The 56149-nt window shown below is 71.1% G+C and carries 55 protein-coding genes, 2 tRNA genes and 1 other RNA gene (2 of these 58 cut by a window edge); 29 read left to right on the forward strand and 29 right to left on the reverse strand.

Annotated elements, in window-relative coordinates:
- The 3 genes in view from HHX33_RS02965 to HHX33_RS02975 are tightly spaced (at most 30 nt apart) and all read left to right on the forward strand, a layout consistent with a single transcriptional unit that may run on beyond the window.
- Nucleotides 1–320: the final stretch of an ABC transporter ATP-binding protein gene (locus HHX33_RS02965; RefSeq protein WP_182873158.1), read on the forward strand. The gene continues 610 nt to the left of window position 1, outside the view; only the last 320 of its 930 coding nucleotides appear in the window; the start codon falls outside the window, past its left edge; the stop codon is at nt 318–320.
- Complete coding sequence (locus HHX33_RS02970; protein WP_182873159.1) at nt 317–1099, forward strand: ABC transporter permease subunit; 783 nt, start codon at nt 317–319, stop codon at nt 1097–1099. Before HHX33_RS02965 ends, HHX33_RS02970 begins: the two co-directional genes overlap by 4 nt.
- Before the next feature lie 30 nt (nt 1100–1129).
- Nucleotides 1130–1846, forward strand: coding sequence for a maleylpyruvate isomerase family mycothiol-dependent enzyme (locus HHX33_RS02975; protein WP_182873160.1), 717 nt, complete (start codon nt 1130–1132; stop codon nt 1844–1846).
- Nucleotides 1847–2404: 558 nt separating this feature from the next.
- On the opposite strand, the gene HHX33_RS02980 is transcribed toward HHX33_RS02975, so the two are convergent.
- The 9 genes from HHX33_RS02980 to HHX33_RS03020 form a co-directional block, all read right to left on the reverse strand.
- Nucleotides 2405–3244, reverse strand: a complete 840-nt coding sequence (locus HHX33_RS02980) for a CPBP family intramembrane glutamic endopeptidase (protein WP_111697639.1) — start codon at nt 3242–3244, stop codon at nt 2405–2407.
- A 60-nt stretch (nt 3245–3304) separates the two neighbouring features.
- The gene (locus tag HHX33_RS02985; protein WP_182873162.1) at nt 3305–4375 is read right to left on the reverse strand and encodes a polysaccharide deacetylase family protein; all 1071 of its coding nucleotides are present in this window, start codon (nt 4373–4375) and stop codon (nt 3305–3307) included.
- Nucleotides 4376–4463: 88 nt separating this feature from the next.
- Entirely contained in the window at nt 4464–5594 is a 1131-nt protein-coding gene (gene manA / locus HHX33_RS02990) for a mannose-6-phosphate isomerase, class I (RefSeq protein ID WP_182873164.1), read from the reverse strand.
- Between the two features lie 47 nt (nt 5595–5641).
- A complete protein-coding gene (locus tag HHX33_RS02995; RefSeq protein WP_182873165.1) occupies nt 5642–8050 on the reverse strand; it encodes a glycoside hydrolase family 2 protein in 2409 nt (802 codons plus the stop codon).
- Nucleotides 8047–9015, reverse strand: a complete 969-nt coding sequence (locus HHX33_RS03000; RefSeq protein WP_182873167.1) for an ABC transporter ATP-binding protein — start codon at nt 9013–9015, stop codon at nt 8047–8049. Before HHX33_RS03000 ends, HHX33_RS02995 begins: the two co-directional genes overlap by 4 nt.
- Nucleotides 9016–9960, reverse strand: a complete 945-nt coding sequence (locus tag HHX33_RS03005) for an ABC transporter ATP-binding protein (protein WP_182873169.1) — start codon at nt 9958–9960, stop codon at nt 9016–9018.
- Between the two features lies 1 nt (nt 9961).
- Nucleotides 9962–10804, reverse strand: a complete 843-nt coding sequence (locus HHX33_RS03010; protein WP_182873170.1) for an ABC transporter permease — start codon at nt 10802–10804, stop codon at nt 9962–9964.
- The gene (locus HHX33_RS03015; protein ID WP_182873171.1) at nt 10801–11793 is read right to left on the reverse strand and encodes an ABC transporter permease; all 993 of its coding nucleotides are present in this window, start codon (nt 11791–11793) and stop codon (nt 10801–10803) included. Before HHX33_RS03015 ends, HHX33_RS03010 begins: the two co-directional genes overlap by 4 nt.
- Before the next feature lie 61 nt (nt 11794–11854).
- Nucleotides 11855–13627: an ABC transporter substrate-binding protein gene (locus HHX33_RS03020; RefSeq protein ID WP_182873172.1), complete on the reverse strand. Its 1773-nt coding sequence runs from the start codon at nt 13625–13627 to the stop codon at nt 11855–11857.
- Nucleotides 13628–13824: 197 nt separating this feature from the next.
- Between HHX33_RS03020 and HHX33_RS03025 the strand changes: the two genes are divergently transcribed.
- Both HHX33_RS03025 and HHX33_RS03030 read left to right on the forward strand, forming a co-directional pair.
- On the forward strand, nt 13825–14838 hold the full coding sequence (locus tag HHX33_RS03025) for a LacI family DNA-binding transcriptional regulator (protein ID WP_182873173.1): 1014 nt from the start codon (nt 13825–13827) through the stop codon (nt 14836–14838).
- Nucleotides 14839–14953: 115 nt separating this feature from the next.
- Entirely contained in the window at nt 14954–16369 is a 1416-nt protein-coding gene (locus HHX33_RS03030; protein WP_182873175.1) for an LCP family protein, read from the forward strand.
- Between the two features lie 17 nt (nt 16370–16386).
- On the opposite strand, the gene HHX33_RS03035 is transcribed toward HHX33_RS03030, so the two are convergent.
- Complete coding sequence (locus tag HHX33_RS03035) at nt 16387–17334, reverse strand: hypothetical protein (RefSeq protein WP_182873177.1); 948 nt, start codon at nt 17332–17334, stop codon at nt 16387–16389.
- Nucleotides 17335–17544: 210 nt separating this feature from the next.
- Here HHX33_RS03035 and HHX33_RS03040 point away from each other — a divergent pair, with 210 nt between their 5' ends.
- The 8 genes from HHX33_RS03040 to HHX33_RS03075 all read left to right on the forward strand — a co-directional run bounded on the left by HHX33_RS03040 (nt 17545) and on the right by HHX33_RS03075 (nt 24647).
- Nucleotides 17545–18573 (forward strand): sulfate ABC transporter substrate-binding protein, encoded by a 1029-nt coding sequence (locus HHX33_RS03040; protein WP_182873179.1) that lies wholly within the window; start codon nt 17545–17547, stop codon nt 18571–18573.
- A 39-nt stretch (nt 18574–18612) separates the two neighbouring features.
- Nucleotides 18613–19434 carry a sulfate ABC transporter permease subunit CysT gene (cysT, locus tag HHX33_RS03045; protein ID WP_111697626.1) on the forward strand — a complete coding sequence of 274 codons (822 nt, stop codon included), beginning with the start codon at nt 18613–18615 and terminating at the stop codon, nt 19432–19434.
- Nucleotides 19427–20224, forward strand: coding sequence for a sulfate ABC transporter permease (locus tag HHX33_RS03050; protein WP_111697625.1), 798 nt, complete (start codon nt 19427–19429; stop codon nt 20222–20224). Before cysT ends, HHX33_RS03050 begins: the two co-directional genes overlap by 8 nt.
- Complete coding sequence (locus HHX33_RS03055) at nt 20214–21179, forward strand: sulfate/molybdate ABC transporter ATP-binding protein (RefSeq protein WP_182873180.1); 966 nt, start codon at nt 20214–20216, stop codon at nt 21177–21179. Before HHX33_RS03050 ends, HHX33_RS03055 begins: the two co-directional genes overlap by 11 nt.
- A gap of 3 nt (nt 21180–21182) precedes the next feature.
- Nucleotides 21183–21575, forward strand: a complete 393-nt coding sequence (locus tag HHX33_RS03060; protein WP_111697623.1) for an RrF2 family transcriptional regulator — start codon at nt 21183–21185, stop codon at nt 21573–21575.
- A gap of 77 nt (nt 21576–21652) precedes the next feature.
- Nucleotides 21653–23182: a serine/threonine-protein kinase gene (locus HHX33_RS03065; protein ID WP_182873182.1), complete on the forward strand. Its 1530-nt coding sequence runs from the start codon at nt 21653–21655 to the stop codon at nt 23180–23182.
- Nucleotides 23183–23283: 101 nt separating this feature from the next.
- Entirely contained in the window at nt 23284–24216 is a 933-nt protein-coding gene (locus HHX33_RS03070; protein ID WP_182873184.1) for an ATP-binding protein, read from the forward strand.
- A gap of 44 nt (nt 24217–24260) precedes the next feature.
- Nucleotides 24261–24647, forward strand: a complete 387-nt coding sequence (locus HHX33_RS03075) for an SCO5389 family protein (RefSeq protein WP_182873186.1) — start codon at nt 24261–24263, stop codon at nt 24645–24647.
- A gap of 7 nt (nt 24648–24654) precedes the next feature.
- Here HHX33_RS03075 and HHX33_RS03080 read toward each other — a convergent pair whose 3' ends face one another.
- Both HHX33_RS03080 and HHX33_RS03085 read right to left on the reverse strand, forming a co-directional pair.
- Nucleotides 24655–25413: a glucose 1-dehydrogenase gene (locus HHX33_RS03080; protein ID WP_182873188.1), complete on the reverse strand. Its 759-nt coding sequence runs from the start codon at nt 25411–25413 to the stop codon at nt 24655–24657.
- Between the two features lie 197 nt (nt 25414–25610).
- Nucleotides 25611–27548 (reverse strand): DUF222 domain-containing protein, encoded by a 1938-nt coding sequence (locus HHX33_RS03085; RefSeq protein ID WP_182873190.1) that lies wholly within the window; start codon nt 27546–27548, stop codon nt 25611–25613.
- Nucleotides 27549–28655: 1107 nt separating this feature from the next.
- Here HHX33_RS03085 and HHX33_RS03090 point away from each other — a divergent pair.
- Nucleotides 28656–29312 (forward strand): GNAT family N-acetyltransferase, encoded by a 657-nt coding sequence (locus HHX33_RS03090; RefSeq protein ID WP_182873192.1) that lies wholly within the window; start codon nt 28656–28658, stop codon nt 29310–29312.
- Between the two features lie 86 nt (nt 29313–29398).
- Here HHX33_RS03090 and HHX33_RS03095 read toward each other — a convergent pair whose 3' ends face one another.
- A complete protein-coding gene (locus HHX33_RS03095) occupies nt 29399–29935 on the reverse strand; it encodes a hypothetical protein (protein WP_182873194.1) in 537 nt (178 codons plus the stop codon).
- A 238-nt stretch (nt 29936–30173) separates the two neighbouring features.
- Here HHX33_RS03095 and HHX33_RS03100 point away from each other — a divergent pair, with 238 nt between their 5' ends.
- Nucleotides 30174–33197, forward strand: coding sequence for an AfsR/SARP family transcriptional regulator (locus HHX33_RS03100; RefSeq protein ID WP_182873195.1), 3024 nt, complete (start codon nt 30174–30176; stop codon nt 33195–33197).
- A gap of 258 nt (nt 33198–33455) precedes the next feature.
- Here HHX33_RS03100 and HHX33_RS03105 read toward each other — a convergent pair whose 3' ends face one another.
- A complete protein-coding gene (locus tag HHX33_RS03105) occupies nt 33456–34946 on the reverse strand; it encodes a methyltransferase (RefSeq protein WP_396784051.1) in 1491 nt (496 codons plus the stop codon).
- Nucleotides 34947–35056: 110 nt separating this feature from the next.
- On the opposite strand from HHX33_RS03105, the gene HHX33_RS03110 reads away from it, so the two are divergent.
- Nucleotides 35057–35380 carry a hypothetical protein gene (locus HHX33_RS03110; protein ID WP_111697614.1) on the forward strand — a complete coding sequence of 108 codons (324 nt, stop codon included), beginning with the start codon at nt 35057–35059 and terminating at the stop codon, nt 35378–35380.
- Here HHX33_RS03110 and HHX33_RS03115 read toward each other — a convergent pair.
- Nucleotides 35367–35957, reverse strand: coding sequence for a TetR/AcrR family transcriptional regulator (locus HHX33_RS03115; protein ID WP_111697613.1), 591 nt, complete (start codon nt 35955–35957; stop codon nt 35367–35369). The two genes, HHX33_RS03110 and HHX33_RS03115, sit on opposite strands and share 14 nt — an antisense overlap.
- A gap of 100 nt (nt 35958–36057) precedes the next feature.
- On the opposite strand from HHX33_RS03115, the gene HHX33_RS03120 reads away from it, so the two are divergent.
- The 3 genes from HHX33_RS03120 to HHX33_RS03130 all read left to right on the forward strand — a co-directional run bounded on the left by HHX33_RS03120 (nt 36058) and on the right by HHX33_RS03130 (nt 38675).
- Entirely contained in the window at nt 36058–36528 is a 471-nt protein-coding gene (locus tag HHX33_RS03120; protein ID WP_220501393.1) for a winged helix-turn-helix transcriptional regulator, read from the forward strand.
- A gap of 65 nt (nt 36529–36593) precedes the next feature.
- Nucleotides 36594–37409, forward strand: a complete 816-nt coding sequence (locus HHX33_RS03125; protein WP_182873197.1) for an SURF1 family protein — start codon at nt 36594–36596, stop codon at nt 37407–37409.
- A gap of 69 nt (nt 37410–37478) precedes the next feature.
- Nucleotides 37479–38675 (forward strand): amidohydrolase family protein, encoded by a 1197-nt coding sequence (locus HHX33_RS03130; protein ID WP_182873198.1) that lies wholly within the window; start codon nt 37479–37481, stop codon nt 38673–38675.
- Here HHX33_RS03130 and HHX33_RS03135 read toward each other — a convergent pair.
- The 9 genes from HHX33_RS03135 to ffs all read right to left on the reverse strand — a co-directional run bounded on the left by HHX33_RS03135 (nt 38672) and on the right by ffs (nt 46255).
- On the reverse strand, nt 38672–39040 hold the full coding sequence (locus HHX33_RS03135) for a YkvA family protein (protein WP_182873199.1): 369 nt from the start codon (nt 39038–39040) through the stop codon (nt 38672–38674). The two genes, HHX33_RS03130 and HHX33_RS03135, sit on opposite strands and share 4 nt — an antisense overlap.
- Before the next feature lie 100 nt (nt 39041–39140).
- Entirely contained in the window at nt 39141–39788 is a 648-nt protein-coding gene (locus tag HHX33_RS03140; protein WP_310741187.1) for a TetR family transcriptional regulator, read from the reverse strand.
- Between the two features lie 59 nt (nt 39789–39847).
- Nucleotides 39848–40915 (reverse strand): aspartate-semialdehyde dehydrogenase, encoded by a 1068-nt coding sequence (locus HHX33_RS03145; protein ID WP_111697607.1) that lies wholly within the window; start codon nt 40913–40915, stop codon nt 39848–39850.
- Nucleotides 40912–42186, reverse strand: coding sequence for an aspartate kinase (locus HHX33_RS03150; RefSeq protein WP_111697606.1), 1275 nt, complete (start codon nt 42184–42186; stop codon nt 40912–40914). The genes HHX33_RS03145 and HHX33_RS03150 overlap by 4 nt, the downstream gene beginning before the upstream one ends.
- Before the next feature lie 108 nt (nt 42187–42294).
- Nucleotides 42295–42825 carry a DUF5063 domain-containing protein gene (locus HHX33_RS03155; RefSeq protein WP_111697605.1) on the reverse strand — a complete coding sequence of 177 codons (531 nt, stop codon included), beginning with the start codon at nt 42823–42825 and terminating at the stop codon, nt 42295–42297.
- The gene (gene recR / locus HHX33_RS03160) at nt 42818–43417 is read right to left on the reverse strand and encodes a recombination mediator RecR (RefSeq protein WP_111697604.1); all 600 of its coding nucleotides are present in this window, start codon (nt 43415–43417) and stop codon (nt 42818–42820) included. Before recR ends, HHX33_RS03155 begins: the two co-directional genes overlap by 8 nt.
- 3 nt (nt 43418–43420) lie before the next feature.
- Nucleotides 43421–43774: a YbaB/EbfC family nucleoid-associated protein gene (locus tag HHX33_RS03165; RefSeq protein WP_111697668.1), complete on the reverse strand. Its 354-nt coding sequence runs from the start codon at nt 43772–43774 to the stop codon at nt 43421–43423.
- 177 nt (nt 43775–43951) lie between these two features.
- Nucleotides 43952–46117: a DNA polymerase III subunit gamma and tau gene (locus HHX33_RS03170; RefSeq protein WP_182873203.1), complete on the reverse strand. Its 2166-nt coding sequence runs from the start codon at nt 46115–46117 to the stop codon at nt 43952–43954.
- Nucleotides 46118–46159: 42 nt separating this feature from the next.
- Nucleotides 46160–46255: signal recognition particle sRNA small type (gene ffs, locus HHX33_RS03175), an RNA gene on the reverse strand.
- Between the two features lie 97 nt (nt 46256–46352).
- Between ffs and HHX33_RS03180 the strand changes: the two genes are divergently transcribed.
- Both HHX33_RS03180 and HHX33_RS03185 read left to right on the forward strand, forming a co-directional pair.
- Nucleotides 46353–46438: transfer RNA gene (locus HHX33_RS03180), tRNA-Ser, on the forward strand.
- Nucleotides 46439–46572: 134 nt separating this feature from the next.
- A complete protein-coding gene (locus HHX33_RS03185) occupies nt 46573–47424 on the forward strand; it encodes an alpha/beta fold hydrolase (protein WP_182873204.1) in 852 nt (283 codons plus the stop codon).
- Between the two features lie 7 nt (nt 47425–47431).
- On the opposite strand, the gene HHX33_RS03190 is transcribed toward HHX33_RS03185, so the two are convergent.
- Nucleotides 47432–48970, reverse strand: a complete 1539-nt coding sequence (locus tag HHX33_RS03190; RefSeq protein WP_310741188.1) for a dolichyl-phosphate-mannose--protein mannosyltransferase — start codon at nt 48968–48970, stop codon at nt 47432–47434.
- Nucleotides 48971–49080: 110 nt separating this feature from the next.
- Between HHX33_RS03190 and HHX33_RS03195 the strand changes: the two genes are divergently transcribed.
- Nucleotides 49081–49941, forward strand: coding sequence for a neutral zinc metallopeptidase (locus HHX33_RS03195; protein WP_182873206.1), 861 nt, complete (start codon nt 49081–49083; stop codon nt 49939–49941).
- Between the two features lie 78 nt (nt 49942–50019).
- Complete coding sequence (locus HHX33_RS03200) at nt 50020–50316, forward strand: type II toxin-antitoxin system VapB family antitoxin (RefSeq protein ID WP_182873208.1); 297 nt, start codon at nt 50020–50022, stop codon at nt 50314–50316.
- Nucleotides 50317–50390: 74 nt separating this feature from the next.
- Here the strand turns inward: HHX33_RS03200 and HHX33_RS03205 are convergent.
- The 4 genes from HHX33_RS03205 to HHX33_RS03220 form a co-directional block, all read right to left on the reverse strand.
- Nucleotides 50391–50478: transfer RNA gene (locus tag HHX33_RS03205), tRNA-Ser, on the reverse strand.
- Nucleotides 50479–50541: 63 nt separating this feature from the next.
- Complete coding sequence (locus HHX33_RS03210) at nt 50542–51012, reverse strand: nucleoside deaminase (RefSeq protein ID WP_182873338.1); 471 nt, start codon at nt 51010–51012, stop codon at nt 50542–50544.
- A gap of 32 nt (nt 51013–51044) precedes the next feature.
- Nucleotides 51045–51527 (reverse strand): tRNA adenosine deaminase-associated protein, encoded by a 483-nt coding sequence (locus tag HHX33_RS03215; protein WP_117408388.1) that lies wholly within the window; start codon nt 51525–51527, stop codon nt 51045–51047.
- A 14-nt stretch (nt 51528–51541) separates the two neighbouring features.
- The gene (locus HHX33_RS03220) at nt 51542–52030 is read right to left on the reverse strand and encodes a tRNA adenosine deaminase-associated protein (protein ID WP_117408420.1); all 489 of its coding nucleotides are present in this window, start codon (nt 52028–52030) and stop codon (nt 51542–51544) included.
- Nucleotides 52031–52168: 138 nt separating this feature from the next.
- Here HHX33_RS03220 and upp point away from each other — a divergent pair, with 138 nt between their 5' ends.
- The 6 genes from upp to HHX33_RS03250 all read left to right on the forward strand — a co-directional run.
- The gene (gene upp, locus HHX33_RS03225) at nt 52169–52807 is read left to right on the forward strand and encodes a uracil phosphoribosyltransferase (protein ID WP_182873210.1); all 639 of its coding nucleotides are present in this window, start codon (nt 52169–52171) and stop codon (nt 52805–52807) included.
- Nucleotides 52808–52934: 127 nt separating this feature from the next.
- Nucleotides 52935–53153, forward strand: a complete 219-nt coding sequence (locus HHX33_RS03230) for a hypothetical protein (protein ID WP_117408390.1) — start codon at nt 52935–52937, stop codon at nt 53151–53153.
- 73 nt (nt 53154–53226) lie between these two features.
- Nucleotides 53227–53403, forward strand: coding sequence for a hypothetical protein (locus HHX33_RS03235; RefSeq protein WP_165900791.1), 177 nt, complete (start codon nt 53227–53229; stop codon nt 53401–53403).
- The gene (locus HHX33_RS03240; RefSeq protein WP_117408391.1) at nt 53400–53930 is read left to right on the forward strand and encodes a PH domain-containing protein; all 531 of its coding nucleotides are present in this window, start codon (nt 53400–53402) and stop codon (nt 53928–53930) included. The genes HHX33_RS03235 and HHX33_RS03240 overlap by 4 nt, the downstream gene beginning before the upstream one ends.
- Before the next feature lie 181 nt (nt 53931–54111).
- Nucleotides 54112–55389 (forward strand): helix-turn-helix domain-containing protein, encoded by a 1278-nt coding sequence (locus HHX33_RS03245; RefSeq protein WP_259402029.1) that lies wholly within the window; start codon nt 54112–54114, stop codon nt 55387–55389.
- 99 nt (nt 55390–55488) lie between these two features.
- Nucleotides 55489–56149, forward strand: the 5' portion of a protein-coding gene (locus HHX33_RS03250) for a FadR/GntR family transcriptional regulator (protein ID WP_117408393.1). 29 nt of this gene lie beyond the right edge of the window; the window shows 661 of its 690 coding nt (coding positions 1–661); the start codon lies at nt 55489–55491; its stop codon lies beyond the right edge, outside the window.

A 56149-nucleotide genomic window follows, 5' to 3' on the forward strand; every position in this document is an offset into this window, starting at 1 on the left:
GGCTCCTCGCCGACACCGCCATGCGCGACCTGACGGGCGTACGGGACGTGTTCGTCCGCAGCACGCGCGCCGCGGATCTCGCCGCCGCGCTGTCGGCCGCGGTGCCGGCCGTGGGCGGGACGGTCGCCCCGGAAGGGGAGGGCCTGTCGGTGCGCGGGCTCGACCCGGTCGAGATCGGCGACCTCGCCGCCCGGCACGCGATCCCGGTGCACGAGATCACGCCGCGCGCCGCCTCACTGGAGGAGACCTACCTGCGGCTCACCGAAGCCGTGACGGACCACGTGAGCGCCGATCCCCTGTGTGAGAGGACGGACCGGTGATCGACGCGCTCGCCGCCGAGTGGCTCAAGCTCCGCACTCTCCGGTCCACCTCCGTCGTCCTCGGGGTGGTGGTGGTCGTCGTCGGCCTCACGGCCCTGCTGGCGTGGTACGCCGCGGGCCTCTGGGACGGCCTGCCACCCGACCAGCGGGACCACCTCGCCGTGTCGTCGCTGCCGGACATGACCGGCATGGTCGGCTCACTGTGCCTGGCCGTGCTGGGCGTGCTCGCCGTCTCCGGGGAGTACGCCACCGGCATGATCAGGAGCACGTTCACCGTCATGCCGTCGCGCGGGCGGGTGCTGGCCGCCAAGGCGGCCGTCCTCGCGGTCGTGGCGTTCTGCGCCGGGCTCGCGGCCATCCTCGCGACACACGCGCTGGGGCGGCTGATCATCGGGGACCGTGCCATCCGAGGGCAGTCGGCCGAGCCGCTCACCCGGCAGCTCCCGTTCTTCCTCGCGATGAGCCTGGCCATCGTGATGTTCGCGCTGCTCGGGCTGGGCCTGGCCACGATCACGCGGTCCGCCGTCGCCGCGATCGCCGTCCTGGTGGCCGTCTGGTACGTCGTTCCCCTCGTGGCCTTCAACCTCCCGGCCCCGTGGGGCGACCGCCTCGGTTCCGTGCTCCCCGGCGCCCTGGCGGGCGAGCTGGCCGGCACCGGCAACCCCGACTCGGTCGCCGGGTCGCTGCTCTCTCCCGCCGCCGCGCTCGCAGTCATGATCGCCTGGGTGGCCGTGCCGTGCGGGGTGGCCGCCGTCCTGCTGACCCGCAGGGACGCGTGATGCCGGGCGAGCGCCGGGTACGGCTTCCCCATGACGACCTCAGCACGGGACGAACTGACGGGGCTCGACCCCTTCGACATCTTCGACACCGAGGCCGCCCGGCTCGACGGCTACTTCTCCTCGCTCGACGACGACGGCTGGAACCGCCCGTCCAGATGCGAGGGCTGGACGACCCGCGACGTGCTGGCCCACCTCGCGGGTGAGGAGCTGTACAACCACGCGTGCCTCGACGGCGACATCGACGGGTTCTTCGAGATGCTCGAACACGAGGGCGTGCGCGGCGGCTTCGACGGTTTCAACGAATGGTGCGTGCGCAGGCGCCGCGGGCTGCCGGTCGAGCAGGTGCTCGACGAGTGGCGGACGAAGAACGCGGAGACGCGCCGGCGGATGCGGGCCCTGGGCCGCGACGGCACCCTGCACACGTCGGCCGGGCCGTACCCGGTGGGCCTGCAGACCTTCCACTACGACTCGGAGTACGCCACGCACGCCGACGACGTGGGGGCGCCGGTGACGCCGGACGAGGCCGGGGACCGCCTCGGCTGGCGGGTCCCCGTCGGCCTGTTCGCGCTGGCGGAGCGCGGGTCGAAGGCGCAGGTCGTACCCGTCTGCGGCCGGATCGAGGTGCAGGTGGACGGCCTCACCGCCGATCTCGCCCCCGAGGAGTTCGTGGAGGCGACGGTCGGCCGCCTGCCCGCCGACCACCTGCTCGACCCCCGGGTCCGCAGCTCACTGCGCTGCCTGGCGTAACAGTGCTGCCTCGCCTAACGGGTCCGACCGCGGCCTCGGCACCGGTGGTAATAAGACCCGCGTGGTCCGCCGGGCCGGTGTCCGCGCGGGCCGTGGTCCCGTACGCCTGAGTGCCCGGCACGGACGGCCGGCGGGGCGGACAGCGGGGCGGACAGCGGGACGCGCGGCGGGAGACCCGGCGCTGCCCGTCACAGGCCCGGACGCCCTGCCGGACACGCTGCCGGACGGACCGCCGCAGGGAGCGCCGTGCGCGCGGAGCCGGCGCCGCCGCGGTGGGTGGACGGGACGTACGCGGCCGGGCGGCCGGGTCAGGCCGCCCGGCCGACGCGTAGAGCGACATGAACTAGATGTCGGATATGTGATGTCAGCCGTTGAACGTCTCAATGCGAAGTCCCCGAAAGAAGATGCGGCCAGGACTGGCCGGTTTGCCCGGGGGGATCCAGACGTGCGGCGGCGCGTCAACGATGCACCGGGATCGGGCCCAAAGCAATCAGGCGCGCCATACAGAACGCATTCGGCCCGATTAGCGACCCGATCGGACAGCGGACGAAAGGCAGGTCAGGGCAGCCAGGAGACGCGGCCGCGCAGCAGGCCGTACCCGACGAAGGCGACCACGTCGATCACCGTGTGCGCGACGATCAGCGGCATCGTGCGCCCCCAGCGCTGGTACAGCCGGCCGAAGACCACGCCCATCGCGATGTTGCCGACGAAGCCGCCGAAGCCCTGGTAGAGGTGGTAGGAGCCGCGCAGGACGGCCGACGCGCCCACCGACCGCCACGGCGACCAGCCGCGCTGCCGCAGCCGGTGCAGCAGATACCCGCTGACCAGCACCTCCTCCAGGACACCGTTCTGGGCGGCCTCGGCGATCAGGACGGGAACCCGCCACCAGGCGTCCGGCAGGCTGTCCGGGACGACGTTGAGGTTGATCCCGGACCTGAAGGCGAACAGGTAGAACACCAGCCCCGTGCCGCCGATCACGGCCGCCAGCGCGGCGCCGCGCAGCGTGTCGCGGCCCGGCTCCCGCCAGTCGGCCCCGATCGTCCGCATGGACTCGCCCGACCGCGCCAGCAGGTACGCGACGAGCCCCACCGGGGCCACGTTCACCGCGATCCCCGCGAGGTGCAGCGTGAGATCCAGCCACGGACGGCCGGGGGCCAGCGAGCCGACGAGCACGGCGTGCTGGTCGCCCAGTTCCTTCGGCGCGGTCAGCGCGCCGACCAGGCGGATGAGCGACAGCAGCGCGCTGGCGCCGAGCGACACCGCGAAGACCGCGACGATCTCCGGGCCGATCAGCCGCGGGGTGAGACCACGCAGGCCGTCCTGCTCGGCGGGCACCTGCTCAGCGGGCCCCTGCTCATCGGGCACGGCGGCGACCGGCCGTCCGGGAACGTCCTCCATGCTGGCAGGGTAGCCGCCCCCGGGACACGGTCGCCCGCCCGCACAACCCGTTCATCCCGCTCAGTACGGCAGCACACTGGTCTTGAAAGCCGGTGCCACGAACGCCGCCTTGAACTTCGGGAAGGCCACGGTCTTCGCGTTGCCGTCCGAGGTGTACCGGTCGGTGGGGTTGGCCTTCAGCCAGTCGAGCCAGGCCATCGAGCAGAACTTCTTGCAGTCGCCGACCTTGTTCTCCTTCGACCTGATCCGCGGGATGCTGAGAGGGTCGAAGTCCTTGGTGAACGGCGACGGCGCGGGGGTGTACCCGGCCAGGAACACGCCCTTGTAGTCGTAGCGCACCCCGCCGGACGCCCCCTGCAGCGCCCACTTCTTCTCGTGCGGCTGGTTGCCGTACGGCAGGGCGAGCGTGACCGGCGGCGTCTTGATGAGCGACGTGATCAGCGTCTGCCCCGCCGCGATCTGCTTCTCCACCTCGTCCTTCGGCTTGCCGAGCAGGTTGAGGTGATCGCGGGTGTGGTTGCCGATGTCGAAGTTGTGGTCCTTGAGCCACTGCAGGACCTGGATCTGCTCCTCCGGACGGGCCTTGCCGAACAGGTCCTTGATCACATACATGGTCGCCACCGGCCGGAAGCCCGGGTGCTTCTTCGCGACGTCCATGAGGATGCCGATCGCGCAGTCCGGCGCCGGGTTGCCCATGCCGTCGAGCGTGAGCTGGGCGGGCGAGGAGTCGTCGAACGTCAGCACCACCGGGTGCTTGCCCGCCGGAATGTCGATCTTTCCGGTGACGTACTCGGCCGCGGTGATCGGCACGTAGTCCTCGGCCGCCAGCCGCTCCAGCTCGTCCCGGAAGTCCTTCGGGCTGCGGTCGTCGCCCGGAGGCGGGTTCTGCACGATCCGGTGATACATGATCACCGGGATCTGTCCCAGCTCGTTGGCCTTCACCTGGGCGGCGGCGGCCATCTCGGACTTGCGCAGCGCCGCCTCGTTGGCCACCTTGTTCCGCTGGTGACCGGCCTGGCCCGCCTGCGTGGCGTGTTTGCCGCCGCCGGTCGCGCAGCCGGAGAGCGTGGCGGAGGCCCCGGCCACACCCACCAGCGCCGCGACGACGCCGGCAATCCTGAAGCGCCCCATGGATCCCCCTCATCGGGCCGCGCTTGACGATGAGGGGCTCCTACCCGCCGGATGCGATCACTTCACGGCGCGTAGGACAAACATCACGCTAAGTGAGAGACATGTGCGGCTCGGCGCAGAAGGCCACGCCGTCCCCGCCGATGTGCACCCGTCCCTCGGAGGCGGGGACGAAGACGGACTCCCCGGGACGCAGCTTGACCTCGCCACCCCCGGTGGCTCCCCCGGTCGTGCCCACGTTCACGACGCCTTCGACGCACAGCACGATCCTGGGCGCCGCTTCGACGAGCACTCCGGCCGCGCCGGGCGCGATCCTGCGGAGCAGGAACTCCGGCACCGGCGGCACGTACGCGCCGTCGTCCGGCTCCACCACCACGGGCTGCGCCACGGGGTCGGTGATCCGCAGCAGTTCCTCCACGTCGATGTGCTTGCCGGTGAGGCCCGCCCGCAGCACGTTGTCGGAGCACGCCATGACCTCCACGGCGAAGCCGTCGAGATAGCAGTGCGGCACCCCGGCCCCGAGGAACAACGCCTCCCCGGGGGCGAGCGTGTGCCGCCGCATCAGCAGCGGCGCCAGCACGGCCGGGTCCTCCGGATACCGCCGGGCCAGCCGCGTCACGAGCGCGTAGTCGGGCGCGTGGACCGACGAGGCCGCCCACACCACCGACTCGACCAGCTTCCGGCGGGAGCCCGGCCACTCCAGCAGCGTCCGCAGCGCGCCGAGCACGTCGCCGTCACCCAGAGCCCGCACCACCGGCCGCAGCGGCTCGACGTGCAGCCGGTCGATGAGCATCGCCGACTGCTCGGCGGGCCGGAACCCGGCCAGCCCGGTGAACGGCGTGAGCGCGCAGACCAGCTCGGGCTTGTGCCACGGGTCGGTGTAGTTCGCGTCGCCCCGCGCGTGGCCGGCCGCGGCCTGCTCGGCGTCCGGATGCACCTGCAGCGACAGCGGCCGCTCCACCGCGATCAGCTTCAGCAGGTACGGCAGCCGCCCGCCGAACCGCTCCGCGACCGTCTCGCCGAGCGTCCCGGCGGGGTTCGCGGCGATCACGTCGGTGAGCGTCGTCTCGGCCCCGTCCCTGGTCAGCCGGGAGGGGGCGGCGGGGTGGGCGCCGAGCCACATCTCCGCCTCGGGTCCGGCGGCAGTGCGGCCGGTGAGGGCGGCGATGGCCGTCCTGGAACCCCAGGGGTAGTCCTTGATGGGGTTGGTGAGCAGGTCCACGTGCGTCCTCTCGCATGCGGCGGGGGAAGAGCGAGCGCGGTCCGAGACTAACGGGATTCGTTGACACACCGGAGCACCGGGTGCCGGACCAGCGCGCCGGGGTCGGGACCGCCGCCGGTGACGTGGAAGACCGCCGTCTCGCCCGGCAGCAGCGTGACGAGCTGGTCGTCCACCGTCGCCCGGGGATCGAGCCGGTCGGGGAAGATCGCGAGCTCGCGCACCAGCGTCCGCGCGGTCACGGTCACCCGCAGGCCGTCCTCGGTCTCCTCGACCACCGTGTCCATCTCGGCCGGGGGATAGTCCATCGCCGGGTCCTCGCGTGGGAACCACAGCGCGCGGGCGTCGCCGAGGGTCGCCACCAGCACCTCCCCCGCCGGGTTCCCGGCCCGCGCCACCGCCTCGGGCAGGTCCACGGACGCCGTGCCGCGCGCCGGGACGGACACGTCGAAGCGTTCCTTGGCCAGGATCTCCCCCGCCAGGCTGAGCCGTTCGACGGCGAGCTCACCCGACCACGCCTCGCCGGCGTCGTTCACCACCGCCAGCGCGTCGCCCTGGAAGGTGAGCAGCCGGTCGGCGAAGGCCCGGCGCAGCGCGTACCACAGCGGCTTGCGCCGCCCGCCGCCGTCCACGGCGGCCCAGGAGGTGACCGGCCAGCAGTCGTTGAGCTGCCACACGATCGTGCCCATGCAGTACGGCGCGAGCGCCCGGAACCGCTCGATCCCGAAGGCCATCGCCCTGGCCTGGTTGAGCTGGGTGTAGTAGTGCCAGTCGTCGAAGCCGTCCGGCCGGGGCAGGTGCTCGCCGAGGCCGCGCAGCAGCTTGAGGCCGCCGTCGATCGCCTTCTGGTGGTGCGCGACCCCCGGGGACGACGGCGTCAGCGGGTCGTCGGAGACCGCGGCGCGCAGCGTGGCGTACGCCGGCGGGCCCTGGAAGCCGAACTCGGCCACGAACCTCGGCGTGTAGGTCGCGTAGTGGCGGTAGTCGTGGGTGTTCCAGACGGTCCAGATGTGGACGGTGCCCCGGGACGGGTCGTTGGGCGGCAGGTCGGGGGAGCCGGAGTAGGGGCTGCCCGGCCAGTACGGCCGGGCCGGGTCGAGCTCCGCGACGATCCTGGGCAGCAGGTCGTAGTAGAAGCCGCCGCCCCAGCCGCGGCCCTCCAGGTTCTCCTGCCATCCCCAGTCGGCGTGGCCCTCGATGTTCTCGTTGTTGCCGCACCACAGCACGAGGCTCGGGTGGCGGGTCAGGCGGGCGACGTGCTCCCGGGCCTCGGCCTCGACCTCCGCCGCGAACGGCCCCTCCTCGGGGTAGGCCGCGCAGGCGAACGGGAAGTCCTGCCAGACCAGCAGGCCCATCTCGTCGGCGAGGTCGTAGAAGTCGTCGCTCTCGTACATCCCGCCGCCCCACACCCGCAGGCAGTTGGCGCCCGCTCCGGCCGCCTGGGCGAACCGCTCGGCCAGGCGGTCACGGGTGATCCGGCTGGGGAAGCAGTCGTCGGGGATCCAGTTGAACCCCTTCACGAAGACCGGCCGGCCGTTGACCACGACCGTGAAGGCGTCGCCGGTCCGGTCCAGCTCCACCGAGCGGAACCCGATCCGGCCCCTCCACTCGTGCTCCCGTTCGCCGTCCTCCAGGCGTACGACCAGGTCGTACAGGGGCTGCTCGCCGTACCCGCGCGGCCACCAGAGCCCCGGGTCCGGCACGGTCAGCGTGACGACGGACCGGCGTGCCCCGGGCGCGACGGTCACACTCTCCGTCACACCCGCCACCGTGGCCGTGAGGGTGAGCGGGCGCTCGGCGGCGCGCTCGATCGCCACGTGCACCTCGACGGTGCCGTCCCCGGACACCAGGGGACGCACCTCGGCCAGGCGGGCGGTGCTCCAGGTCTCGATGCCGATGGGCCGCCAGATCCCGGCGGTGACCAGCGTCGGTCCCCAGTCCCAGCCGAAGTTGCAGGCCATCTTGCGGATGAACTGGTACGGCTCGTCGTACGCGCCGGGCCGGTCGCCGAGCGCCGCCTTCTGCGCCTCCGCGTACCCGTACGGCGGGTCGAACAGGATCCGCAGCGTGTTGTCGCCCGCCTGCAGCAGGTGCCGCACCGGGAAGCGGTACGACCGGTGCATGTTGGCCGTCCGGCCGATCTCGACGCCGTTGAGCACGAGCGTGGCGACCGTGTCGAGCCCGGCGCAGACCAGGTCGGCCCGGTCGTCGCCGGTGCCGTCCTCGGCCGGCTCCCAGGTGAAGGTGGTCTCGTAGGCCCACGCCGTCCGGCCGATCCAGGTGAGCCCCTCCTCGTTGTCGTCCAGGTAGGGGTCCTCGATCAGCCCGGCGGCGAGGAGATCGGTGTGGACGCAGCCGGGAACGGACGCGGGCAGCCCCGCGACCACGGGCCGGAGCTGCCCGGTCGACGACACGGCGGTGACGGTCCACCCGTCGTGCAGGGGACGGTACGAGCTCACGCTCTCTCCTTCGTCTTCTTCTCCTCAGGCGCGGCTCCCGCGCAGCCGGAGCAGGCCACGAAGTGCCCGTCCGCCACCTCGGCCAGCCCGGGGCGGGTCCGGCTCCCCTGCGCCGCCTCGTGATACGCGCACGGCAGGTCCTCCGCCCGCTCCTCCGCCGTGCCATCCGCTGTGCCATCTACTGGGGCATCCGTCCACTTGGTGTGCAGGCGCGGGACCGCGGCCAGCAGCGAGCGCGTGTAAGGATGCCTCGGGTCCCCGAACACGAGGGGGGTCGGGCCCATCTCGGCGATCCTCCCGTCCCGCAGCACCACGGTCCGGTCGCTGACGTAGTTGCCGAGCGACAGGTCGTGCGTGACGAACAGGATGCCGAGGCCCCGCGCCCGCAGGTCGGCGAGCAGGTTGAGCACGTCGATCCGGGTGGACGCGTCGAGCATGCTGATGATCTCGTCGGCGACCAGCAGCCGGATGTCGAGCAGCACGGCCCGGGCGATCAGCATGCGCTGGAGCTGGCCGCCGCTGAGCTGGTGGGGATACTTGCCGAGGACGTTGCCGGGATCGAGCCGCACGCTCTCCAGCGCGTCCTCCACGCGCCCCCGCCACTCACGTGCGCCCACCCCGGGGAAGTACTGCTCCTTGATCAAGGCGAAGACCCGGTCGGCCCGGAAGATGGGGTTGAAGCAGCTGAAGGGGTCCTGGAAGACGCCCTGCACCTGCCGGTAGTACTCCTTGCGGTCCCTGATCGAGGAGATGTCCCGGCCGTCCAGGGTGATCGTGCCGCCGCTGACCTGGGTGAGGCGCAGGACCATCCGGCCGATCGTGCTCTTGCCGCTGCCGCTCTCGCCGATGAGCGAGACCACCTCTCCCTCGCCGACCTCGAAGCCGACGCCGGAGACGGCCGTCAGCGCGCGCCCGCCGAACGCGCCGACGCGGTAGACCTTGGAGACGCCATCCAGTTTCAGCATTCACTCGGCCTTCCAGCAGGCGACGAGGTGGCCGGGGGCCACCTCCGCGAACGGCGGCTGCTCGGCGCACTGCTCGAACGCCACCGGGCAGCGGTCCCGGAACCGGCATCCCCCGGGCGGGTTCAGCAGGGACGGCGGGTTGCCGGGGATCCCGGCCAGCCGCCGGTCCTCGTAGCGCACCCCCACCTCCGGCAGCGCGGAGACGAGCTGCCTGGTGTACGGATGCCTCGGCGCGGTGACGAGCATCTCCGCCGGGGCCTTCTCGGCCAGCCGCCCCGCGTACATCACGAGGATGGTGTCGGCGATCTGGTACACGAGCGAGATGTCGTGGGTGACGACCATCATGCTGGTCACCAGCCCGTGGTCGCGGAACCCGAGCAGCGTGGTGGCCACAGCCTTCTGGCTCGACACGTCGAGCGCGGAGGTGACCTCGTCGGCGATCAGCAGCGAGGGGTTCAGCAGCGTGGAGACCACCATGACCACCCGCTGCTTCATGCCGCCGGACAGCTCGATCGGGTAGCGCCCGAGCACGTCCTTCGACAGGCCGACCAGCTCCAGCCGGCGCTCCAGCTCGGCGGTGCCGCCGGGCAGGCCCCGTGCCGCCAGCAGCTCGCCGACCATCTTCCCGATCTTCCTGGTCGGGTTGAGCGCGCTCATCGAGTACTGCGGGATGAGCGACACCTCCCGGAAGCGGAACTCGTCCATCGCCCGGTCGTCGGCGATCGGCAGCGTCCTGCCGTCCAGCTCGACCGTGCCGCCGGCGTGGCGCATGCGGCCGTCCAGCCGGATCAGGCTCTTGGCGAGCGTGGACTTGCCCGAGCCCGACTCCCCGGCGAGGCCCATGATCTCGCCGTCCGCGACGGAGAACGTGACGCCGTCGAGCGCCTTCACCTCGCCGCGCAGCGTCCGGTAGTAGACCCGGAGGTCGGTGACACTCAGCGCCACGTCACATCTCCCTCAGCTTCGGGTTGAACACCTCGTCCAGCCCGACGTTCATGACGTAGAGCGCGCCGACGATCGCCGTGATGCCGGCCCCCGGCGGGACGAACCACCACCACATGCCGAGCTGGAGGGCGCTCCACCGGGCCGCGTTGTTGAGCATCAGCCCAAGGGAGACCGAGTCGGTCGGGCCGAGCCCGATGAAGTCGAGCGAGGCCGCGATCAGGATCGCGCTGCCGAACAGCAGGATGAACGTCAGGAACAGGTACGAGCTCATGTTCGGCGCGATCTCCCGAAGGATGATCTTCGGGGTGCGCACCCCGCTCAGCCGGGCCAGGTCCACGAAGTCGCGTGAGCGCAGCGAGAACGTCTGCGCCCTGATCGCCCGCGCGGCCCACGGCCAGGAGGTCAGCCCGATGAACAGCGCCTGCACGCCGACGCTGCGCACCCCGAGGTACGCGTTGACGATCAGCAGCACCACCAGCGCGGGCAGCACGAGCACGATGTTGGTGACCATGGTGAGCAGTTCGTCGACCCACCCGCCGCGGTAGCCCGCGACGAAACCCACGACCATGCCGACGACCGACGCCAGCACGCCGCCGAGCACGCCCACCAGGAACGTCGACCGCAGGCCGTACAGGAACTGGGCGAAGACGTCCTGGCCGAACGTCGTGGTGCCGAACCAGAACTCCCCCGACGGCGACGCCATGGCGGGCCCGACGTAGTCGGCGGGCTTGTGGTCGATCACCATGGGCCCGACCACCCCGGCCACGAGGAAGACGGCGACGACGACCGTGCCGACGACCAGCTTGCGGTTGCGCAGCGCGAAGTGCAGCGCCTCGTTTCTCACGCCGCTCCTCCCATCCCCGTGCGGGTACGCGGATCCACCAGGACGTACGCGATGTCGATGACGAAGTTGGCGATCAGCACGCCGACGACGACGAACAGGAAGGTCCCCTGCAGCAGGAAGAAGTCCTGGTTCTGGATCGCCTGGAGGATCAGGTGGCCGAGGCCGGGATAGCTGAAGACGATCTCGGTCACCAGCGCGCCCGCCACGAGCACGCCGAGTTGCAGGGCGAGACCGGTCACCTGGGGCAGGATCGCGTTCCTGAAGGCGTAGCGCCGCACCAGCCGCATCGGCGCGCCGAGTGCCCGCAGGTAGTTGACGTAGTCCGCCTCCAGCTCATAGATGATCATGTTGCGCATGCCGATCGCCCAGCCGCCGAACGCGACCAGGAACAGCGAGGCGAACGGGAGGAACCAGTGCTGGGCGAGGCTGCCCAGGAACTCCCCCGACCAGGACGGCTGGAGGTCGTAGCCGTACGCCCCGGCGACCGGGAAGATCCCCGCGATGATGCCGAACGCCCAGGCCAGCAGAATCGCCAGCCACATGTACGGCGTGGCGGTCAGCACGTAGCCGAGCGGCAGCACCGTGTTGTCCAGCCACTTGCGCCGCGCCGCGAACGCGCCGAACCGGTTGCCGGCGACCCAGCTCAGCAGGATGGACGGGATCAGCAGGCCCAGCGTGTACGGCACGGCCCGGACGATCACGTCCGTGACCGGTGTCGGGAACAGCCAGATGCTGATGCCGAGGTCCCCCCGTAACAGCGAGCCCCAGAAGTTGAGGTACTGCCGCCACAGCGGCAGGTCGAAGCCGAACATCGCGGTGTAGTGGGCGCGCATGGCCTCGACGGCCGCCGGCTGCGCGACGTTGGCCCGCGAGAGCATGCTCTGCACGGGGTCGCCCGGCATGAACCGGGGGATCATCCAGTTGACGGTCACGGCCACGAAGAACGTCAGGCCGTAGACGAGAAGCTTTCTGCCGAAGTAGCGGCGCACGTCGACCTCCCGGTCGCGGAACGGCGCCCCCCTCCCAGCGGGGGAAGGGGGCGCGAAAAGATCAGCCGCCGGAGGCCGGCTGGAGTTCGGTGAGCATGAGCGTGCCGCCCATCTCCAGCCAGTTGCGCCACACCGTCGGCGGGTACTTCGGCGTGCCCTGCGCACTGGTCGGCCAGTTCTTCCAGACCGAGTTGGTGGTCTGCGACCACAGGCCGTTGTACCAGAGGGGGATGACGGGCATGTCGTCCAGCTGGATCTTCTGCAGCTCCGAGGTGATCTTCTTCATGCCCTCCAGGTCCTCGGGCTTGACCTGGTCGAGCTGCTGGGTGAGCTCCCACGCCCGCTTGTTCTCGTACCGGCCGTAGTTCGTCGTGGTCTGCAGCTTCTGCACCGGCAAGCGGAACAGATAGTCGTAGTACAGCCAGGGGGTGTTCGCGAGCTGCTTGTCGTTGTTGATGACCATGTCGTACTTGCCGGAGTTGCGAATGTCGACGAGCGCGTTGTAGTCGGGGAAGTCGGCCTCGACGTCGATGCCGGCCGCCTTGGCGCTGGAGCTGATGACCCGGGCGGCCTCCATCCAGTCGGTCCACCCGGCGGGCACGATGAGCTTCAGCGAGATCTTGGCGCCGTTCGGCGACTCCACCAGCCCGTCGCCGTTGCGGTCCTTGTACCCGGCGTCGGCCAGCAACTGCTTGGCCTTGTCGGGGTTGTAGGAGAAGCCCATCTGGGAGGTGACGTTCTTGTCGATGTACTTGTCCCACTGCGGCAGCAGGCCGGTCGGGTCGGAGGCCTTGACCAGGTTGCCGTAGACGCCCTCGACGATCTTCTTGGTGTCGATCGAGTAGGCGACCGCCCTGCGGAACTCCTTGTCGTCCATCGGCTTCTTGGTGGTGTTGAACCACAGCCACGCCGTGTTCGCCGACAGCATGTACGGCGGCTGGTCGTAGTAGGTCTTGATGCCGAAGTTGCCCTTGACCAGGTTCGCGATGCCCGGCAGGAAGTTCACGCTGAGGTCGAGGCCCTTCTGCAGCAGCAGGCCCATCGCGACCTCGTTGCTGGAGTTGACGATGTCGACGACGTACTTCGGCTTGACGTCCTTGTTCAGCGCCTTGGTCGCCCACCATCCGTCGCGCTTGACCCAGACCATGCGGTCCTGGTCGTGCGACTGGTAGGCGTACGGCCCGGTGCCGATGGGCTTCTCGTTGATCCCGTTCATCACCTCGTCCTCCGACCTGCTCTCCCACAGGTGCTTGGGGACGATGGCCCGGCTGTAGAGGTGGTTGGCCCACTCCTGGTGGTTGGCCGTGGTGAAGGTGAACTTCACCGTGTAGTCGTCGACCTTGTCGGCGGACTTCATCCACGACCACAGCGGGTGGTAGGGAACGGTCTCGAACTTGCCGAGCTCGAAGGTGAAGATGACGTCGTCGGCGGTGAAGGGCTTGCCGTCCGACCAGGTGACGCCCTTGCGCAGCTTGAGCGTGTACTCCAGGCCGCCGGTCCAGTCGCCGCTCTCGGCCAGCCAGGGCGAGAACTTGTCGGTGTTCGGGTCGTACATGAACAGCGTCTCGTAGACCAGGCCCTTGGTGCCGGTGGCGAAGTCCCACTCGCGCAGGGGGTTCCAGTTCGCCGGAGGGCCCCACTGGGTGCCGCTGGTGTAGAGGGTCTGGTTGCGGGGGAAGGCTCCACCGCCGCTGCCGCCCGCCGCAGGGGCGGCCGCTCCTCCCGCGGCCCCTCCCGTCGCGCCGCCCGGGGCCGTCGACCCGCCGCTCGAGCAGGCCGCGCCTAATAAGCCGGTCACCAGCACCGGTACAAGAAACCGCGCTCGGTTTCGCATGGTGTCTCTCCTTCCCCCACGCGACGCCGCGCGGGGTCTGCATCCAGGCCCCGATGTTGCTCGGCTCGCTACTGCTGAACCGGATAAGTGCCGAAACCGTAAAATCCGGGCGTCGGTGGTGTCAATAGGAAGAAGATGGAGGCAAAGTAACGGTAGTAAGCTGACAGCCACTGGACCGGTTCAGCCCGAGGGGACACGTGAGAAGACCGACCATCGCGGACATCGCACGCCAGGCGGGAGTCTCCAAGGGGGCAGTGTCGTACGCCCTGAACGGCCAGCCGGGAGTGTCGGAGGCCACCAGGGCACGCATCCTGGCCATCGCCGACGAGATCGGCTGGCGGCCGAACATCGCCGCCCGCGCGCTCAACGGCGCCCGCGCGCACGCGGTGGGCCTCGCCCTGTGCCGGCCCGCCCGCTTCCTCGGCGTCGAGCCGTTCTTCATGGAGCTGATCAGCGGCATCGAGGCCGAGCTGTCGGCCCGCTCGTACGCCTTACTGCTCCAGGTGGTCGGCGACCACGAGGCGGAGATGGGCGTCTACCGCCGCTGGTGGGGAGAGGGCCGGGTGGACGGCGCGATCCTCGTCGACCTCCACCTCGACGACCCCCGGGTGCCGGAGATCGAGGAGATGGGCATGCCCGTCGTCGTGATCGGGCACCCCTCGGCCGCCGGGTCGCTCCTGCCGGTCTGGGCCGACGACGGCGCGGCCATACGGGAGACCGTGGAGTATCTCGCCGCGCTCGGGCACCGGCGCATCGCCCGCGTCGCCGGTCTGCCGCGGCTCGTCCACACGGTCATCCGCGACCGCGCCTTCACCGACGTCTGCTCCGGCCTCGGCCTCGACGTCTGCCCCACGGTGCACACCGACTACACCGGCGAGGAGGGGGCCCGGGCGACCCGCCGGCTGCTCAGCTCGCCCGACCGCCCCACCGCGATCGTCTACGACAACGACATCATGGCCGTGGCCGGTCTGTCCGTCGCCCAGGAGATGCGGCTCGACGTGCCCGCCGACCTGTCCATCGTCGCCTGGGACGACTCCCCGCTCTGCCAGGTCGTCCGGCCGCCGCTGACCGTGGTCGCCCGCGACATCCCGGCGTACGGCGGGCACGCGGCGCAGCGGCTGCTGTCGCTGATCGACGGCGCGGACACCAGGCAGCTGGAGGACGAGCCCCCGCGCCTCACCACCCGGGGCAGCACGGCCCCGCCCGCCTGACGGTTCACGCATTTGGAAGGTGGCGTTCAGGGAAGATCGCTACACTTGGCCCCGTTTGCCGTAGCCGGCTCTCGACCAGGCGGGAAGCCCTGGTCCGACCCCCAGGAGCACGACAGTGGGTCACGTCGACGTCCGTCCCGCCCCCCCGGCGGAGGACCTCCCGGCGCCACCTCCCCGGACGCCGCCGAAGTGGCGTGCCTGGCTGTGGGTGGGCCTTTCGGGCGTGCTGGGCGTGCTGATCGGCGCCGTCACGGCCACCGCCGGTCAGTACGTCAAGCTGACCGGCAACGTCCGGCACGAGGCGGTGACCAGGCAGGACCTCGGCGACGCGCGGCCCCAGAAGATCAGCAAAGCGCTCAACGTGCTGATCGTCGGCTCCGACCAGCGTGACGGCGCGAACGCCAGATACGGCAGGTTCCCGGGCGAGCGCACGGACACGATCATCCTTGCGCACATCTCCCCGAACCGGGACGGCGCGGTCCTGATCAGCTTTCCCCGCGACTCGCTCGTCCAGTTACCGGCGTGTCCCGCCAAGGGCGACCGGCTCCCTGGCCAGCGGCCACACATCGGGATGATCAACGAGTCGTTCAACTCCGGCGGCATCGGCTGCACCTGGAGGACGATCGAACAGCTGACCCGGATCCGCATCGACCACTTCGTGAAGGTCGACTTCACCGGCTTCAAGGCGATGGTGAACGCGCTGGGCGGCGTGCCGGTGTGCCTGCCGCAGCCCGTCCACGACAAGAAGGCGCTGCTCACCCTGCCCGCCGGCAGGCAGGTGCTCAAGGGCGAGCAGGCGCTCGGGTACGTCCGCGCCCGCTACTCGCTCGGCGACGGCTCCGACATCGGCCGGATCCAGCGGCAGCAGATGTTCCTCGCCTCGATGGCCAAGAAGGCGATGAGCGGCGAGACGCTGATCGACCCCGCGACGCTGTTCGGGTTCCTCGACGCCGTGACCAAGGCGATCACCACCGACCCCGACCTCACGATCGGCGTGATGAAGGACCTCGCGGTGAGCGCGAAGGGCCTGACGGCCGGGCAGATCCGCTTCGTCACCACCCCCTGGCGCTACTCGGTCACCAGCCCCGGCCGGGTCGAGTGGGTGCAGCCCCAGGCCAGGCGCCTGTTCACCATGGTCGCCGCCGACCAGATCGCCAAGAACGTACGCAGCGGCGAGCAGAAGATCCCCAAGTCGCAGATCCACATCCTGGTGCGCAACGGCAGCGGCAGGCAGGGCCTCGGCACCGAGGTGGCCGCCGAACTGGAGCAGCGCGGCTACCACATCGTGAAGGTCGAGCAGGCGCCCAGGCCGTACGCGAAGACCACCGTGGCCTACTCCGTCAACGGCGAGGGCCGGGCGTCGCGGTTGTACCGCGAACTCAAGAAGACGCGGTCCCACCTGGTCCGCACGTCCACCACGCAGGCCCTCGTGCTGGGGATCGGCGCCGACTGGCAGGGGATGAAGCCCCCCAAGACGCTCGACGACGTGGAGGGCTTCGACGCGACCCAGGACAGCTGCACGGCGTCCTGATCCAACGGCCTCCTGAGCTAGAACAATATGTCCAGCAGGCCTCCGCCGCGGCGGGGCGCCTCCTGGGTGGGGGCGGGCGCGGGAGCGGTGGTGGGCTCGGTCGTCGGCTCTGTCGTGGGTGCGACGGTCGTCGGCGCCTCGGTCGGCTCGTCCACCGTCACCGGAGCCTGCGACCGCACCGGGCCGCGCGACCGGGCCGGACGCGGAGAGGTGGTGGCTCGGCGCCCGGAATCCTGGTCGCGGGCCGATGTGTCACGGGACGGCGCCGCGGTGGCCGGTCCGGGGGTGGGCGCGGTGGTGGGTGCGGTCGTCGGCCCGCCGGACGAGGGATCGCCGTCACCCGGCCCGGGCTCGGCGAGCGCCGCGTCGTCCCCGGAGGCGCTGTCCGGAGCCGGCGTCGGGGACGCCGCGGGTGCGCCGGCCGCGCAGCCCGCGCCTCCCGCACTACAGGGCGGTTCGGCCGGGCTGCCCACCCACAGGGCGAGGGCCCAGATCGCGGCGACGACGCCGACACCGATCAGGCCGGCCCGCAGCAGCATGCCACCGCGCCGCGAGTCCTCCTCATTCCCGTAGGGGTCCTCCTCGGAGTCCTCGGGATCGGGCGCGCTGCGCCAGCCCGAGCCCAGGAAGCCGCGGGGCTCGCTGCCGCCGGACTCCAGGACGACGGTCGCGGGCCTTTCCGCGGGCCTTTCCGCGGGCCTTTCGGTCTCCGGACGCCAGTCCTCCGCCAGCACGTCGCCGTGATCGGCCTGTTCGCCCTGTGCGGTCTGCCCCCGTGTCTGCCCCCGTGTCTGCCCCTGTGCGGCGGCGAGGGCCGCTTCGTCGTGCTCCTCCGACCAGAACCGGTCTCCCTCGGCGTCGTGCCGGGCCTCGCCCGCGATGTACGGCCGTACCAGCGGGCCGGTCTGCTCGTGGGCGTCCTCGCCCTCGGCCGGGTCGTGCATGAGGGTCCTTCCGTACGTCATAGGTGAGCTGAGGGGATCAGGTCCTGTCCCCCCAGCGAACGTTCCTAGCACCTCTCGACACCACTTGTCCGGAAATTTCACAGCAATCACTGGAATCTCTGCCGTCACTTCATGCTCAAACCCAGCAAACCCATCGGAGTTGACGGAATCTCTGGAACGGTCTTTAATATCGACTAAACCGACTGACATGGTAGGAATAGAGGGCAAGGCATGAAAGTGCGCAGGCTCGGGGCCATCGCAGCCGCCGTCGTGGCGACGTCCACCCTGGTCACCGCCTGCGGGGGAGGCGACAACGCCGGCGGGGGCGACGGCGGAGGCAAGGTCCAGTTGGCGCTGGTCGCCTACTCCACCCCCCAGGCGGCGTTCAAGGACATCATCGCGGCGTTCCAGAAGACGCCCGAGGGCAAGAACATCACCTTCACCCAGTCGTTCGGCGCGTCCGGCGACCAGAGCCGGGCCGTGGCCAACGGCCTCAAGGCGGACATCGTCGAGTTCTCCCTGGAGACCGACATCACCCGGCTCGTGAAGGCCGGCATCGTCGCGGCGGACTGGAACTCCGGCCCCACCGCCGGACCCAGCAAGGGCATCCTGACCAGGTCCGTCGTCGTGATCGGCACCCGCAAGGGCAACCCGAAGGGTCTGAAGACCTGGGACGATCTGATCAAGCCGGGAGTCGAGGTCATCACCCCGAACCCCTTCACCTCCGGCGGCGCCCGCTGGAACCTGCTCGCGGGCTACGGCGCGAAGTCGGACAAGGGCGCCGACCAGGCCGCCGGGCTCACCTATCTCGACTCGCTGCTCAAGAACGTGCCGGTCCAGGACGACAGCGGCCGCAAGTCGCTGCAGACCTTCACCGGCGGCAAGGGCGACGCGATCCTCACGTACGAGAACGAGGCGATCTTCGCCCGGCAGAACGGTCAGGAACTCGACTACACGGTTCCCGACGCCACGCTCCTCATCGAGAACCCGGTCGCCGTGACGAAGAACAGCGCGCACCCCGCGGAGGCCGCGGCCTTCCTCAAGTACCTCTACTCGGTCGAGGCGCAGACGATCTTCGCGAAGAACGGCTACCGCCCGGTCGCCGACGGGGTGACCGGCTTCGACTGGCCCACCCCGCCGCAGCTGTTCACCATCCAGGACCTCGGCGGCTGGGACAAGATCACCACCGAGTTCTTCGACTCCAAGACCGGCAAGGTCGCGGACATCGAGCGCAAGCTCGGCGTGGCCACCGAGAAGTGAGCACCGTGAAGTGAGTGCAGCGAAAGTGAGCACTGGGAAATGAGCGTCGACGCCGCTGTGGGAGTGCGGCCGTCCCGGCGTCTGGCCGGCGGCACCGCCGCCGGCCTCGGGACCGCGGTGCTCTACCTGAGCCTGATCGTGCTGATCCCGCTGGCCGCCGTGGTGTGGCGGTCGGCCGACGAGGGCCCCGGTTACTTCTGGCGCTCGGTCACCACCCCCGACGCCTGGGCGGCGCTCACGCTGACGATCGGCGCGTCCGCCCTCGTGGCCGTGGTCAACCTGGTCATGGGCACGCTCATCGCCTGGGTGCTGGTCCGCGACCGCTTCCCGGGCAGGGCGGTCCTCGACACGATCATCGACCTGCCGTTCGCGCTGCCGACGATCGTGGCCGGTCTCGTCCTGCTCGCGTTGTACGGCCCGCAGTCCCCGCTCGGGATCAACCTGGCCTACAGCAGGGCCGGCGTCGTGCTGGCGCTGATGTTCGTCACGCTGCCGTTCGTCGTCCGTACGGTGCAGCCGGTCCTGCTGGAACTGGACGGGGAGATGGAGCAGGCCGCGGCGTCCCTCGGCGCCCGGCCGTTCCAGACCTTCCGCCGGATCATCCTGCCGAACCTGCTTCCCGCGATGCTGTCGGGCACCGCGCTCGCCTTCACCCGGGCGATCGCGGAGTTCGGCTCGACCGTGCTGATCTCCGGCAACCTGCCGTTCAAGACGCAGGTCGCGGCGGTGAACCTCTTCAGTCAGATCGAGGGCGACAACATGACGGGCGCGGCGGCGATCGCGACGGTCCTGCTCGTGGTGGCCCTGGTCGCACTGATCGCACTCGACGTCCTGCAGCGATGGGGGAGCCGCCGTGGCTAAGCACGTCCTGCGCCTGACCGCCGTCGTCTACATCCTGTTCCTGCTGGTCCTTCCGGTCGGACTGATCATCTGGCGGACCTTCGGGGACGGGCTCGGCCCGTTCGTCGAAGCCCTGACCTCGCCGTCGGCCGTACACGCCTTCAAGGTGACGATCACGGTCGCCGCCTGGGCGGTCGTGGCCAACACGGTCTTCGGGGTCGGCGCCGCGCTCCTGCTCGTGCGGCACGAGTTCCCCGGCAAACGGCTGCTCGGAGCGTTCATCGACCTGCCGATGGCCGTCTCGCCGGTCGTCGTTGGGCTCGCGCTCATCCTCGTGTACGGCCGGTTCTCCCCCGCGGGCGGCCTGCTGGAGAGCTGGGGCATCCAAGTGATCTTCTCCACCCCCGGCATGGTGCTGGCCACGGTGTTCGTCGCGCTGCCCCTGGTCGTACGGGCCATCGTGCCGGTGCTGGAGGAGCTCGGCGACGAGCAGGAGCAGGCCGCGCACACGCTGGGCGCGAGCCGCCTCCAGTCGTTCGTCCGCATCACGCTCCCCGGCATCCGCTGGGCCCTCGGCTACGGCGTCGTGCTCTGCCTGGCCCGCTCGCTCGGCGAGTACGGCGCGGTCGCGGTGGTCTCGGGCCGCCTCGTGGACCAGACCCAGACGCTGACGCTGTTCGTGGAGGAGCGGTTCCAGAACTTCGACCAGCCGGCCGCGTTCGCCGCCGCCACGGCCCTCGCCCTGATCGCCGTGGTCACCCTGCTGCTCACCAAGCTCCTGCGCCCGAAGGATCTGTCCGATGGCAATTGAGGTACGCGACGTGAACAAGTCGTTCGGGGCCACCCCGGTCCTGCGCGACGTGTCCGTGGACGTCGAGTCGGGGTCGCTCACCGCCCTGCTCGGCCCGAGCGGCGGGGGGAAGTCGACGCTGCTGCGGGTGATCGCCGGGCTCGAACGGCCCGACACCGGCACCGTCCGGATCTCCGGCGTCGACGCCACCCGTCTGTCGCCCCAGCGCCGCAACGTCGGCTTCGTGTTCCAGCACTACGCCGCCTTCAAGCACCTGTCGGTCTTCCGCAACGTGGCCTTCGGCCTGGAGATCCGCAAGCGGCCCAAGGACGAGATCCGCAAGCGGGTCATGGAACTGCTGGAGCTGGTCCACCTGGAGAAGCTGGCCGACCGTTACCCGTCGCAGCTCTCCGGCGGCCAGCGTCAGCGCATGGCCCTGGCCCGGGCGCTCGCGGTGGAACCGGAGGTGCTGCTGCTCGACGAGCCGTTCGGCGCACTCGACGCGCAGGTGCGCAAGGAGTTGCGGGCCTGGCTGCGCCGGCTGCACGACGAGGTGCACGTCACCACCGTCTTCGTCACCCACGACCAGGAGGAGGCCATCGAGGTCGCCGACACGATCGTGGTGCTGGCCAACGGAGAGGTCGTGCAGGCCGGCAGCCCTGGCGAGGTGTACGACAACCCCGCCAACCCGTTCGTGATGCGCTTCCTCGGCCCGGTCACCGAGATCGGGGGCAGCCTGGTCCGCCCGCACGACATCGAGATCAGCTCCGGCCCGGTCGAGGGCGGGTCCCCCGCCGTGGTCTCCCGCGTCGTACGGCTCGGCTTCGAGGTACGCGTGGAGGTGAAGATCGGCACGGAGGAGGCGTGGGTCCAGGTGACGCGTGAGCAGGCCGACCGGCTCGCGCTGTCGCCCGGCGACACGGTGCACCTCAAGCCCTCTCCCGGGGCCCGGTCCCTGGTCCTCAGTGCCGTGTGAGAAATGCGGCTTTCCGTCAGGACCCAGTACGCCCTGCGCGCCGCCGCCGAACTGGCCGCGGCGGCGCCGGGGCCCGTCCCGGCCGAGCGGATCGCGTCGGCCCAGGGCATTCCCCGGCGTTTCCTCGACAACATCCTGTTGCAGATGCGGCGGGCCGGCCTCATCCACAGCCAGCGGGGACCGGAGGGCGGCTACTGGCTGGCCCGGCCCGCCACGGAGATCACGCTCGCCGACGTCGTGCTCATCGTCGAGGGAGCGCCGCAGGACAACGAGGATTTCCACGGCGTCGCCGGGCCGCTCGCCGACGTCTGGACGGCGCTGCGCGACCACGAGCAGGCGACGCTCACGGAGGTCACCCTCGCCCACATCGCGGCCGGTTCACTTCCGCCCCTCTAATCACCGCTATTCGCCCGGTTAGTTGTGCAAGACTCCGCATTCAAGGTGAAACGTGCCAGGCGTAGAGGGCGGGCGAGATGGGTGCTGCTGGGCGGCTCATCGTCAAGCGATACCGGTTGGTCCGCGCTCTCGGCCGTGGCCGCACCGGGGTCGTCTGGGAGGGGCACGACACCCTGCTCGACCGGCCCGTGGCGGTTCGGGAGGTGCTGCTGCCCCCGGGCCTGGGCGAGACTGCACGGCTGCGGCTCGTCCACAAGATCGCCCGGGAGGCCCGGCAGGCCGAGGGGCTGCGCCATCCGCACATCGCCGCCGTCCACGACGTGGCCGAGGAGGACGGCGCTCCGTACATCGTGATGGAGCTGGTCCGGTCCCGCTCGCTTGACGGGATGGTCGCGGGCGACGGCCCGCTCACACCCGCGCAGGCCGCGCCGATCGCCCGAAAGGTCCTGTCCGCGCTGGCCCACGCCCACGCGGCCGGCGTACGGCACGGCGACGTCCGGCCGGCCAACGTCCTCGTCGGTCATGACGGCCGGGTGCTGCTCGCCGACTTCGGCGTCTCCATGTTCACCACCGACCCGGCCTTCGCGCGCACCCGCCGCGACCCCGCTGCTCTTCCCACTGCCTCTCTTCCCACTGCTGCGACTGCCGGCCGGGATCCGGAGGACTTCCTCGCTCCGGAACGTTCCGCGGACGACCCCCGCACGATCGCCGCCGACCTGTGGTCGCTGGGCGCCACCCTCCATCTCGCGGTCACCGGCCGGCCGCCGTCGCATCCGCTGGGAGAGGTCCCCGAGGAACTTCGCACCGTACTGACCGGGCTCCTCGCCCGGGACCCGCGGCGGCGGATCGACGCGGAGACCGCCGACCGGCTGCTCGCCGAGGCCGAGCCACCGGCTCCCGCTCCCCCCGTACGGCGGAGCCTCGGCCGGGCCCGGCTGGTCGCGGGCGTCACGGCGGCCGTGCTGGTCGCCTGTGCGGTGGGTGGCTGGGCGGTGCTGCGCCCCGGCGCCGAAGGCCGGGCCGCCGCCCCTCCGGCCGCCCCTGTCACGACGCCTGCTGCTCCTGCCACTGTCCCGGCCTCTGCCACTGGACCGGACGCCGTGCCCGTCTCCGGCTCGGCCTCCGCCGCTCCCGCGCCGCGGCTCAAGTTGAAGTGGTATCGCTCGGACGCCGGCTGGCGGGCCGGTGTGCCCCGCGACTGGACCCGCGAGGACCAGCCGTACACCATCGCCTGGCGTGCCCCGGACGACGCGGCGGCGCTCGTCGTCGAGGTGACCGCGCAGAGCGGCACCGATCCCCTCGCGGCGCTCGGCGAGGCCGAGGCCATCTTCCTGCCGACCGCCAAGAGCTACCGCAAACTCCGGCTCAAGCCCGTGACCAGCCCGTACGGGCCCACCGCCGACTGGGAGTTCACCTGGAAGCCGCGGAAGGCGCCGGCGGGTGACCATCTGGTCAAGGGAGTCGGATATCACCAGTACCGACGGGTGATCTCGACGGGCACGACGACCAGCGTGCTGACCTGGACCACCCGGGCCACCGACTGGGACGCCCTGCGCCCGACCCTGGTCAAAGTGCTCTCGCTCTTCCAGCCGCCCGCCGCGAGCTGAAAATCCCCTCCCCGCCCTCGCGGATGTGCCATGATGAGCCACGACCGAAAGTGACAACGGTTTTCATTTTCTAGCGTGGTTTCCGAGCGGGGGGTGACGCCATGAGAGTGGCGTTCGTGGGCAAGGGCGGAAGCGGGAAGACGACCCTGTCGTCGCTGTTCGCGAGGTATGCGACGCGGCGGGGACCGGTCGTCGCTATCGACGCGGACATCAACCAGCATCTCGGCCTCGCCCTCGGCGCTCCCGGGCAGCCTCACCCGCTGGGCGGGATGCTGACCGAGATCAAGGACTACCTGCGGGGCGACAATCCCCGCATTCGTGACGCGGCGTCAATGGTGAAGACGACTCCCCCCGGGCGCGGCTCCCGCCTCGTCCGGCTGGACGACCCGTTCTTCCCGTTCAGCCACGTCGACGGCGTCTCGCTCATGGTCACCGGCCCGTTCGGCGAGGACGACCTCGGGGTCGCCTGCTACCACTCCAAAGTCGGCGCGGTGGAGCTCTACCTCAATCACCTGGTCGACGGGCCCGGCGAGTACGTCGTGGTGGACATGACCGCCGGAGCCGACTCCTTCGCCTCCGGGCTCTTCACCCGGTTCGACCTCACCTTCCTGGTCGCCGAACCCACCCGGCAAGGCGTCGGCGTCTACCGGCAGTACCGCGACCACGCTGCCGGATTCGACATCCCGCTGGCCGTCGTGGGCAACAAGATCCACTCTCCGGAGGACGCCGACTTCCTCCGCGAGCAGGTGGGCGAGGACCTGCTGACCTGGTTCGGTCACTCCCCCGCCGTCCGCGCGATGGAGCAGGGCCGGCCGTTCGCTCTCGGCGACCTGGAGCCCACCGGCCACCATGCACTCGCCACCATGCTCGACCGGCTCGACGCGCAGCCCAAGGACTGGGCGAAGTTCGGCAGGCAGGCGGCCGAGTTCCACACCCGCAACGCCCGCGCGTGGGCGAACCGCGCCACCGGCGAAGACCTGGTCGCGCAGATCGACCCCGAATTCGTGTACGGCCCCGCCGTCACCGCCCCCTGAACCTGACCCCGAACTCGTCGAAAGACATCGAGAGGAGAACAGCCATGTCGCTGTCCGTGCCCGACAACCTGCTCGCCCAGGCCCGTGCCGGCGAGGTGGACGACGCGGCCTTCGTGGCCTGCGTCCGCGACTCGCTGCCGTACGCCTGGACGACCATCACCGCGCTGATCGAACAGCGGGACCGATCCGGAGCCGACTTCGCCGACAACCAGGTGCCGCCGCCCGACGAGGTCTCCCGCGGGCAGTTGCTCCGCTGCCTGGCCAGCGACGCGATGCGCGGCGCCCTCGAGAGGCACTTCGGCGTACGGCTCGCCTTCCAGAACTGCCACCGGGTCGCGGTCTTCGATCCGGCGGCGACCGAGGCCTACGGGGAGTTCGTCACCCCCCGCGCGCAGATCCTGAACCAGAGCCCCGGCCTGGTCGACTGCTGAACACGCCCTACTGCGATCCGCCGTTGACATAGAGGGTCTGCCCCGTGACGTACGACGCGTCGTCGGAGGCGAAGAACGCCACCACCGACGCGATCTCGGTCGGCTGGGCGACCCGCCGCAACGGCACGAACTGCGAGGCGACGGCCTGGTGCTCCTCCGGCGACATGCCGAGCCGCACCGCCGTCGCCTCGGTCATCGGGGTCGCCACGTAACCGGGCGCGACCGCGTTCACGCGGACCCCGAACTGGCCGAGCTCGATCGCGAGGGTCGCGGTCAGCCCCTGGATCCCCGCCTTCGCCGCCGAGTAGTTGGCCTGCCCGCGGTTGCCCAGCGCCGACCGGCTCGACAGGTTGACGATGGCCCCCGATCTCCGTTCCACCATGTGTTTCTGCACCGCCCGGCTCATCAGGAACGCGCCCTTCAGATTCACGTCGAGCACCTTGTCCCAGTCGTCCTCCGACATCCGGAACACCAGGTTGTCCCGCGTCAGACCGGCGTTGTTGACCAGCACGTCGATACGCCCGAACTCGGCCATCACCCCCGACACGAGGCTCTCCACCTGGGCGCCGTCGGAGACGTCACCGCCGAAGGCGACCGCTCTGCCCCCGGTGACCGCGATCTCGTCCACGATCGTGGCGCAGCGATCCGCCGTGAGGTCCACGCACGCCACCACCGCGCCCTCCGCCGCGAGGCGGCGGGCCGTGGCCGCACCGATCCCCCGCGCCGCACCGGTGACCACGGCGTACTTCCCAACGAACCGCTCCATCGCCAACCTCCGCGCCCGTGCCCGATCACAGCAACTTACTTAGCGCTCCCCCACAGGCGCGCTTCAACACAGGCGGGCTTCAACACAGGCGGGCTTCGACACAGACGCGCCGCCGCTCATCCGCCTGGCTCACCTTCTCCGGGCTCACCTTCTCCGGGCTCACCTGTCCGCGTCCAGCCCCACGCGCCTGCCCACCTCTATACCGGCAGTCGGGTGGTGCGGGGGTTGCGGTAGGTGAAGGCCCAGCGGTCGTCGCCGATCTTGCGGCGGGTGTAGCGGGTGGGGTGGCGGTAGCGGTCGCGGTTGTGGAACTGGCACGCCGGCCCCAGCAGCTTGAGGTCGGTCAGCCCGCCGCTGCACCAGTCCTCGGCGTGGTCGATCTGGCACATCGTGGCCGGCAGCGGACAGCCGTCCACCCAGCAGGTCGCATACCGGGCGAAGACCGCCCGCCGCTGGGCCGGGGTGGCAAGGCGCACCTTGCGGCCCATGTCCAGCACCTGCCCACCGGCGTCCATCACGATCCGCACCAAAGTGCTGGTACGGGCCAGCCGATGCACGCTGGCAACAGGCAGCAGCTGCCCGGTCGCCAGGATCAGCCCCGGCAACCCCCGCAACCACACCCCCGGCGGGGGACTGTTCACACCCACCCCCGCCCAGGCACCACCTGCCCGCCGGGCGCTGCCTCCCGGCCAGGCCTCGCGTCCCGCCCGAGCGTCTCCCCCCGGCCAGGCCTCGCGTCCCGCCCGGGCATCTCCCCCCGGCCAAGCGCTGCCTCCCGCCCACGCCTGGTCTCCCGACCCGGGCGGCGCGTCGGAGTGCTCCCCAAGCCAGGCGTTACCTTCCGGCCATGCCCGGCCTCCCCGCCAGGCGCCGCCTTCCGGTCGGGTGCGGCCTTCTGCCCACAGTGGGGCATCGGCCCCCGCCTCCGGCGCGCCGTTGCAAGCCGCCCTCGGCATTCCATGCTGCGCCTCGCCGGTTCCGGAGGCATGCCGGTAACCCTCCGCCGGGCAGTCACGGGCCGGGCAATCAGTCCACTGCTCATCGGGGTCGGCGGCGGAGCGCTCGCTGTCGGCGTCCGTTGCGTCCGTTGCGTCGGCGGCGTCGGCGTATGTGGGGTCGTCGGCGTCGGCGTCTGTGGCGTCGGCGCAGGTCGCGCAGGCGTCGATGTCGAAGTCCTCAGCGGTCCAGGCGTCAGGCCCGGGGCCAGGGCCATCGCTCGGGGCTGGGTCTGAGAGGTCTGGGTCTGAAGGGCCGATGCCCGAAGGGGCGGGACCAGGGCCGTCGCTCGGGTCGGTGTCTACCGGGTCGCTGGTGGGGTGGTCGGCTGTGGAGTCGCCTGAGGGGTCGGTGCCTGAGGGGTCGCTGGTGGGGTGGCCGGCTGGGGGGTCGTCGGGGAGGGATTCGGCGTTGACCAGCACTAGAAGCTCGGTCGCGATCTTGTTCTCCAGGAACGCGATGACAGCATCGGCGTTCCGCACGCTCAGCGTGCGGTCATCGCCCTCGGCCTTGGGCTTGGCGTAGACGTCCAGCAGGTGCTGCAACCGCGCGGCGGCTTCGACCGGGAGGTAGAACTCTCCCTCCAGCCCGCCGTTCCGGCGCCGCCGCACCCTAAAGAACCGGCGGTCGAAATCGGCCTGCTCATCGCCTTCGTGGCCGTCGGGGTCCAGCACCGCCCGCAGATACCGCCCCGCCTTGGCCACCTCCGCCGCACCCGCCGAACCAACCAACTCCAGCAGAATCCCCTCAGCCGTCGTCGCCTGGTCGTCGGTCAACCCAGAGGTAGCGGTGCAGATCGCCTCCACGATGCCCTCCGCCAGGCTGCCCTCGGCGAACCGCTCACGCACCCGCGACAGACGACCCAACTCCACGCCCATCGTCACCAACCGGCCCGCACCCGGAATCGTCATCCCGCCAACGGAGCGCAGCCACAACCGGGTGGAGGCATGCCCATGGTTCTTCGCCTCCCCAGCCCGGTGAACGCGCCCGACCCGGGCAGCCAGCGCGCTGGTGATGCGATCGCGGGCCGCCAGCAACTCCTCGGCCTCGGCCAGGCACACCTCCGCCGACTCAGGCACCGGCACCAGCGCCCGGGCCGCCTCACCAACCGCCGCCACCGCCACCCACGACGACCCCACCCCACGATCACCCTCGAAGGCACCATCGAAGGCACCGTCCGACGCACCACTCTGCGCACCGTCCGTCGCGCCATCGGGCGCACCCTCGGCATCCCGATCACGGCCAGCATCCGGACCCCGGCCCGCATCACCCTGGCCAGCGCCAGAGGCACCACCAGGAGCATCGCCGGGTACACCGCCACAAGCGGTACCCGGAGCACCGTCGGGAGCGCCCACCTTCGCCTGGCGGTCGTTACGACTCGCGCGCTCTCGCTCCCCAGGAACGACGATCGGGACGAATTCACTGGCGGCCGAACCCTCGGAAGACCACAGCGGCGAACCGGCCGTCAGCTGGTCCCACCAGTCGGCGTCCTCACCAATCGAACGATGAGGGTGGTCAGAACCATCGTCAAACAGGTCCATCACACCTCCTCGATCAATTCGAACGTTTGTCTGTATTCTTTCATGCGCCGTAACGGACAGCAACCAGCCAGATGCGATAGTTGGAGCCACTGGCCAGGTAGTGATATCAGCACAACTCGTGCACCCAAGCCATAAGACGCATTCGCATTCCATATCTGCGTCGTCATCACGGCTCCAGCGGAAAGGAATCCTCGGAAACCGGCCGGGAGCCGTGTCTGCGGGTGCAGGTAAGTAGGAGGCCAAGGACGGGCTCGCCCCTACGACCGACAAACTCTCCGCACCATCGGCAGGCCCCCGGAAACCCTGTGACGGGACCGGGGGCGCGGCCCAGTGGGGCGAACCCGGCGCAATTCGGTGGCGGGACGGGGGCGCAACGTGCTGACGCGACCCGGCGTAACCCGCGTGACGGCCCGGCGCGGCCTGCGCGCAACCCGGGTGATGGGACGCCGGGAAAAGGGCGTCGCGGGTGCTGTCGGCGGGGGACTTGACACCCCGCAGAAGGCGTCCTCCCGATCGTGCCGAACGCTCCTCGGCGGACCGGCGGATCTTTGGCTGAAACTTTACCCTGGGCACCCGTGAACAGGAACGGCGATCAGCCGTCTGACCTGCGGATACTCGACCGGGCTCGGCCCTTAACCCACGCCCCGCCAAGATGTCTTGTGCCATTTGGCATCAGGCGTGCCCAGCAGCCCCCATCATGTGCTCATGCCCGCTTTTGTCACCCTGTCCGGGCGCTCCGTGCGCCTGGAACCGCTCAGCTTCGCGGTGCTCGACGATCTTGTCGCCGCGGCGAGTGAAGACCGTTCTACGTACGCCTTCACTCGCGTTCCCGTTGGACGGGACGAGATGGCCTCCTACGTGGAGGCCGCCTTGGCTGAGCAGGCGGAGGGCCGCACGATGCCCTTCGCCATCCGGTGGCTGCACACCGACCGCGTGGTCGGTGCCACCCGTCTGATGAACCTGGAGTACTGGCAGGGCCCGATGCCCTGGCCTCCGGGTGCCAAGGGCGCGGTGGGCGAGGTCCCGTCCGTCGCGGACATCGGGTACACCTGGCTCGCCGCGTCGGCCCAGGGCACCGGTGTCAACCGGGAGAGCAAGTACCTGTTGCTCTCCCTGGCCTTCGAGACCTGGCAGGTTCACCGGATCACCCTCAAGGCAGACGTACGCAACACCCGATCCCGGGCCGCCATCGAGGCCCTCGGCGCACACCTGGACGGTGTGCGACGGGCGGACAGCCGAGGCGCCGACGACACGGTCCGAGATACCGCGTACTACTCGATCCTGAGTCCCGAATGGCCCGCCGTACGCGAGCGTCTCCTCGCGAGGCTGGGCCTTCTGGAACCGGCGTCGGAAGCAGCCTGACAAGCCCCCATAGACAGATCCAAAGCCCAATAAAAAGGGAGCGGCCCGTCCCGGGAAGGGACGGGCCGCGTCATGCCGGCGGACGATCAGACGTCGTAGCCGTACTCGTCGTCGTAGGCGTTGTAGATCTCGTGCCAGCCACCGCACTTGACCGGGAACGTGCTGTACAGACCGATCTGGCAGACCTGCGCCTGGACCTGCGCGACGTCGTAGCGCCAGAAGTTGATCTGCTTGTAGCCGCCGGCGCCGCAGTACTTGTACGACTTGAAGCTGGAGGACCAGTCGTCCTCGCTGTCGTCCCAGTCCTGGACGCGGAACCGGATGTAGGCGCACTTGCCGCCGTGCCGGTAGGTGCGGTTGTCCTGGTCGTACAGCTTGCCGGTGACGTGGACCCGGTTCGACTCCTCGTCGTCGTAGTTCACGTCGATGTGGCCCTTGGCCTTGGCGAGGTGGTTGGAGGACCAGTAGGTGCCCCACCACTCGGAGTAGTCCCAGTCGTCGTCGTGGTGGGAGGCGGAGGCCGCGGACGCCGGGGCGGCGCTGGCGGCGGTCGTGAGGGCCGGCAGCCCGAGGGCGGTGACGGCGGTGGCAGCGGCGAGGCCGAGGATGATGGAGCGACGCATTTCGGTTCTCCTGTTCGAGGACGATCCCCCGATGCGGGGTGCTGTCGGGGTTGCGTCTCAGTGATAAGCCGCTCCGCCTGCAAATCGCTTTCACCGCCCGGACGGCGGTTTGCAGGCTGCTTTCAAGCACCTGAACGCACGCTGAACCCTGGTAAATCGGCGGGAGCGTTATACGGGCGCCTCGCCGCACGATCTATCATTTGCTCACGAATCTTGCCGTTCAGGAGACAGGTTCCACATGCCTGACCACGCCACCTCGGACGACCTGCGCTTCGCCGTACTGGGACCCGTCCTGGCGTGGCGCGACGGTGTCGAACTCGATCTCGGCACGCCCCTGCAACGCTCCATTCTGGCGATGTTGCTGCTGCGGGAGGGGCACGCGGTCTCGCCGACCGAGATGATCGACGGCGTCTGGGGGGAGGACGCCCCACCGCGTGCGCTGGGCGCGCTGCGCACCTACGTCTCCCGCCTGCGCACCGTCCTTGAGCCTGGCCGCTCGCCCAGGACGCCGCCGCAACTGCTGACCTCGGTGGGCCGGGGGTACGCGCTGCGGCTCGGCCCCGCCCGGTTCGACCTCGCCGTCTTCGACCGGGAGTGCGCCGCCGCCGAGTCGGACCGCCGTGCGGGCCGGGTGGAGCAGGCCGCCCGGCGGCTCCGCGGCGCCCTGGGGCTCTGGTCGGGCGAGCCGCTCGCCGGCGCGGTAGGGCCGTACGCCGAACACCAGCGCGACCGGCTGGCCGAGCGCCGCATCGGGGCCGTCGAGGCCCTCATGGAGGTCGACCTGGAGCTCGGCCGGCACGCGGAGATCATCTCGGAACTGGTCGCGCTCGCCGCCGAGCACCCGCTGCGCGAGCGGATCCGCGTCCAGCTCATGCTGGCCTACTACCGGTGCGGCAGGCAGGCCGAGGCGTTGGCGGTGTTCACCGAGACCCGGCAGGCGCTCGTGGACGAGCTCGGCATCGAGCCGGGCGCCGAGCTGAGCGAGATGCACCGGCGCATCCTCGCCGCCGATCCCTCGCTCGCCCCCGCGTCCCCTCCCGTACGGCTGTCGCAGCACGACGACGCCTGGGACGAGAACGGGGACGGGGAGACCGGCCCGGGTCACGGCCCGATGGTCGAGATGCCGCGACCGGCGCAGCTTCCGGCGGCGATCACCGACTTCACCGGGCGCACGCGCCTGGTGCACCGGCTGCTCGCGCTGCTGCGCGGCGAGGGCCTGGCCGGCGGCACGGCCGAGGGAGTGCCGATCGCGGCGATGTCGGGCATCGGCGGCGTCGGCAAGACGACCCTAGCCGTCCACGTGGCCCATCTCGCGGAGGACCTGTTTCCCGACGGCCAGCTCTACGCCGATCTGCGCGGGTACGGCGTCGAGCCCACCGCGCCGGAGACCGCGCTGGTCGCGTTCCTGCGGGCGCTCGGCATCCCGATGGACGTGATCCCCGACGGCCTGGCCGAGCGCTCGGCGTTGTTCCGGTCGCTGCTCGCCGACCGCAGGATGCTGGTGCTGCTCGACAACGCCCGCGACGCCGACCAGGTGGAGCACCTGCTGCCCGGCTCGGCCGGCTGCGCCGCGATCATCACCAGCCGGGGCAAGCTGGCCGACGTGCCCGCGGCGCGGCTCGTCGACCTCGACGTACTGGAGCCCGACGAGGCGCTGTCGCTGCTGGCCGCGGTCGCGGGGCCGGAGCGGGTGGCGGCCGAACGCGCGGCGGCGATGGACGTGGTGGCCGCCTGCGGCTTCCTGCCGCTGGCCGTGCGGATCGTCGCCGCCAGGCTCGCCTCCCGCCCGTCGTGGACGGTGGCCTCGCTCGTCACCCGGCTCGCCGACGAACGCCGCCGCCTGGACGAGATGAAGATCGGGAACCTGGCGGTCTCGGCCACGTTCGCCCTCGGGTACGGCCAGCTCGACGCCCGGCAGGCCCGGGCGTTCCGGCTGCTGTCGCTGCCGGAGGGCTCGGACATCTCGCTCTCCGCGGCGGCGGCGCTGCTCGACCTCACCCTCTCCGAGACCGAGGACGTGCTGGAGTCGCTGGTGGACGCCAGCCTGCTGGAGGCGCCCGCGCAGGGCCGCTACCGGTTCCACGACCTGCTCAAGCTGTTCGCCCGGCGGCAGGCGGAGGCGGCCGAGGAGCCCGGGGCCCGGGCGCTCGCGCTGCGCCGACTGCTGGGCTTCTCACTGGCGTCGGCGGGCGCGGCGCACCGGCTCGCGTACGAGGGCAGCGCGGTCGCCGACAACCTGGTCGACCTGGGCATGCGCGGCCACTCCTTCGGCTCCGCCGACGAGGCGGTGGCGTGGCTGTCGGCGGAGGCCGAGAACCTGTTCGCGGCGGTGGCCAGGGCGTACGGGTCGGGAGAGGACCTGCTCCCGGCGGCCGACCTGCTGCTGGCGCTGGAGCCGCTGCTGGAGTCGGGCACCAGCCAGCGCGAGTTCGAGCAGCGGGTGTCCGCGCTGCTGACGGCCGCGCGGAACGCGGGCGAGCAGCGCGCGGAGATGCGCTGCCGGTACATGCTCGGCCGGGTGCTGTTCGGCGCGAACCGGCTGGCCGAGGCGGAGTCGCACTTCCTGTCCGCCCGGGCCCTGGGCGAGGAGACCGGCGACCACGTCGTGCTCGGCGAGACGTGCAACGCGCTCGCGGTGGTCGCGGGACGGCAGCGCCGTCACACCGAGGCGCTCGACTGGTTCGACCGGGCCACGGCGATCTACCGTGAGGTCGGCAACCCCGCGGGCGAGGCGCTGGCGTCGTGCTACTCGGCCCGCGACCACCTCGGTCTCGGCCGGCCCGGCGACGCCATCGCCGCGGCCGAGCGGGGGCTGGCGGTCTTCTCCGAGATCGGCAGCGGCGCCGGGACCGCCCGGGCGCGCTATCACCTCGGCAACGTGTTGTCACACGTCGGACGGCTCAACGAGGCCGTCGTCCACCACGCCGAGTGCCTGGCCTTCTTCCGCGCGAGCAACCAGCGGGTCTGGGAGCAGCGGGTGTGCTACCGGCTCGCCGCTACCTTCATCGCCGCCGGTAGATACGCCGAGGCCGCCCGGCACGCCGAGGAGGCCCTCACGGTCAGCCGTGAGATCACCCACCCCTACGGCGAGGCGCAGTCACTGGCCGCGCTCGGCAAGGCCCTCATGGGCGTCGGAGAGGCCGCGCGGGGCGGGGACGCCCTGGACAAGGCGCTGGAGATCTACACCCGGCTCGGCTCGCCCGAGGCCGCCGACATCGCCGCGCTCCTGGCCGAGCAGACCCAGACCCAGGTCGACTCGTAGGTCGTCGTCCAACCGGCTCATCCGGACGTGGTTGATCACGCGCTCGCCCCTTCTCGTGTCCCGGAGACCTGTACCCCGCGGAGATCGGCCCGGCCGGCCGCCCGCCGCCTTGGGGCGCGCAGGGGGCCCGGTCCTTACCGGTGCGCCCCGTGGCGGCTCGCCGCCTCACATGAACGACCGGCCAGGCTTCGGTGCGGGCTCCGAACCCCCCCCGGAGCCCGCACATGACCAGAGTCGCCCCGGGCGGTCAACTTTCGATCAACGCGGGCTTGCAGCCGAGCTCGCGACCGACAGAAAGCCCTCGGCGACCAGCGGGCGGAGCGCCGCGGGGGCCCGGCCGAGCACGGCGTCCGGGTCCTCCCCGGTGAGTTCCGCGATCGCGGCGAGCAGCGGCCGCGTGGGCAGATCTCCGTCGCACACCCCTGCCAGCGCCGCCTCCACCGTCCCCACGGTGGCCGTACGGCGTGCGCCCCGGGTCTGCCGGAGCACGATGCGGGAGGGGTCGTCGGCGCCGGGCGGGCCGACGCGCTCCTCCACGACTCCGTCGGCCACCCGGAGGCGCGCGTCCAGCAGGTCCTCGTCGGACAGTTCGTGCGCGGCGCGGGCCGCCCGCAGGACCTCCTCGACCAGCGCGCCGGCCGGCGGCTCCACCGGCTGCGTCAGCTCCTCCACCCGCACCAGCGGGCTGAGCGAGCCGGAGTCGTGCAGGGCGATCCAGCCGAAGCCGACGCCGGTCACGTCCATCGACTCGAACCACGCGAGCCACTCGTCGTAGCGCTCCCGGTAGGCCGAGGTGCCGTGCTCGGCGGAGTCGCGCAGCCACAGTTCCACGTACTCGGCGGGGTCCTGCACGTCGCGTTGCACGGCCCAGCCGTCGCAGCCGGTCTCGGTGAGCCAGCCGCCCACCCTGTCCTGCCAGTCCTCGCCCTTGACGTGCAGCCAGTTGGCGAGGAAGCGGGCGTGCCCGCCCTGGGCGAGATGGCGGGGCGTGCGCCGGACGAGTTCGCGGCAGAAGTCGTCACCGTGCCGCCCGGTCTCCCGGTAGGTGTACCTGGCCTCCGGCGCGATGACGAACGGCGGGTTGGACACCACGAGGTCGAACCGCTCGCCGTCCACCGGGTCGTACATCGACCCCTCGCGCGCCTCGACGCCGTGCACGCCGGACAGCTCCCAGCTGAGGCGGGCGAGCCGCAACGCGCGGCGGTTCACGTCGGTCGCGACGACCTGGCCGGCCCGGGGAGCGAGGTGCAGCACCTGCACCCCGCAGCCGGTGCCGAGGTCGAGCACCCGCCCGGCCGGGGCGGCCCAGCCGAGCTGGGCGAGGTTCGCCGACGCGCCGCCGGCCCCCACGACGTGGTCGGGGCGCAGGGAGGGGTCCCCGGGCCGCACCTTGCGGTCGGAGACCACGTACGCCGGACCGGCCGCCCCCGCGTCCCACGGCTGGAGATGCACGGTGGCCTGGACGGTGTCGCCCAGCCGCACCAGCAGGCCGGTCTCGATGAGGTCCTGGAGGGGCAGGTCGGCGGCGGCCATGCTGACCGGCACACCCAGCCACCACAGGCGGATCAGCGCGGCGAGGGGGTCGGCGTCCCTGGTGGCGCGCAGCGCGGGCACGATCTCCTCGCGGGCCAGGGCCGAGGCCGCCATGTCGCCCAGCCGCTCACGTACGCCGTCGATCGAGTAGCCGGTCTCCACGAATCTGTCGCGAAGCCGTCGGACCAGGTCAGAAGGGGCGTCCACAGATCGAATGTATCGCGGCGCCGCCGGACGGCACGCGGACTTCGGCGGTAAGCCGTTGATAAGTGAAACTCAAGCAGCAGGCCTTATTCATATGGGGAACCCCCCGACCGAGGACCCCGATGCTGCTGCCCTGTCTGGCGTGCGACTGCCGCCTGCGCCCCGACGAGTACTTCGACGCCTGCCACGACTACAACCGGGCCAGGGACGTCGTCATGTGGACCTGTCCCCGCTGCGGCAACCGGGACGAGATCCGCGTCTTCCCGGGAGAGCTGGGCTTCGGGTACGCCCGCGGCAGGCGGTTCGACGTACAGGACCGCGTCCCGGTGCCGGGGCTGCGGCGCCACCGCTACGAGCTGCGGCTGGAGATCTGTCTCGACGGCCGGGTGTGGCGGGTGCTCAGCCGGGAGCTGCCGTCCCCCGGCGTGGGCGCTACGGCGTCTTGAGACTGTGCCAGGCGGCCTCGCCCAGCCCGCGGATCTCCTCCGCGGTGGGCTGGTGGGCGCCGCTGAACCACAGGCGGCACATCTCCTGCGCCGGGCCGAGCCACAGCACGTAGCACATGGTGGCGGGGACCGCCCGGAGCTCGCCGTTCTTCACGTGCGGCCGCCACCAGTCGGCGACCTGGCGGAAGAAGTCGCGCCGCGACTCGGCGACCTCCGGGCCGCCGGGCTCGTTGCGGCGGGGCGGGCGCTCGCTGATCAGCAGGCGGGCGCGTTCCGGGTGCTCGCCGCACCACGCCATGTGCAGGGCGACGATGGCCTCGATCCCGCCGCGGGCATCCTCGTGGCGGATGAGCTCGTCGACGAAGGCGTCCTGGTACGCCTCCAGGATCTCGGCGTAGAGCACCCCGTAGACGTGCTCCTTGCTGGTGAAGTGGTGATAGAAGCTGCCGACGCTGACGCCGCTCTCCTGACGGAGACTGGCGAGCGTGGTGGCGGACACGCCGCTCTGGCTGAACCTGCGCAGGGCCCCCTCGATGATCCTGGCCCTGCCGTCCCGCCCGCTTCTCACGTTGTTCACAAAGTCAATGGTGAACCAACAGAACCTTGTTCTGCAAACGCGGGGGTGGCTTCGTTCAATTGTGACAGAGCGGAAGGGGTTTGTGCATACGATGCGTGACATGCGGCGTTATCGGGTGGACAACTGCTCCATCGAGCGAACCCTCGCCGTGCTCGGCGAGAAGTGGACGCTCCTGGTGCTGCGGGAGGCGTTCAACGGCGTCCGGCGGTTCGCCGATCTCCAGGCGCGTACGGGTGCGCCGCGGCAGGTGCTCAGCGCCCGGCTGTCCCGCCTCGTGGACGAGGGGCTGCTCCGCAAGGTGCCCTACCGGGAGCCCGGCCAGCGCCAGCGCGACGAGTACCGGCTCACCCAGAAGGGGCTCGACCTCTACCCGATCATGATCGCCCTGATGCACTGGGGCGACCGCTACCTGGCCGACTCCGCGGGGCCGCCGGTCGTGGTGACCCACCGCGACTGCGGCGCGGCGGTCGCGCTGCGCCTGCTGTGCACCGACGGCCACGAGGTCGGCGGCCCACGGGAGGCGACCCCCCGCCCCGGTCCCGGCGCCCGGCTCGGCCTGACCCGTGCCTGATATCGCGTGCCTGATATCCCGTGCCTGAAATACGGACCACCCGTGGGGCTGCCTAGGCTGGTCACGTGTACCGGTTCCTCCTCTCACGCCGCTGGGTCGGCCTGCACCTGCTCGTGCTCGCGCTGATCCCCGCCTTCTTCTTCCTGGGGAAGTGGCAGTGGGGGCGGTTCGAGGAGAACTCGGCCAGAAGCACCAGGATCACCGCCAACCTCGCCGCCGCGCCCGTGCCGATCGACCGGCTCGACCGGCCCGGCGGGGCCGTACCCGAGAAGGACGGGCATCGCCTCGTCACCGCGACCGGGCGGTACGACCCCGCGCACGAACTCGTGGTGCGCCGGCGCACCCTCCACTCCCGCGTCGGGTTCTACGTGGTCACCCCGCTCGTCACCCCCGGTGGCGCCGTGCTGGTGAACCGGGGGTGGGTCCCGGCGGGCGCGACCGCGGACGCGCCGCCGCGGGTGCCCGCGCCGCCCGCCGGAGAGGTGACGGTCACCGGGCGGCTGCGCCCGGCCGAGACGCGGGAGAACAGCGGGATCAGGGTCCGCGCCGGACTGCCGCCCGGCCAGATCCTGCTGATCGACACGCCCGCGGTCGCCGGAGGCCTGCCGTACCCGGTCTACGGCGGCTTCGTCGAGCTGACCGAGCAGCGGCCGCCGGCTGGCTCCTCCCCCGAACTCCTGCCGCCGCCGGACGTGGGCGCCGGCGGCGGGCTCAACCTGGCGTACGCCGTGCAGTGGTGGTTGTTCATCGGGATCGCGGTGGGCGGCTGGGTCCTGCTGGTCCGCCGGGAGGCCCGCGATCTGCGGGAGGCCGGGGACGCCGTCCCCGAGGACGCGCCACGCGTCGTGATCACACCCAGTGACCGGGACACCGCAAGGTGAGCGAACGGATACCAACCGGAGACCTTGCAGCTTGTACCGTGTTATCCCTTGGCTTTACCGTTTACTCTCGTGACGACGCCGCTGCATCCCGACCCAGAGCCGAGGCGGCGGGACTACGTGATCATTTCGGTCGACGATCATCTGATCGAGCCGGCCGACCTCTTCGAGGGCCGTCTCCCGGAGAAGTACAAGGACCTCGCGCCCAAGGTCGTGGAGACCGACGCGGGTCACCAGGTGTGGCGGTACGGCGGCGCCACCTATCCCTGCGCCGGGGTCGACGTGGGCGCGGGCCTGCCCAAGGAGCAGTGGACCCTCGACCCCGTACGCTTCGACGACATGCGGCCGGGCTGCCATGACATCGAGGCCCGCATCGGCGACATGGACCGTGCCGGGATCTGGGCGGCCCTCTGCTTCCCCGGGATGCTGGCGAGCCAGGCGGGCGTGGCCTTCGGCCGCACCCGTGACCGGGACCTCGGGCTCGCACTGGTGCGGGCGTGGAACGACTGGCACGTCGACGTGTGGGCGGGCAGCTACCCCGAGCGCATGATCGCGCTCCAGCTCCCCTGGCTGCCCGACCCCGAGGTCGCGGCCAAGGAGATCAGGGAGAACGCCGCCCGCGGCTTCAAGGCCGTCGTGTTCCCCGAGTTCCCCACCCGGCTGCGGCTGCCGTCCATCCACAGCCGCCACTGGGACCCGTTCTTCGCCGCGTGCGAGGAGACCGGGACGGTCGTCTGCCTGCACACCGGGGCGTCCTCCTGGGCGCCGGTGCCCTCGCCCGACACCCCGGTGGAGGCGATCACCACGCTGATCCCGGCCAGCGCGATGTTCGCCTGCGCCGACTGGCTCTGGTCCGGGGTCGCGCTGCGCTACCCCAAGCTGCGCGTCCTCATCGTGGAGGGCGGCGTGGGCTGGCTGCCCATGCTGGCCGAGCGGGCCGACTACGCGCTCGACCACCCGGTCGCGGGCGAGCCGGCGTGGGAGGGCGGCCTGAAGCCCAGCGAGGTGCTCAGGCGCAACTTCTTCTTCGGCACCCTCGACGACAGCGCGCTCAGTTCGGTGCGGCTGGCCGTCGGCATGGAGCACGTCCTGCTGGAGACCGGCTATCCGCGCGCCGAGTCGACCTGGCCGGACACCCAGCGCACGGTGGCCCGCAACCTCGGCAGCCTGCCCCCGGCCGACATCGCCCGGGTCTCGTACGGCAACGCCGCCCGGCTGTTCGGCCATCCCCTGCCGTCACGGGCCTGGCTGCGGATGGAACAGCTCTAACGCCGCGTCCGCCCTGTGTGCGTGTGCGCCTGCGCGTGCGCCGGCCGGGCGCCGTTCTCCCACTCGACGAACTGCCCGCTCTCGCCGAGCAGCGCGGTCGCCAGCCACAGCAGGACGCCGAAGTCGTCGACGATCCCGATGCCCAGGAGGAAGTCGGGGACCACGTCGATGGGGGACACGATGTACGCCACGGCCATGCCGAGCATGGCCAGCTTGCCCTTCGTCAGGCCGTGATACTCACCCTTGACGGCGGCGCGGATCATCCGGGGCACGGCCTTGAGGCGCGAGCCCACGCCGGGCGAGCCCGGCCGGGACACCTCGCGGTAGGCGCGCCAGGTGGCCGCCGCACGTCCTGCCTTCACCATGAGGACACCTCCCGGGGGACACCGGTGCGAGCACCGGCTGAGGACGACACTGCCCGCCCTGTCCTCCCGTTAACGTACGGCCGCGCCCGCCCGGTTCCTGTCACGCCCGCAGCTCGTGCACCACCTCGATGACCTCCCTGGCCACACCCTTGATGCCGGGCAGGTGCGACAGGGCGACCAGCCGGTCGACGAGCGGGACGAGCCGGTCGATCAGACGGTGGGTGCGCGCGCAGCCGGGCGAGGCGTCGTGCACCCAGAACAGCACGACGCCCATCCACAGCATCCACAGCAGCTCGGGCAGCTCCTCGCGCAGCTCGTCGTCCATCCGGCCGGCCGCCCCGTCGACGACCTCCCGGTAGAGCGCGATGGCGGACTCCCGCGCGGGCGCCGACTCGGCGCTGAACGGGCTGAGCGGATTGCTGGGCTCGGCGGCGTGCTTGAAGAACTTCACCGCGAACTCGTGGTACGGCTCGGAGATCCGCACCCACTCCCGCAGCACGCCGCCGAGCCGTCCGGCGAAGGACCTCTCTGCGGCGAACACCTCGCGGCAGGCCGCCTCGTGCGACGCCTGCGCCCGGTCGTAGTACGCCTGGACCAGCTGTTCCTTGGACGTGAAGTAGTAGTAGGCGTTGCCCACCGACACGCCCGCCTCCGCGGCGATGGCACGCATCGTGGTCGCCTCGTACCCCCGCTCCCGGAACAGCCGGAGGGCCGTCTCGACGATGAGCTCCCGTGTCTTCTCGGCCACGATCGTCACTGTACGGCGCGGCCGGGCAGGGAGCGGGGGTCAGGAGAACTCAGCAGAACTCAGGCGAACTCGGTGGCGACGAGCGCGGCGATCTCGGCGGTGTTCAGCGCGGCGCCCTTGCGGAGGTTGTCGCCACACACGAACAGGTCGAGCGTGTTGGGGAAGTCGAGCGCCTGGCGGATCCGGCCGACGTAGGTCGGGTCGGTGCCCACGACGTCCGCCGGAGTGGGGAACACGCCGTTGGCCGGGTCGTCGAGCACCACGACGGTCGGCGCCGCGTCCAGGATCTCCCGGGCGCCCTCGACGGTCACCTCCCGCTCGAACGTCGCGTGGACGGCGAGCGAGTGGGTGGTCACCACGGGGACGCGCACGCAGGTCGCGGAGACCCGCAGGTCCGGGATGCCGAGGATCTTGCGAGACTCGTTGCGGACCTTCAGCTCCTCCGACGTCCAGCCGCCGCCCCTGATCGAGCCCGCCAGCGGCACCACGTTGAGCGCCAGCGGGGCGGGGAACGGCGAGTCGGCCAGGTCGGGCACGGTCTTGCGCACGTCACCGGCGGCCGTGCCCATCGTCCGGTCGCCCGCGACGGCCTCGATCTCGGCGTACAACCGCTCGGGGCCGGCCACCCCGGCGCCGGAGACGGCCTGGTAGGAGGCGACGACCAGCTCACGCAGGCGGTACTCGCGGTGCAGCGCGCCCATCGCGGCCATCATCGACAGCGTCGTGCAGTTGGGGTTGGAGATGATCCCCTTGGGCCGGTTGCGGGCCTGCTCGGGGTTGCACTCGGGCACCACGAGCGGCACGTCCGGGTCCATCCGGAAGGCGCCGGAGTTGTCCACGGCCACCGCGCCGCGCTCGGCGGCGATCGGCGCCCACTCGGCGGACACCTCGTCCGGCACGTCGAACATCGCGATGTCGACGCCGTCGAAGGCCTCCGGCGACAACGCCTGGACCACGACGTCCTCGCCGCGCACGCTCAGCACCTTGCCCGCCGAACGCGGGGAGGCGATGAGCCGGATCTCGCCGTACGCGTCGGACAGGTCGCGGCGGTTGGTCAGGATGTCGAGCATGACCGTGCCGACGGCGCCGGTCGCGCCGACTACGGCCAAAACGGGCTTGCGGCTCATCGTCCGGTACCTCCATACACAACGGCCTCGACCTGGTCGGAGTCGAGGTCGAACGCGCGGTGGGCGGCGGCGACCGCGGTGTCCACCTCGTTCTGCCCCACGACGACGGAGATTCGGATCTCCGAGGTCGAGATCATCTCGATGTTCACTCCGGCGTCGGCCAGCGCGCCGAAGAACGTGGCGGTGACGCCCGGGTGCGAGCGCATGCCCGCGCCGACGAGCGACACCTTGCCGATCTGGTCGTCGTACAGCAGCGACTCGAACGCGACCTGGCTCTGGATCTTCTTCAGCGCGGTGAGGGCCGTCTGGCTGTCGTTCACCGGCAGCGTGAAGGAGATGTCCGTACGCCCGGTCGCGGCGGCCGACACGTTCTGCACGATCATGTCGATGTTGATCTCCGCGTCCGCCAGCGTGCGGAAGATGGCGGCGGCCTCGCCGACCTTGTCGGGCACCCCGACCACAGTGATCTTGGCCTCGCTCCGGTCGTGCGCGACCCCGGAGATGATGGGCTGCTCCACTTCGGTCCCTTCGCTGTAGGGGTCGGAGACGACCCAGGTGCCTTCCCTCGTGCTGAACGAGCTTCTGACGTGGATGGGCAGGCCGAACCTGCGGGCGTACTCCACGCAGCGCAGGTGCAGGATCTTCGCCCCGCACGCCGCCATCTCCATGGCCTCGTCGTAGGAGATCCGCGGGATCTGCCGTGCCGAGCGGACGATGCGGGGATCGGCGGTGTAGATGCCGTCCACGTCGGTGTAGATCTCGCAGACGTCCGCGCCGAGCGCCGCCGCGAGAGCGACGGCCGTGGTGTCGGAGCCGCCCCGGCCCAGAGTCGTGATGTCCTTGCTGTCCTGGGAGACGCCCTGGAACCCGGCCACGATCGCGATCTGACCGGCGTCGACCGCCTCCCTGATTCGGCTCGGCGTGACGTCGATGATGCGCGCCTTGCCGTGCGTCGAGTCGGTGATCACGCCGGCCTGCGAACCGGTGAAGCTGCGCGCCTCGTGGCCGAGGTTGGCGATCGCCATCGCGAGCAGCGCCATCGAGATCCGCTCACCCGAGGTGAGCAGCATGTCGAGCTCGCGGCCGGGCGGCAGCGGCGACACCTGCCGGGCCAGGTCGAGCAGCTCGTCGGTGGTGTCGCCCATCGCGGAGACCACGACCACGACGTCGTTGCCCGCTTTTTTCGTCGCCACGATCCGCTGGGCGACCCGCTTGATGCAGGACGCGTCGGCTACGGAGGAACCACCGTACTTTTGCACAACGAGCGCCACTGGAATCTCCAACGAATCAGGACGTGGAGCTCACAGTGTACTTGTGCGTCCCAAACGCCCACCGTACGCGACCAGTATGTGGACGGTCAGACCACGATCAGACGGCGATCAGACGGTGGTGCCCTCTTCGACCACGTCGAGGCGGGCGTGCGCGACGAGCGACTGCAGGGCCCGCAGCGCCGCGCCGGCGTGGTTGCCCCAGGTGTTGAAGTAGGAGAACTGCCACCACCACAGCGCCTCCAGGGGACGGCCCGCGCCGTAGTGCCGCAGCCCGTGGATCAGGTCGGCCGCCACAGCCGCGAGGTCGTCGGACAGCCGGTACGGCGTGACCGCGTCGTCCTTGTAGGGGTCGAAGACCTCGGCGTAGTCGTCCACCGGCCCGAGCCGGGCGGCCAGCGCCGTGCGGAGGGGGTCGATGTCGGGGTCCTCGCTCAGCACGGGCTCGACGTTCCCCTGCAGGATCACGTCCTGCGCGGCCCCCAGCTGGGTGCCCGCGAGGCTGACCTGGGCCACCTCCACCAGAAGCAGCGGCAGCGTCGCGTCGCCGCCCTCGCCGCCGGCCAGGCGGGTCAGGCCGTCGATGTAGTTCTGCGCGTGTCCGGCGACGCGTGCGGCCAGGTCGTTCCACTCGTCAGACATCCAGCAGCCTCCGTCCTTCGAAAGCGCGGCCCAAGGTGACCTCGTCGGCGTACTCGAGATCACCGCCCACAGGCAGGCCGCTGGCAAGTCGGGTCACCTTCAGCCCCAGAGGCTTGACGAGCCGGGCCAGATAGGTGGCCGTCGCCTCACCTTCGAGGTTCGGGTCGGTAGCGAGGATCAGCTCGGTGATCTGGCCGTCGGCCAGCCGGACCATCAACTCGCGAATCTTCAGGTCGTCCGGCCCGACACCGTCGATCGGGCTGATCGCTCCTCCGAGCACGTGGTAGCGGCCGCGGAACTCGCGGGTCCTCTCGATCGCCACCACGTCCTTCGGTTCCTCGACCACGCAGATCACCTGCGGGTCACGCCGCTGGTCGCGGCAGATGCGGCATTCCTCTTCCGCTGCGACGTTGCCGCAAACCCGGCAGAAGCGCACCTTCTCCTTGACCTCCAGCAGCGCGTGCGCCAGCCGCTTGACGTCGGCCGGGTCGGCGGCGAGGAGGTGGAACGCGATCCGCTGCGCGCTCTTGGGACCGACGCCGGGCAGCAGCCCGAGCTCGTCGATCAGATTCTGGACGACCCCTTCGTACATGCTCTAGAACCCCGGCAGCTGACCGCCGCCGAAACCGCCCCCCAGACCCTGCGCGAGCGGGCCCAGCTTCTCCTGCTGCAGCTCGGCCGCGGCGCGTACGGCGTCCCGCACGGCGGCGAGGACCAGGTCCGCGATCGTCTGCGCGGTCTCCTCCGGGTCGCTCGTGTCGATGGCGACCGGGCTGATCTCGAGTTCCAGCAGCTCGCCGCTGCCGTTCACGGTGGCGCGGACGAGCCCGCCGCCGGCGGTCCCGTCGACCTCGGCGTCGCTGAGCTCCTGCTGCGCGGTGACGAGCTGCTGCTGCATCAGCTGAGCCTGCTCCAGCAACTGCTGGAGATTGACATCTCCTGGATTCACGATGGTGCGCTCCTCAGCGTCCAGCGACGTGTTCGTCGCGACGAGCCTACGGCGTCCGTCCCCGTTTCCGCACCGGAGCCGGTACGCGTGTTCCACCCGGGGCCGTCGGCGGACGGACACCGGTTACCCCACCAGTCTCCGTCCATGCGGCGTCCGTCTCCCGCGCGGGTGAGGCGTTCAGGAGTGGTCGATCTCCTCGATGATCCGGCCGCCGAGCTCGCGCTGGATCAGGGCCATGCCGGTCAGCTCGCTCACGTCCGCGCCCGCGTCGCCACGGCCCGGCACCGTCTCCGGCCAGGCCTGGCGTGATCCCGCCGGCGCGGCGGGCCGCCCGGCCGGCCGCGCGGTGGCGAACGCGGACGACGCCCCCGACGGCGGACCGGGCGACGGGCTGTCGAAGTCGTCCGACGGCGCGTCCGGCCAGGTCTCGTCGGTCGTCCCACTGGGACCCGCCCCACCGCTTCCCGCCCCGTTGCTCACGGCGGGCGGGGCGGCCGGTGCGGCGGACGCCGGCGTTGACGGCGCGGACGCCGCGGGCGCGCCGGGCGAGGTGGGCACCGTGGCCGGTGACGACCCTGTGGGCGCGACCGGCGCGGGCGGCGCCGCGGGTGCGGGCGGGCCGGACGGGCCGCGCGCGGCGGAGCCGGACGGGCCCGGGCCCGAGCCGCCGACGACCACCTCGACGCGCCAGACGCCGCCGAGCACCTCGCCGAGGGCGGCGGCCACCAGCTCGTCGCGCTTGCCCTTGAGGAAGCCCTGCACGTCGCCCGGCTTCTCGAAGCCGATGGTCACCACGTTGCCCTCGACGCCGAGCAGCCTGCCCTGGGCGTTGAGGATGATCCAGGCCACCTTCTGCCGGTTCCTGATCGCCTCCAGCACCCGCGGCCACGCCTGGTGCACCGGCCCACCGCTCTGAACCACTCCCTGGCCGGCGCCCGTCGCGGGCGCCTGGGCCTGCGCGGGCGGCGGAGCGGCCCCGGACCCGGGCCGTACGGGCGTGGGCCAGTCGTCGGCGTCGCCGGTCCTCGCCGGGGCGGCCGCCGGGGGCCGCGCGGCCGGAGCCGGCGCGCTCTCCGCGGGGGGCGCCGCAGGAGGCGCGGCCGGTGGGGCGACGGGTGGAGCCGCCGGCGGTGCCGTAGAAGGCGCGGCCGGTGGCGGGGCGGCGGCGACGACGTGTGTCCCGGCCACGACGCCGCGCTCCAGCCGTTCGAGCCGGGTCAGCAGCGCGGCCTCACCCTGGTCGGCCCCCGGGAGCAGCACGCGGGCGCACACGAGTTCCAGCAGCAGGCGGGGAGAGGTGGCGCCGCGCATCTCGGTCAGCCCGGCGTTGAAGACCTCCGCCGCCCGGGTCAGCTCGGCGGGACCCATGGACGCCGCCTGCGCCTGGAGGCGCTCCAGCTCGTCGGCCGGCCGGTCGAGCAGGCCGCTGCCCGCGGCCTCGGGGACGTTCGAGAGGATCACCAGGTCGCGGAAGCGTTCGAGCAGGTCGGTGGCGAAGCGGCGGGGGTCGTGGCCGCCCTCGATCACCCGGTGCACCGCGTGGAACACGGCCGCGCCGTCCCTCTTGGCGAACGCGTCGACCACCTCGTCCAGCAGGTCGCCGTCGGTGTAGCCGAGCAGGGACACGGCCCGCGGGTAGGTGATGCCGGCCTCGTCCGCGCCCGCGAGAAGCTGGTCGAGGATCGACAGCGTGTCGCGGGCCGACCCGGCGCCCGCCCGGACGACAAGCGGTAACGCGGCCGGCTCGTACGGCACCGACTCGGATTCGAGGATCTCCTCCATGAGCCGGCGCAGCGTCGCGGGCGGCATCAGCCGGAACGGGTAGTGATGGGTGCGGGACTTGATCGTCCCGATGACCTTCTCCGGCTCCGTGGTGGCGAAGACGAACTTGAGGTGCGGCGGCGGCTCCTCCACCAGCTTCAGCAGCGCGTTGAAGCCCTCACGGGTGACCATGTGGGCCTCGTCGATGATGTAGATCTTGTATCTCGCCGAGACGGGGGCGAAGAACGCCCGCTCGCGCAGGTCACGTGCGTCGTCCACGCCGCCGTGGGACGCCGCGTCGATCTCGATCACGTCGAGGTGGCCGGGCCCGGTGGGCGCCAGCGCCACGCAGGACTCGCACTCCCCGCAGGGGTCCGGCGTCGGGCCCTTCTCGCAGTTCAGGGAGCGGGCGAGGATGCGGGCGCTGGAGGTCTTGCCGCAGCCGCGCGGACCGCTGAAGAGATAGGCGTGGTGGATCCGGCCGCTGCGCAACGCCTGGCGCAGCGGGTCGGTGACGTGTTCCTGCCCCTTGACCTCGGCGAACGTCCCGGGCCTGTACTTGCGGTACAGCGCAAGACTCATGCCGCCTCCTCGGGGGGTCGACCCGGCCGGCGTACCCGCTAACTGAGAGACCCCTCGCACACCCGCCAGAGCCCGCTTATCCTTGCTGCCTTCCGGCCCTGGGGAGGTTCACAGGATGACGCCGCGCGAGGGGTCCGCTGGACAGTCTAGCCACTAGGCGGGGGTGCGCGGGACGCTTGACCACACCTCGCCATCACCGTCGAAACCACACCCGAAGTGAGCTAAGCTGTCCGACGGAGGATTCGCCTAGTTGGCCTAGGGCGCACGCTTGGAAAGCGTGTTGGGGGCAACCCCTCAGGAGTTCGAATCTCCTATCCTCCGCGCTTGGTTGAGCAGCAAGAACGCGAAAGGCCCGGTCCATCCAACCGGGCCTTTCGCGCGTCCGGGCCCTGCCGCTTCCGTCGTCCACGTCCGCTGAGCCGTCCGGACGTCCTCCGGCGGGCGGCTGGCCGGTGGTGAGCTTCGGGCACGGCTTCGGCGGCATCGCCGACGCCTGCGCCCCCTCTCACACCGGCCCGAGCCCCTGGGAGCGCGCGGTGCAGGAGACGCTGCTCGCCGCGGGGTACGCCGTGGCCGTCACCGACTACGAGGGGCTCGGCACCCCCGGGGACAGCCCGGGCATCGACGGGAGGTCCGAGGCGTACAACGTGATCGACATCGTCCGCGCCGCCCGGCGCGTGGCTCCCGTCGGGCGGGACTGGGCGTCGGTCGGCTACTCGATGGGCGGGCACGCGGCCCTGTTCGCCGCCGCCCTCACCGCCTCGTACGCGCCTTCGCTGCGGCACAGGGGCACGATCGCGATGGCCCCGATCACCCAGTGGGGGCTGCAGACGAAGGACCCCGCGTTCTCCGACCCCGCGCGTCCCGTCAACCACACCGTCCCCTACAACGGCCGGACGATGCCGCTGACGACGCCCGGCTTCCGGGCGGCGGACTGGTTCACCCCGAAGGGGATGGAGCTGGTCGACCTGGCCGGGCGGGCCTGCATCGGCGACATGATCGCGGCGGTCGCCGGGCTCACCAACGGCGACGTGCTCAAGGACCCGGCCGGAGCCAACGCGGTGTTCGCCCGGTCGCTGGCCGACGACGAGATCCCGGTGTCGCGCTATCCGCGGCCGGTCTACGTCGTCCACGGCACCGACGACGTCATCCCGATCGCGCTCAGCCGGCTCACCGCCGAACAGCTCCGCGCGGCGGGCACCGACGTCACGTTCGTGCCGGTGGAGGGCGCGGACCACATCACGCTGCTGCCGGCGATCGCCACGCGGGTGCGGGAGTGGACCGACCGGCTCTTCCGCCGCCGGTAGGAGCCGCCTAGACCCACCCGGGCAGCAGCATGCGGCTCAGCCAGGCGTCGTACGGCACGGGGACCGCGGTGAGGACCGGGGACAGCCACCAGAAGTCGGCCAGGGCCAGCAGGGCGAACGCGCCCACCAGCGCCGCGCCCGTGGAGCGCCGCACGGCCGAGGCGCCCGGAGGCCCGAGGACGAGCCCGCAGGCGAGCACGATCGCGAGGATCAGGAACGGCAGCGCGGGCAGCAGGTAGAACAGGAACGTCGTGCGCTGGTCGGCCAGCGCGAAGTAGCACCACGGCAGCCAGCCCGCGGCGTAGCCGAGCACCGCGGCCCCCGCCCGCCAGTCGCGCGTCGTCAGGTGCCACACCACCATCGCGAGCAGCGCGAGCAGTCCGGCGTACCAGACGACCGGGGTGCCGGTCCCGAGGATCGCCTGGCTGCAGGAGCGCGCCCCGCAGGCGCCGGCGGACGAGCGGTAGTAGAAGAGGACCGGGCGTGCCAGCAGCGGCCAGCCCCAGGGGTCCGACTGGTAGTCGTGGTGGGCGCGCAGTCCCTGGTGGAAGCCCAGCACCTGACTCTGGTAGTCGATCAGGGACCGCAGCGAGTCGACGACGAAGTAGGCCCAGCCGTTCGCGCTCGCGCGGTCCCAGTTGCGGCCGTAGCCGCCGGCCGAGGCCAGCCACCCGGCGAACGACGCGACGTACGCGACGGCGGGGACGGCGCAGAGCCATGCGAGGACGAGCGGCAGGTCGAGGCGGACCGCCTGCCGTCCGGGGCGACGCAGGCCGACCGCCCGCCTGGCGCCCCGGTCCCAGGCGAACGCCATGACCGCGAACGCCACGACGAAGAGCACGCCGGTCCACTTCGTGGCCGTCGCCGCCCCGAGGCACAGCCCGGCGGCCAGCCGCCAGGGCCGGGGGCCGAGCCGGGGGCCGGCCCCCTCCAGGGCCGAGGTGCGGTGCCACTCCGTCAGGCGGGCGCGGGCGGCGTCTCGGTCGGCGACCAGGCAGGCGAAGCCCGCGAGCACCCAGAACATGAGGAAGACGTCGAGCAGCGCGGACCGCGACAGCACGAGGTGCAGGCCGTCCAGCGCCAGCAGCAGGCCCGCGAGGCAGCCGAGCAGCGTCGAACGGGTCATCCGGCGGGCGACCCGCGCCAGGACCAGCACGCTCAGGGTCCCGGCGAGCGCGGCGGCGAAGCGCCATCCGAAGGGCGTCAGGCCGAACAGCCACTCCCCCGCGCCGATGAGCCACTTGCCCAGTGGGGGATGCGCGACGTAGGCGGCGCAGTCCTCCGGCCGCGCGCAGACGCGGAAGACGTCCCGGCCGCCGCGCAGGATCGTCTGCTCCGCGCCTTCGGCGAACTGCCGCTCGACCCCGTACGTGATCAGCGAGTAGGCGTCCTTGGCGTAGTACAGCTCGTCGAAGACGAAGGCGTGCGGGACGTCAAGACGATCGAACCGGAGGAACCCCCCGAACGCGGCCACGGCCAGCGGGCCGAGCCAGCCGAGCCCGCCCGGCATCGGCGGCACCAGCCGGTGTGCGGCGCTGCGAGGCACGCGCGCATCCTAACCCGCCCGGGGTAAGGCATGATCACTCACATGCGGGGCAGTAGGCCTGGCAAGCAACGCGGCAATGAGTGACGGCAACGCCATCGGGAGCGTCGCAGATGGATTTCGATGATCGAGCGCAACTCGACACCTCGCAGGTCGAGGACGTCGGCGGAGGTGGCGGATTCCGGGGCGGCGGCCTGGCCGTCGGCGGCGGCGCCGCCGGCATCATCGCCCTCATCGTGGCCCTGATCTTCGGCATCAACCCCGGGAACATCACGGGCGGCGGAGACGAGCCCACCGGGGTGCAGCCGAGCAGTGACCTGAGCGCCCAGTGCAAGAGCGGCGCCGACGCCGACCAGTCGGAGAAGTGCCGCGTCGTGGGCGTGGTCAACAGCATCCAGAAGTACTGGGGCGACCAGGTCCAGGGCTACACCAAAGCGAAGACCACGCTGTTCTCGGGTGGGGTGCAGACCGGGTGCGGCGCGGCCGACTCCTCCGTCGGCCCCTTCTACTGCCCGAACGACAAGCATGTCTATCTGGACCTGTCGTTCTTCGACGAACTGCAGTCGCGGTTCGGGGCCAAGGGCGGCCCGTTCGCGCAGGCGTACGTGATCGCCCACGAGTACGGCCACCACGTGCAGGACCTGCTCGGCACGATGAACAAGGTCGGCCAGGAGCAGGGCGCGGAGAGCGGCTCCGTACGGCTCGAACTCCAGGCGGACTGCTACGCGGGCGTCTGGGCGAAGAACGCGGTGAGCACGGGCTTCTACGCCTCGGAGTTCACCGACGCCGACATCAAGGAGGCGATCGACGCCGCCGCGGCGGTCGGCGACGACCACATCCAGGAGCAGGCGCAGGGCCGGGTCAACCCGGACGCGTTCACCCACGGCACGTCGGCCCAGCGGACCAAGTGGTTCAAGAACGGCTACGGGTCGGGCGACCCCGGACGCTGCGACACCTTCTCCGGAAGCATCTGAGGTCGATGTGAGGGCCGCCGGACGGCGTGCGGCGGCTCCGGACACCGGCCGTTTGCCCCGTCTCCTAAACTACATAGCGTGATCTTTAAGTTGGTCGGCGACGGACGGCCCTACCCGGAACACGGACTGTCCTCCCGAGAGTGGGCCCGGATCCCGCCCCGGCAGGTCCGGCTCGACACGCTGATCACCACGAAGGCGGTGCTGGACCTGCACTCGTTGCTCAGCAAGGACTCGACCTTCTACGGCGACCTGTTCCCGCACGTGGTGCAGTGGCAGGGCGAGCTGTACCTGGAGGACGGCCTGCACCGCGCGCTGCGCTCCGCGCTGCACCAGCGCTCCGTGCTGCACGCCCGCGTGCTGGAGCTGCAGGACTGACGCCGGACCGGCATACGAGAAGAGCCGCCGACCTGGACGACCAGGTCGGCGGCTCTTTCCATGTCCTAGGACAGTGGCGGTGGAGGTGGGATTTGAACCCACGGTAGGTTGCCCTACACACGCTTTCGAGGCGTGCGCCCTCGGCCACTAGGCGACTCCACCGCGCAGCAGCTTACCGGACGAACACCACTGCCCGCGCACCCGTTTCCGGCGCGCACCCAGCGATCAGGCGCGGCGGCCGGAGAAGAACCCGCTCAGCACCACCGCGCACTCGTCGGCCAGCACGCCCATGACGACCTCGGGCCGGTGGTTGAGCCTGCGGTCCCGCAGGACGTCCCACAGGGAGCCGGCGGCGCCCGCCTTCTCGTCCACCGCGCCGTACACGACCCGGTCGACCCGGGCGAGGACGGCGGCGCCGGCGCACATCGTGCAGGGCTCCAGCGTGACGACCAGGGTGCAGCCGGTCAGCCGCCAGTCGCCCCGGGCGGCCGCGGCGGCCCGGAGGGCGAGCACCTCGGCGTGCGCGGTCGGGTCGCCGCTCGCCTCGCGGTCGTTGCCCGCCACCGCGAGCACGCGACCGAGTTCCGGATCACCGGCCTCTGAACCACCGGCCGCCTCGGGGCCGAGCAGCACGGCGCCGACCGGCACCTCCCCGCGCTCACCCGCCCGTACGGCCTCCGCCAGCGCCAGCCGCATGGCGGCCTCGTACGGCCCCGGCGGCGAGCCGGTCACCGCAGGCGTTCGAGCTCGTCGGCGAACCCGAGCCGTTCGGCGATGAGGGAGAGGATGTCGGCGGGCAGCACGCCCTCCTCCATGCTGAGCTCCAGCAGTTCCTCCGCGCTCAGCGAGAAGTCGGCGAGCAGTTCGAGGTCGCCCACCGGGCGGATGCCGAGATCGGGGGTGTCCTTGTCCACCACCACACCGGCGAGCTCGGCGAAGATCTCCCCGAGCGGGTCGTGCTGCGCCGCGTGCGCGTCCGAGATGAACACGCGCGGATCGAGATCATCCTCATAGCGGATGATCGCGAACCACTCGTCCTCGACCTCCACGCAGAGCAGGGCCAGCTCGTCGCCGTTGAGCCCGAGCGCCTCCTGCAGGGCGTCGCCCAGGTCGTCGGCGATCTCGGCCTCGCCGAGGTCGACCTCGGCGCCGGCCCAGCGGCCGTCGATGCGGGCGAAACCGGCGGAGAAGAGATTGGATCTGGAGGGCATGCCGTCTCCCCAGGTCAGCCGATGGCGGCGTCGACGGCGCGTTCGAAGGGCTGGGAGAAGCCCAGCCGCGCGGCGATGCTCGACAGCACCTCGTCGGGCAGCAGGTCGAGGTCGCCGGACAGGGCGCCCAGCTCCATCTCGTCGAGCCCGAGGTCGGCGAAGATGGACAGGTCGCCGGCCGGAAGGACGCTGTCGAGCTCCTCCTCCTCGGGCACCGGCACCTCGAGGTACTCGAGGGCCTGCTGCGCCAGCGGCCACTCCCAGGCGGCCGTGACATCCGAGAGGAAGACGTCGACCTGCTCGCCGAAGACCCGCAACGCCACGAAGAAGTCATCCCCTACGGCGACCATGCCAATCGTGGTCCCCATGCTCGGCGTCTGCCGCAGCGCATGAATGAGCCCGTCCAGGTCGGAGGTGAGGGCCACCGGAAGCATCTCGGCCTCCCAGCGGTCCTCTTCCCGATACACAACGATGGCGAAGTCAAGAGTGTCCACGTCTGTCATCGTCTTCCCCACCGCACGGTCCTCACGCACGGAATCGTCGCAGAATCGGGCTCCCGCCGTACGGTGCTCACGCCAAATCGTGATCAAAGAGTCAGGCGGCGCTGAGGCACGAGGCCGGAGACGGTAACTTTTGTTCCCATGCAGACCCTCGTCGTCGACCACCCGCTCGTCGCCCACAAGCTCACGACGCTGCGCGACGTGCGGACCGACTCGCCGACGTTCCGCCGCCTGGCCGACGAACTGGTCACGCTCCTCGCCTACGAGGCGACCCGCGACGTACGGGTGACCGACGTCACGGTCGACACGCCGCTCGCCCCCGCCCATGGCGTACGGCTCGCCCGTCCCGTGCCTCTCGTCGTGCCCATCCTGCGGGCCGGGCTGGGGATGCTCGACGGGATGACCCGGCTGCTGCCGACCGCCGAGGTCGGCTTCCTCGGGATGATCCGCGACGAGTCCACGCTCAAGGCCCAGACGTACGCCACCCGGTTGCCCGAGGACCTCTCCGGGCGCCAGTGCTACGTGCTGGACCCGATGCTGGCGACCGGCGGCACGCTCGCCGCGGCGATCGAGTTCCTGTTCGCCCGCGGCGCGCGGGACGTCACCGCGATCTGCCTGCTCGCCGCCCCCGAGGGCATCGCGTACCTGGACGAGGCGTTCCAGGGCGGCGACCGGCCCATCAGGGTGGTGACCGCCGCGCTCGACGAGCGGCTCAACGAGAACGGCTACATCGTGCCCGGCCTCGGCGACGCCGGCGACCGCCTATACGGCGTGGTCTGATTTCCCTCTCCTTCCGCACGCTCCGCAGCCCTTCTCTCCCTGGTTACGCTCCGCTCCCGCTAGGGTACGCAGTGTGATGACGACGTCACCTCGCGCTCACGCGAGCGGGGCGCCACAGGGAGAGCGATTGAGCCAGCATCCGGGCGGCGAGCACTACGAGCAGCTCGAAGCCCTGCTCAGGGACGAGTTCGCGGGAGTGCATCCCCCCGCGACGGTGACCCGGTGCGTGCAGGCCGCCCACCACGGCGCCGTCGAGGTCATCGGCCACGCGCCCGCCGGGCTCGTGGAGCGGATCGCCCGCAAACACCTGCGGGTGCTCGCGACCGCCGCCGAGGGGCGGGGCTGACACCGTCACGATCACTGATCCCGTTCGCGGTTCGCCGCTTTACCAAACGGGGTGACTGGGTAATGTATTGGTCATGGGAGTGGTGACGGCGGTGCAGGGGAAGAAGATCCTCAAGTGGACGGTCATTGTCGTGGTGGCCTTCTACTTGCTCACGAGGCCGACTGACGCGGCCCACACGGTCCACGGAGCCCTCAACGGAATGATCAACGCGGCCGACTCGATGGCGCAGTTCTTCGCCTCCCTGACATGAGACTTGTGACCCACGGGGACTCCGCCCCGTCGTCGGTCAACCGTTACCTCCTCCCCCACGAACAACAGGTCATCATGGTGCGGCGGCACCCTGCCGTGCTCCTGCGCCCCGTCGCCGAGATCTTCGGAGGGCTCATCCTCGCCGGAGTTCTCAGCAAGTTCCTGAGCGACGGCGGCGCCGCGCAGGCCCTGGCCATCGTCTGGTGGGCCTGGCTGCTGCTGCTCGTCCGCTTCGTATGGAAGGTGGCGGAGTGGTCGGTCGACTACTTCGTCGTCACCTCCCAGCGCATGCTTCTCACCACCGGCCTCATCACGCGCAAGGTCGCGATGATGCCCCTGGGCAAGGTCACCGACATGAGCTTCCAGCGCTCGCTCCTCGGCCGCATGCTCGGCTACGGCGAGTTCGTACTGGAGTCGGCCGGCCAGGATCAGGCCTTCCGCACCGTTCCCCACATCCCGTATCCGGAGACCCTGTATCTAGAGGTCTGTCAGATGATCTTCCCCGGCAAGGACGGGGACGACGACTGACGGCCTCGGCCGTCCGTTATCTCGACACCGTGATCGAACCTTCACCGTCGTGATTCTTGACGGAGGGTTACACGAATCGGTCGCTTCGTGCCATTATGGCGACACTATTGACCCTTCCCCCGCCCTGAGAGATCAGATGCCGAGTCAGGGAACCATCGGTGACCGCGTCCGCGGACTGCGGTTGAGCAGGCGAATGTCGCAGGCCCAGTTGGCCGGACCCGACCTATCCGACAGTTATGTCTCACTCATCGAGTCCGGAAAGCGGACGCCAACGCCGGTCGTCGCCCGGCTGCTCGCCGAGCGTCTCGGTTGCACCACCGAGTTCCTGCTTCACGGGATAGAGCCTCGGCAGCGCATCGACACCGAGCTCGGCCTCCGGCACGCCGAGCTTGAGCTGTACCACGGCGACCCCGCCGTGGCCGCCGACCGCTTCGGCGAGATCGCCAAGGCGGCGGGCGAGGACAACGCGATGCTGGCCGCGCACGCGCGGCTCGGCGTGGCGCGGGCGCTGGAGGCCCAGGGCCGCGTCGGCCGGGCCGTCGAGGCGTACGAGCGGCTGCGCCGTGAGGCCACCGCGCATCCCGAGCGCCTCGCCGACCTCCCGCTGACCGTCGCGCTGTGCCGCTGCTACCAGCGGGCCGGCGACAGGTTGCGCGCCCGCGACCTCGGCGCCCACGCGCTCGGCCAGGTCGACCGGCTCGGCGTGATCGAGGGCGACCTCGCCGTCGAGCTCGCGCTGGCGCTCGTGGAGGCCGAGACCGGCCTGCCGTACGTCGAGCGGGTGCTGGACAGCGCGGGACTGCCGCAGGCCGCCGACCGCAGCGGAGAGATCCTCGCGTTGTGGCAGGCGAGCGTGACGGCGGGCGAAGGCGAGGACTCGGCGCTGGCCGTGCAGCTCGCCGAGGACGCCCTCGCGGCCGGCCGTCCGGCCCGGATCGCCCTCCGGTGCGCCCGCATCGCGATGCACTGGGCCCGGATCACAGCGGCGGATCCCGAAGGTGCGGATTTGGATCGAGCCAACAAGCTGGCGGCGTCCGCCGTGGGGGTTTTCGCCCGATTCCCGGCCGAGCGACGGGAGCACGCGAGGGGTCTCGTGGTGCTGAGTTCGGTACGGCTGCGGACGGGAGACACGGAATCCGCACTCGAACTCGCCGACGAGGCACTGGTTCGGCTGGGCGACGCCCAGGGGACCACGGCGGCCACCGCGAACATGGTGCTCGCCGAGATCGCTTTGGCACGGTCCGAAGACCCGGCGCCCGCGCTCACCCGGGCCCATGACCTGCTGGGCGGCGAGACGCCGGACCGGGACACCGCCCGGGCCTGGCGGACGCTCGGCGACCTGTGGGGTCAGGCCGGTGCTCTCAACCAGCAGACGGAGGCATATCGTAGAGCCCTGGAAGCCGTGGGGATCCGCGTCAACATACCGGGCTCCACCACCGCGGCGGCGCTCGCTCGGTAGCCTCCCTGGAGCTCCGGATTTGTTCCGGAAGCTCTGGAATAATTAGGGTCGACCACTCATTCCATCATCGGATGATTGGCTACCCAAAGGAGGCTGACTGTGAGCCTGCGGACGGCGCAGCGGGCGTCTCTCGTGGACCAGGTGATCGACCAACTCAAGGAGCAGATCACCTCCGGCTCCTGGCAGATGCATGCCAAGATTCCCACCGAGACCGTGCTCGCCGAGCATCTCGGAGTCGGCCGGAACACCGTCCGCGAAGCGGTGCGGGCACTGACGCACGCCGGGCTGCTGGAGTGCCGCCAGGGCGACGGCACGTATGTTCGGGCCACAAGTGAGCTCTCGGGCGCGATGGCCCGGCGGCTGCGGGCGGCCGAGCAGCTGGAGATCCTCGAGGTGCGTCGTGCCCTGGAGGTCGAGGCGGCCCGGCTCGCCGCGACGCGGCGCACCGACCAGGACATCGCGTCCATCGAGGCCGCGCTGGCCGCGCGGGAGAAGGCGTGGGCGGACGGCGACGCGGAGGCGTTCGTCGAGTCCGACCTCGCCTTCCACGTCGCGGTCGTCGAAGCCACGCACAACACGGTGCTGATCGACCTGTACGTCGACTTCTCGGCGGCGCTCCGAGCGAGCATCGCCGCTGCCGGCGGCTCGCTGGAGCAGAACTACATCCCCCACGACGCCATCGTCCGCGCGATCGTCGCCGGTGACGCCACCGCGGCGGAGCGGGCGGGTCACGCGTGCATGGAGCACATCCTCATCGCCC

Origin of the sequence: Microbispora sp. H10670 (genome assembly GCF_014161385.1) — a bacterium.
GTDB lineage: Bacteria > Actinomycetota > Actinomycetes > Streptosporangiales > Streptosporangiaceae > Microbispora > Microbispora triticiradicis.

Coding starts and splice junctions, on each gene's coding strand:
- HHX33_RS02975 (WP_182873160.1), top strand. CDS start 1,130: ATGACGACCTCAGCACGGGACGAACTGACGGGGCTCGACCCCTTCGAC.
- HHX33_RS02980 (WP_111697639.1), bottom strand. CDS start 3,244: ATGGAGGACGTTCCCGGACGGCCGGTCGCCGCCGTGCCCGATGAGCAG.
- HHX33_RS02985 (WP_182873162.1), bottom strand. CDS start 4,375: ATGGGGCGCTTCAGGATTGCCGGCGTCGTCGCGGCGCTGGTGGGTGTG.
- HHX33_RS03000 (WP_182873167.1), bottom strand. CDS start 9,015: ATGCTGAAACTGGATGGCGTCTCCAAGGTCTACCGCGTCGGCGCGTTC.
- HHX33_RS03020 (WP_182873172.1), bottom strand. CDS start 13,627: ATGCGAAACCGAGCGCGGTTTCTTGTACCGGTGCTGGTGACCGGCTTA.
- HHX33_RS03035 (WP_182873177.1), bottom strand. CDS start 17,334: ATGACGTACGGAAGGACCCTCATGCACGACCCGGCCGAGGGCGAGGAC.
- HHX33_RS03040 (WP_182873179.1), top strand. CDS start 17,545: ATGAAAGTGCGCAGGCTCGGGGCCATCGCAGCCGCCGTCGTGGCGACG.
- cysT (WP_111697626.1), top strand. CDS start 18,613: ATGAGCGTCGACGCCGCTGTGGGAGTGCGGCCGTCCCGGCGTCTGGCC.
- HHX33_RS03055 (WP_182873180.1), top strand. CDS start 20,214: ATGGCAATTGAGGTACGCGACGTGAACAAGTCGTTCGGGGCCACCCCG.
- HHX33_RS03060 (WP_111697623.1), top strand. CDS start 21,183: ATGCGGCTTTCCGTCAGGACCCAGTACGCCCTGCGCGCCGCCGCCGAA.
- HHX33_RS03065 (WP_182873182.1), top strand. CDS start 21,653: ATGGGTGCTGCTGGGCGGCTCATCGTCAAGCGATACCGGTTGGTCCGC.
- HHX33_RS03070 (WP_182873184.1), top strand. CDS start 23,284: ATGAGAGTGGCGTTCGTGGGCAAGGGCGGAAGCGGGAAGACGACCCTG.
- HHX33_RS03075 (WP_182873186.1), top strand. CDS start 24,261: ATGTCGCTGTCCGTGCCCGACAACCTGCTCGCCCAGGCCCGTGCCGGC.
- HHX33_RS03080 (WP_182873188.1), bottom strand. CDS start 25,413: ATGGAGCGGTTCGTTGGGAAGTACGCCGTGGTCACCGGTGCGGCGCGG.
- HHX33_RS03090 (WP_182873192.1), top strand. CDS start 28,656: ATGCCCGCTTTTGTCACCCTGTCCGGGCGCTCCGTGCGCCTGGAACCG.
- HHX33_RS03095 (WP_182873194.1), bottom strand. CDS start 29,935: ATGCGTCGCTCCATCATCCTCGGCCTCGCCGCTGCCACCGCCGTCACC.
- HHX33_RS03100 (WP_182873195.1), top strand. CDS start 30,174: ATGCCTGACCACGCCACCTCGGACGACCTGCGCTTCGCCGTACTGGGA.
- HHX33_RS03110 (WP_111697614.1), top strand. CDS start 35,057: ATGCTGCTGCCCTGTCTGGCGTGCGACTGCCGCCTGCGCCCCGACGAG.
- HHX33_RS03120 (WP_220501393.1), top strand. CDS start 36,058: ATGCGGCGTTATCGGGTGGACAACTGCTCCATCGAGCGAACCCTCGCC.
- HHX33_RS03135 (WP_182873199.1), bottom strand. CDS start 39,040: ATGGTGAAGGCAGGACGTGCGGCGGCCACCTGGCGCGCCTACCGCGAG.
- HHX33_RS03145 (WP_111697607.1), bottom strand. CDS start 40,915: ATGAGCCGCAAGCCCGTTTTGGCCGTAGTCGGCGCGACCGGCGCCGTC.
- HHX33_RS03155 (WP_111697605.1), bottom strand. CDS start 42,825: ATGTCTGACGAGTGGAACGACCTGGCCGCACGCGTCGCCGGACACGCG.
- recR (WP_111697604.1), bottom strand. CDS start 43,417: ATGTACGAAGGGGTCGTCCAGAATCTGATCGACGAGCTCGGGCTGCTG.
- HHX33_RS03170 (WP_182873203.1), bottom strand. CDS start 46,117: ATGAGTCTTGCGCTGTACCGCAAGTACAGGCCCGGGACGTTCGCCGAG.
- HHX33_RS03195 (WP_182873206.1), top strand. CDS start 49,081: ATGGATTTCGATGATCGAGCGCAACTCGACACCTCGCAGGTCGAGGAC.
- HHX33_RS03210 (WP_182873338.1), bottom strand. CDS start 51,012: ATGCGGCTGGCGCTGGCGGAGGCCGTACGGGCGGGTGAGCGCGGGGAG.
- HHX33_RS03215 (WP_117408388.1), bottom strand. CDS start 51,527: ATGCCCTCCAGATCCAATCTCTTCTCCGCCGGTTTCGCCCGCATCGAC.
- HHX33_RS03220 (WP_117408420.1), bottom strand. CDS start 52,030: ATGACAGACGTGGACACTCTTGACTTCGCCATCGTTGTGTATCGGGAA.
- upp (WP_182873210.1), top strand. CDS start 52,169: ATGCAGACCCTCGTCGTCGACCACCCGCTCGTCGCCCACAAGCTCACG.
- HHX33_RS03235 (WP_165900791.1), top strand. CDS start 53,227: ATGGGAGTGGTGACGGCGGTGCAGGGGAAGAAGATCCTCAAGTGGACG.
- HHX33_RS03240 (WP_117408391.1), top strand. CDS start 53,400: ATGAGACTTGTGACCCACGGGGACTCCGCCCCGTCGTCGGTCAACCGT.